Source organism: Celeribacter halophilus (assembly GCF_018860305.1).
GTDB lineage: Bacteria > Pseudomonadota > Alphaproteobacteria > Rhodobacterales > Rhodobacteraceae > Celeribacter > Celeribacter halophilus_A.
In genome coordinates this window covers 512304-568982 of record NZ_JAHKPE010000019.1, presented here as the reverse complement: position 1 = coordinate 568982, position 56679 = coordinate 512304, and the positions used below count along the sequence as shown (strand labels likewise).

55 protein-coding genes, 1 tRNA gene, 1 other RNA gene, 1 pseudogene and 2 riboswitches (2 of these 60 running past the window's edge) are annotated in these 56679 nt (G+C 59.8%); of the genes and pseudogenes, 28 read left to right on the top strand and 30 right to left on the bottom strand.

Going from position 1 to position 56679, the window contains the following annotated elements; all coding sequences use genetic code 11:
* Window positions 1-1201, bottom strand: partial view of a cytochrome c gene (locus KO492_RS07080; protein ID WP_216044292.1) — the 5' portion only. Its footprint begins 101 nt before the window's first position; only the first 1201 of its 1302 coding nucleotides appear in the window; the start codon lies at window positions 1199-1201; its stop codon lies off the left edge, out of view.
* A gap of 693 nt (window positions 1202-1894) precedes the next feature.
* Between KO492_RS07080 and KO492_RS07075 the strand changes: the two genes are divergently transcribed.
* The 5 genes from KO492_RS07075 (at window position 1895) to KO492_RS07055 (ending at window position 7456) form a co-directional block, all read left to right on the top strand.
* Window positions 1895-3340, top strand: a complete 1446-nt coding sequence (locus tag KO492_RS07075) for a glucan biosynthesis protein (RefSeq protein ID WP_252735427.1) — start codon at window positions 1895-1897, stop codon at window positions 3338-3340.
* Window positions 3325-3513, top strand: coding sequence for a hypothetical protein (locus KO492_RS07070; RefSeq protein WP_216044291.1), 189 nt, complete (start codon window positions 3325-3327; stop codon window positions 3511-3513). Before KO492_RS07075 ends, KO492_RS07070 begins: the two co-directional genes overlap by 16 nt.
* 6 nt (window positions 3514-3519) lie before the next feature.
* Window positions 3520-5334, top strand: coding sequence for a glucans biosynthesis glucosyltransferase MdoH (gene mdoH, locus KO492_RS07065; RefSeq protein WP_252735358.1), 1815 nt, complete (start codon window positions 3520-3522; stop codon window positions 5332-5334).
* Complete coding sequence (locus KO492_RS07060; protein WP_216044290.1) at window positions 5321-6526, top strand: OpgC family protein; 1206 nt, start codon at window positions 5321-5323, stop codon at window positions 6524-6526. Before mdoH ends, KO492_RS07060 begins: the two co-directional genes overlap by 14 nt.
* Window positions 6527-6736: 210 nt before the next feature.
* The gene (locus tag KO492_RS07055; protein WP_216044289.1) at window positions 6737-7456 is read left to right on the top strand and encodes a sulfotransferase family 2 domain-containing protein; all 720 of its coding nucleotides are present in this window, start codon (window positions 6737-6739) and stop codon (window positions 7454-7456) included.
* 114 nt (window positions 7457-7570) lie between these two features.
* Here KO492_RS07055 and KO492_RS07050 read toward each other — a convergent pair.
* The 3 genes from KO492_RS07050 to KO492_RS07040 form a co-directional block, all read right to left on the bottom strand.
* Window positions 7571-7646, bottom strand: a tRNA-Val gene (locus tag KO492_RS07050).
* 52 nt (window positions 7647-7698) lie between these two features.
* On the bottom strand, window positions 7699-8490 hold the full coding sequence (locus KO492_RS07045) for a thermonuclease family protein (protein ID WP_252735356.1): 792 nt from the start codon (window positions 8488-8490) through the stop codon (window positions 7699-7701).
* Between the two features lie 96 nt (window positions 8491-8586).
* Complete coding sequence (locus tag KO492_RS07040) at window positions 8587-8832, bottom strand: YdcH family protein (RefSeq protein WP_216044288.1); 246 nt, start codon at window positions 8830-8832, stop codon at window positions 8587-8589.
* Window positions 8833-9040: 208 nt separating this feature from the next.
* On the opposite strand from KO492_RS07040, the gene KO492_RS07035 reads away from it, so the two are divergent.
* Window positions 9041-9937, top strand: a complete 897-nt coding sequence (locus tag KO492_RS07035) for a DMT family transporter (protein ID WP_216044287.1) — start codon at window positions 9041-9043, stop codon at window positions 9935-9937.
* 4 nt (window positions 9938-9941) lie between these two features.
* Here the strand turns inward: KO492_RS07035 and KO492_RS07030 are convergent, their stop codons facing one another.
* A complete protein-coding gene (locus KO492_RS07030) occupies window positions 9942-10559 on the bottom strand; it encodes a LysE/ArgO family amino acid transporter (RefSeq protein ID WP_417256182.1) in 618 nt (205 codons plus the stop codon).
* A gap of 85 nt (window positions 10560-10644) precedes the next feature.
* Between KO492_RS07030 and KO492_RS07025 the strand changes: the two genes are divergently transcribed.
* Window positions 10645-11529 carry a LysR family transcriptional regulator ArgP gene (locus tag KO492_RS07025; RefSeq protein WP_216044286.1) on the top strand — a complete coding sequence of 295 codons (885 nt, stop codon included), beginning with the start codon at window positions 10645-10647 and terminating at the stop codon, window positions 11527-11529.
* A gap of 48 nt (window positions 11530-11577) precedes the next feature.
* On the opposite strand, the gene KO492_RS07020 is transcribed toward KO492_RS07025, so the two are convergent.
* From KO492_RS07020 to mgtE, 5 genes are all read right to left on the bottom strand, one after another.
* Window positions 11578-12318 (bottom strand): YebC/PmpR family DNA-binding transcriptional regulator, encoded by a 741-nt coding sequence (locus KO492_RS07020; protein WP_216044285.1) that lies wholly within the window; start codon window positions 12316-12318, stop codon window positions 11578-11580.
* Between the two features lie 138 nt (window positions 12319-12456).
* Window positions 12457-14238, bottom strand: coding sequence for an SLC13 family permease (locus KO492_RS07015; protein WP_216044284.1), 1782 nt, complete (start codon window positions 14236-14238; stop codon window positions 12457-12459).
* Between the two features lie 127 nt (window positions 14239-14365).
* Window positions 14366-15178, bottom strand: coding sequence for a TIGR00282 family metallophosphoesterase (locus KO492_RS07010; RefSeq protein WP_216044283.1), 813 nt, complete (start codon window positions 15176-15178; stop codon window positions 14366-14368).
* 129 nt (window positions 15179-15307) lie between these two features.
* Window positions 15308-15886: a 5-formyltetrahydrofolate cyclo-ligase gene (locus KO492_RS07005; protein ID WP_303578276.1), complete on the bottom strand. Its 579-nt coding sequence runs from the start codon at window positions 15884-15886 to the stop codon at window positions 15308-15310.
* Window positions 15883-17271 carry a magnesium transporter gene (gene mgtE, locus KO492_RS07000; RefSeq protein ID WP_216044282.1) on the bottom strand — a complete coding sequence of 463 codons (1389 nt, stop codon included), beginning with the start codon at window positions 17269-17271 and terminating at the stop codon, window positions 15883-15885. The genes KO492_RS07005 and mgtE overlap by 4 nt, the downstream gene beginning before the upstream one ends.
* A gap of 131 nt (window positions 17272-17402) precedes the next feature.
* Between mgtE and guaD the strand changes: the two genes are divergently transcribed.
* Window positions 17403-18698, top strand: coding sequence for a guanine deaminase (gene guaD / locus KO492_RS06995; protein ID WP_216044281.1), 1296 nt, complete (start codon window positions 17403-17405; stop codon window positions 18696-18698).
* 18 nt (window positions 18699-18716) lie between these two features.
* Here the strand turns inward: guaD and KO492_RS06990 are convergent, their stop codons facing one another.
* The 4 genes from KO492_RS06990 to KO492_RS06975 all read right to left on the bottom strand — a co-directional run bounded on the left by KO492_RS06990 (window position 18717) and on the right by KO492_RS06975 (window position 22223).
* The gene (locus tag KO492_RS06990) at window positions 18717-19214 is read right to left on the bottom strand and encodes a CAP domain-containing protein (RefSeq protein WP_216044280.1); all 498 of its coding nucleotides are present in this window, start codon (window positions 19212-19214) and stop codon (window positions 18717-18719) included.
* A gap of 31 nt (window positions 19215-19245) precedes the next feature.
* Window positions 19246-20592, bottom strand: coding sequence for an 8-oxoguanine deaminase (locus KO492_RS06985; RefSeq protein ID WP_216044279.1), 1347 nt, complete (start codon window positions 20590-20592; stop codon window positions 19246-19248).
* A 43-nt stretch (window positions 20593-20635) separates the two neighbouring features.
* Window positions 20636-21454, bottom strand: coding sequence for an inositol monophosphatase family protein (locus tag KO492_RS06980; RefSeq protein WP_216044278.1), 819 nt, complete (start codon window positions 21452-21454; stop codon window positions 20636-20638).
* A gap of 385 nt (window positions 21455-21839) precedes the next feature.
* On the bottom strand, window positions 21840-22223 hold the full coding sequence (locus KO492_RS06975; protein WP_216044277.1) for a helix-turn-helix domain-containing protein: 384 nt from the start codon (window positions 22221-22223) through the stop codon (window positions 21840-21842).
* 446 nt (window positions 22224-22669) lie between these two features.
* Between KO492_RS06975 and KO492_RS06970 the strand changes: the two genes are divergently transcribed.
* Entirely contained in the window at window positions 22670-23629 is a 960-nt protein-coding gene (locus KO492_RS06970; RefSeq protein WP_436835697.1) for an NADPH:quinone oxidoreductase family protein, read from the top strand.
* Window positions 23630-23709: 80 nt separating this feature from the next.
* Here KO492_RS06970 and KO492_RS06965 read toward each other — a convergent pair whose 3' ends face one another.
* Window positions 23710-24393, bottom strand: coding sequence for an energy-coupling factor ABC transporter permease (locus KO492_RS06965; protein WP_216044275.1), 684 nt, complete (start codon window positions 24391-24393; stop codon window positions 23710-23712).
* A gap of 46 nt (window positions 24394-24439) precedes the next feature.
* Window positions 24440-24646: riboswitch (cobalamin riboswitch) on the bottom strand.
* Window positions 24647-24776: 130 nt separating this feature from the next.
* Entirely contained in the window at window positions 24777-25655 is an 879-nt protein-coding gene (locus KO492_RS06960; RefSeq protein ID WP_216044350.1) for a LysR family transcriptional regulator, read from the bottom strand.
* A gap of 122 nt (window positions 25656-25777) precedes the next feature.
* Here KO492_RS06960 and KO492_RS06955 point away from each other — a divergent pair, with 122 nt between their 5' ends.
* On the top strand, window positions 25778-26008 hold the full coding sequence (locus KO492_RS06955) for a DUF1127 domain-containing protein (protein ID WP_216044274.1): 231 nt from the start codon (window positions 25778-25780) through the stop codon (window positions 26006-26008).
* A gap of 297 nt (window positions 26009-26305) precedes the next feature.
* Entirely contained in the window at window positions 26306-27076 is a 771-nt protein-coding gene (locus KO492_RS06950) for a Bax inhibitor-1/YccA family protein (protein WP_066604904.1), read from the top strand.
* Between the two features lie 237 nt (window positions 27077-27313).
* On the opposite strand, the gene KO492_RS06945 is transcribed toward KO492_RS06950, so the two are convergent.
* Window positions 27314-27931, bottom strand: coding sequence for a GNAT family N-acetyltransferase (locus tag KO492_RS06945; protein WP_216044273.1), 618 nt, complete (start codon window positions 27929-27931; stop codon window positions 27314-27316).
* Window positions 27932-28060: 129 nt separating this feature from the next.
* Window positions 28061-28228, bottom strand: a complete 168-nt coding sequence (gene rpmG, locus KO492_RS06940) for a 50S ribosomal protein L33 (RefSeq protein WP_009572866.1) — start codon at window positions 28226-28228, stop codon at window positions 28061-28063.
* A 229-nt stretch (window positions 28229-28457) separates the two neighbouring features.
* A riboswitch (FMN riboswitch) is annotated at window positions 28458-28623 on the top strand.
* Between the two features lie 78 nt (window positions 28624-28701).
* On the opposite strand from rpmG, the gene KO492_RS06935 reads away from it, so the two are divergent.
* Window positions 28702-29610: a DMT family transporter gene (locus tag KO492_RS06935; protein WP_216044272.1), complete on the top strand. Its 909-nt coding sequence runs from the start codon at window positions 28702-28704 to the stop codon at window positions 29608-29610.
* A 76-nt stretch (window positions 29611-29686) separates the two neighbouring features.
* Here KO492_RS06935 and KO492_RS06930 read toward each other — a convergent pair whose 3' ends face one another.
* The 6 genes and pseudogenes from KO492_RS06930 to gatC form a co-directional block, all read right to left on the bottom strand.
* Window positions 29687-30397: a DUF533 domain-containing protein gene (locus KO492_RS06930; protein WP_216044271.1), complete on the bottom strand. Its 711-nt coding sequence runs from the start codon at window positions 30395-30397 to the stop codon at window positions 29687-29689.
* Window positions 30398-30556: 159 nt separating this feature from the next.
* An RNA gene (gene rnpB, locus KO492_RS06925) (RNase P RNA component class A) lies at window positions 30557-30955 on the bottom strand.
* Between the two features lie 54 nt (window positions 30956-31009).
* Window positions 31010-31483 (bottom strand): annotated as a pseudogene (locus KO492_RS06920) (N-acetylmuramoyl-L-alanine amidase); the annotation flags it as partial.
* Window positions 31484-31490: 7 nt separating this feature from the next.
* A complete protein-coding gene (locus KO492_RS06915; RefSeq protein ID WP_216044269.1) occupies window positions 31491-32159 on the bottom strand; it encodes a hypothetical protein in 669 nt (222 codons plus the stop codon).
* A 39-nt stretch (window positions 32160-32198) separates the two neighbouring features.
* Complete coding sequence (gene gatA, locus KO492_RS06910) at window positions 32199-33686, bottom strand: Asp-tRNA(Asn)/Glu-tRNA(Gln) amidotransferase subunit GatA (protein WP_216044268.1); 1488 nt, start codon at window positions 33684-33686, stop codon at window positions 32199-32201.
* The gene (gene gatC / locus KO492_RS06905; RefSeq protein ID WP_066604916.1) at window positions 33686-33973 is read right to left on the bottom strand and encodes an Asp-tRNA(Asn)/Glu-tRNA(Gln) amidotransferase subunit GatC; all 288 of its coding nucleotides are present in this window, start codon (window positions 33971-33973) and stop codon (window positions 33686-33688) included. Before gatC ends, gatA begins: the two co-directional genes overlap by 1 nt.
* Before the next feature lie 283 nt (window positions 33974-34256).
* Here gatC and KO492_RS06900 point away from each other — a divergent pair, with 283 nt between their 5' ends.
* On the top strand, window positions 34257-34961 hold the full coding sequence (locus tag KO492_RS06900; RefSeq protein WP_216044267.1) for a metal-dependent hydrolase: 705 nt from the start codon (window positions 34257-34259) through the stop codon (window positions 34959-34961).
* A gap of 24 nt (window positions 34962-34985) precedes the next feature.
* Here KO492_RS06900 and KO492_RS06895 read toward each other — a convergent pair whose 3' ends face one another.
* Complete coding sequence (locus KO492_RS06895) at window positions 34986-35435, bottom strand: nucleoside deaminase (RefSeq protein ID WP_216044266.1); 450 nt, start codon at window positions 35433-35435, stop codon at window positions 34986-34988.
* Between the two features lie 175 nt (window positions 35436-35610).
* Between KO492_RS06895 and KO492_RS06890 the strand changes: the two genes are divergently transcribed.
* The 14 genes from KO492_RS06890 (at window position 35611) to tsaD (ending at window position 47846) form a co-directional block, all read left to right on the top strand.
* A complete protein-coding gene (locus KO492_RS06890) occupies window positions 35611-36231 on the top strand; it encodes an OmpW/AlkL family protein (protein ID WP_216044265.1) in 621 nt (206 codons plus the stop codon).
* A gap of 109 nt (window positions 36232-36340) precedes the next feature.
* Window positions 36341-37618 carry a pseudouridine synthase gene (locus tag KO492_RS06885; RefSeq protein WP_216044264.1) on the top strand — a complete coding sequence of 426 codons (1278 nt, stop codon included), beginning with the start codon at window positions 36341-36343 and terminating at the stop codon, window positions 37616-37618.
* Window positions 37619-37809: 191 nt separating this feature from the next.
* Entirely contained in the window at window positions 37810-38730 is a 921-nt protein-coding gene (locus KO492_RS06880) for a 5-bromo-4-chloroindolyl phosphate hydrolysis family protein (protein WP_216044263.1), read from the top strand.
* A 23-nt stretch (window positions 38731-38753) separates the two neighbouring features.
* Window positions 38754-39935 (top strand): toxic anion resistance protein, encoded by a 1182-nt coding sequence (locus KO492_RS06875; protein ID WP_216044262.1) that lies wholly within the window; start codon window positions 38754-38756, stop codon window positions 39933-39935.
* On the top strand, window positions 39932-40888 hold the full coding sequence (locus KO492_RS06870) for a DUF2927 domain-containing protein (protein WP_216044261.1): 957 nt from the start codon (window positions 39932-39934) through the stop codon (window positions 40886-40888). Before KO492_RS06875 ends, KO492_RS06870 begins: the two co-directional genes overlap by 4 nt.
* Before the next feature lie 15 nt (window positions 40889-40903).
* Window positions 40904-42025, top strand: coding sequence for an SPFH domain-containing protein (locus KO492_RS06865; protein ID WP_216044260.1), 1122 nt, complete (start codon window positions 40904-40906; stop codon window positions 42023-42025).
* Between the two features lie 53 nt (window positions 42026-42078).
* Entirely contained in the window at window positions 42079-42474 is a 396-nt protein-coding gene (locus KO492_RS06860; protein ID WP_216044259.1) for a hypothetical protein, read from the top strand.
* Between the two features lie 99 nt (window positions 42475-42573).
* Window positions 42574-43680: a TFIIB-type zinc finger domain-containing protein gene (locus KO492_RS06855; RefSeq protein WP_216044258.1), complete on the top strand. Its 1107-nt coding sequence runs from the start codon at window positions 42574-42576 to the stop codon at window positions 43678-43680.
* A 94-nt stretch (window positions 43681-43774) separates the two neighbouring features.
* Window positions 43775-44707 (top strand): carbohydrate kinase family protein, encoded by a 933-nt coding sequence (locus KO492_RS06850; protein WP_216044257.1) that lies wholly within the window; start codon window positions 43775-43777, stop codon window positions 44705-44707.
* On the top strand, window positions 44704-45144 hold the full coding sequence (gene dtd / locus KO492_RS06845; protein ID WP_216044256.1) for a D-aminoacyl-tRNA deacylase: 441 nt from the start codon (window positions 44704-44706) through the stop codon (window positions 45142-45144). Before KO492_RS06850 ends, dtd begins: the two co-directional genes overlap by 4 nt.
* Before the next feature lie 59 nt (window positions 45145-45203).
* Entirely contained in the window at window positions 45204-45665 is a 462-nt protein-coding gene (tsaE, locus tag KO492_RS06840) for a tRNA (adenosine(37)-N6)-threonylcarbamoyltransferase complex ATPase subunit type 1 TsaE (RefSeq protein ID WP_216044255.1), read from the top strand.
* Entirely contained in the window at window positions 45662-46264 is a 603-nt protein-coding gene (locus KO492_RS06835) for a hypothetical protein (RefSeq protein ID WP_216044254.1), read from the top strand. The genes tsaE and KO492_RS06835 overlap by 4 nt, the downstream gene beginning before the upstream one ends.
* Window positions 46261-46857 carry an L-threonylcarbamoyladenylate synthase gene (locus KO492_RS06830; protein ID WP_216044253.1) on the top strand — a complete coding sequence of 199 codons (597 nt, stop codon included), beginning with the start codon at window positions 46261-46263 and terminating at the stop codon, window positions 46855-46857. The genes KO492_RS06835 and KO492_RS06830 overlap by 4 nt, the downstream gene beginning before the upstream one ends.
* Window positions 46854-47846 (top strand): tRNA (adenosine(37)-N6)-threonylcarbamoyltransferase complex transferase subunit TsaD, encoded by a 993-nt coding sequence (tsaD, locus tag KO492_RS06825; protein ID WP_216044252.1) that lies wholly within the window; start codon window positions 46854-46856, stop codon window positions 47844-47846. Before KO492_RS06830 ends, tsaD begins: the two co-directional genes overlap by 4 nt.
* A gap of 27 nt (window positions 47847-47873) precedes the next feature.
* On the opposite strand, the gene KO492_RS06820 is transcribed toward tsaD, so the two are convergent.
* The 4 genes from KO492_RS06820 to KO492_RS06805 are packed head-to-tail and all read right to left on the bottom strand — an operon-like array spanning window position 47874 to window position 51810.
* Window positions 47874-48605: a proteasome-type protease gene (locus KO492_RS06820; RefSeq protein WP_216044251.1), complete on the bottom strand. Its 732-nt coding sequence runs from the start codon at window positions 48603-48605 to the stop codon at window positions 47874-47876.
* Between the two features lie 9 nt (window positions 48606-48614).
* Complete coding sequence (locus KO492_RS06815; protein WP_216044250.1) at window positions 48615-49424, bottom strand: transglutaminase family protein; 810 nt, start codon at window positions 49422-49424, stop codon at window positions 48615-48617.
* Between the two features lie 6 nt (window positions 49425-49430).
* Window positions 49431-50372: an alpha-E domain-containing protein gene (locus KO492_RS06810; RefSeq protein WP_216044249.1), complete on the bottom strand. Its 942-nt coding sequence runs from the start codon at window positions 50370-50372 to the stop codon at window positions 49431-49433.
* Window positions 50373-50385: 13 nt separating this feature from the next.
* Entirely contained in the window at window positions 50386-51810 is a 1425-nt protein-coding gene (locus KO492_RS06805) for a circularly permuted type 2 ATP-grasp protein (protein WP_216044248.1), read from the bottom strand.
* A 302-nt stretch (window positions 51811-52112) separates the two neighbouring features.
* Between KO492_RS06805 and KO492_RS06800 the strand changes: the two genes are divergently transcribed.
* Window positions 52113-54305 carry an NADP-dependent isocitrate dehydrogenase gene (locus KO492_RS06800; RefSeq protein WP_216044349.1) on the top strand — a complete coding sequence of 731 codons (2193 nt, stop codon included), beginning with the start codon at window positions 52113-52115 and terminating at the stop codon, window positions 54303-54305.
* Window positions 54306-54485: 180 nt separating this feature from the next.
* Here the strand turns inward: KO492_RS06800 and KO492_RS06795 are convergent, their stop codons facing one another.
* Window positions 54486-56679 carry the 3' portion of an efflux RND transporter permease subunit gene (locus KO492_RS06795; RefSeq protein ID WP_216044247.1) on the bottom strand. 1064 nt of this gene lie beyond the right edge of the window, so only the last 2194 of its 3258 coding nucleotides appear in the window; the start codon falls outside the window, past its right edge; the stop codon is at window positions 54486-54488.

Below are 56679 nucleotides of genomic sequence, written 5' to 3'. Positions count from 1 at the left end.
TGGATGCAATCTGCTGATCGTCCAGCGCAGAGCGGTAGCCCGGCATCACAACGCCTTCCATGCCCTGATCGGCATGAACGCCATCAAGGATCACATGAACGAGGTTGGTCGGATCATCCAGACGCACGGCCGAGTTGATGCCCAGATCGGGACGTCCTTCGGCGATTTGCACAGAGTTATAGTGGCAGGCCGCACAGGCGGTTGCATAAAGCCGCTCACCCTCTTCCTTGCGGTAATCGGCTTGCGGCGCACCTGCGGCCAGAGATATTTCGACCGCCGGATTGCTCATCGGAGCCATATCGTCTGCACCAACCTGATCGCCCAGATAGGTCGCAATCGCGAGAAGATCCTCGTCCGGCAAATCCTTGAGACCGGCATGGACCACAGGAGCCATCGGACCCGCAGCAGAACCTTGATAGGTGGTGGTGCCGGTCTTCATATACTGGAAGAAAGCATCTTTATTCCACGCCACCGCAGACGGGTTGTCCGAGGTCAGTGCGGGCGCGATCCAGTTGTCAATCGCAGCGCCTGCAAATTGCTGCGTGACGATTTCCGCCCCGAAAGCGTTGCGCGGCGTGTGGCATGCACCACAGTGGGTCACACCCTCAACCAGATAGGCGCCACGGTTCCATGCCTCTGACTTGTCCGCCTCCGGCTCATACTGCCCCTTGTCAAAATAGAGCATTTTCCAACCGGCCTGCAAAAACCGCTGGTTGAGCGGGAACGGCAGGTCGTTTTCGGTATGGGTCGCCTTCACAGGCTCAACCGAACTCATGAGATAGGCATAAAGCGCGGCGATATCCTCGTCGGTCATTTTCGTGAAATGGTCAAAGGGGAACGCCGGGAACAGATGCGCCCCGTCGCGGTCGATCCCTTCACGCATCGCACGTTCGAACGCGGCGAGAGACCACGTCCCGATCCCTGTTTCGGGGTCCGGTGTGATGTTCGTCGAGTAGATGGTCCCGAAATCGGTTTCCATCGGATAGTTGCCGGCATAGGCCGCACCATCGGAACTTGTATGACAGGAGGCACAATAGCCCGCGGAGGCAAGCTGCCTTCCCTTTTCGATCTGCGCTTCTGGAAAGCTGTCTGCCGAGGGCGGTGCAATCTCGTCGATTGCAGGATGCCAAGCGTAGATGGCGAAGCCGCCGATGCCCAGCACTGCAAGTGCGGCACCGCCGGTAAGTATGCGTTTGATCATATGTTTTTAACCTTTTGATCGGTTAGCTGGCGCGAGCCCCGTAAAGGAGCTGCGCATTATTGGCGTGTCCGACCACCTAGGGCATATCGGCAGGAAGTCACAGGTAAAGCAGCCGCCGCGAGAAAAAAGTGATCGGATTCTGTTTCGAAAGTGAGACAGTTTACATGCCAAACTTGAAGGTCACCGAAAATGACCGGACGCAACCACAATGCGACATAGCGCCACGTTCGGACGCCCCTCCGGAAAACGACTCAGGCAAGAGCACCACATCGCATTCCGCGTCTGCTTATTTTATATCGACACTCACGGAAAATCCGAAATTCCATCCCGAAAACCTCACTCCAGACCCTGAATTCCGGACAATATCCATCCCAAAGGTACAAAAACCATTAAAACAGCGCCCTTGCCATCGGCGGTTTCCTGCAGCCCCTCGCGGAAATTTGCCGAAATGATGAAATAGCCATTTCAAGCGCCGCAGAAAGAGTTAAATAACAACAAACTAGCACGTCAAAACCGTGTCTTACCGGGGGTATACTCTTGACGATTTCCAACACCACGCAACAGAAAGCGACAGCGCCGGAATTCTGGGAACGGCGCCAGTTTCTGACCGCCGCAGCCGCATCTTTCGCGTCGGCCTTGGCACCCGCACATCTGTGGGCACAAGAAGAGGAAGCACCCACGTTTTCCTTCGACATGCTGACCGAGCGGATGAAAGATCTGGCCGGCCATCCCTACTCGGCTCCGGAACCTGTGCACGGGTTTCTGGCCGATCTGGACTATGATGCCTACCAACGCATCCGGTTCCGCCCCGAGCAGGCCCGCTGGCAGGAAAAAGGCGTGGCCTTCCGGCTGCATGCCTTCCATCCGGGATGGCTTTTCAAAGAGCCCGTGAAAATCAACGAGGTCGTCGGCACCAGCGTGCATCCGATGGCCTTCACCACCGCCGACTTCGAATATGATGACGCCGAGCTTGCGCAATCCATCCCGGCTGACGCAGAGATGCCCGGCGTTGCGGGCTTTCGCCTGCACGCGCCGCTGAACCGTGCGGACATTTTTGACGAGTTGATCGTGTTTCAGGGCGCGAGCTATTTCCGCGCCCTCGGCAAAGGCAATTCCTACGGTCTCAGCGCACGCGGGCTGGCGGTCAACACCGGTCTGCCGGAAGGCGAGGAATTCCCGCGCTTCTCCGAAGTCTGGCTGCATCGGCCGCAACCGGGCGAGGAAACCGTAACCGTCTTCGCCGCGCTCGACAGCCCCTCGGTGACAGGGGCCTATCAGTTCGACATCACTCCGGGCGCGACCACCACGGTCGATGTGACCGCGCGTCTGTTCCTGCGCAAGGACATCAAGCAACTTGGCATCGCGCCACTCACGTCAATGTTCCTGTTCAACGGGGCCGACGCAGGACCGTTCGACGACTACCGTCCGGCGGTGCATGACAGCGAGGCGCTTGTGCTCAACACGCAGGCGGGCGAGACCTATTTCCGCCACCTGAACAACCCGCCGCGTCTGGCCAGCTCCTATTTCGGCGCACTCAGCCCCCGCTCCTTCGGGCTGGTGCAGCGCAATCGCGACTTTGAACACTATCTGGATGCCCAAGCACATTACGAGCGCCGGCCTTCGCTGATGATCGAACCGCTCGGCGATTGGGGCAAGGGCACTGTGCGGCTTGTCGAGATTCCCTCCGATCTTGAGGTGAACGACAATATCGTCGCCTTCTGGATTCCCGATCAGGACACAAACGCGGGCGACGCGCTTGAGTATGCCTATCGGATGCATTGGGGCATGTCGCCGCAAGGCGCCGCCTCAGAGCGGCTTGCCAAAGTCACACGAATGCGCACCGGCGAAGGCGGTGTGGCAGGCGTGCAGACCGACACCGGCACACGAAAATTTGTGATCGATTTTGCAGGCGGTCTACTGGACCATCTGCCGGAGAATGCACAACTGGAAGCCGTCTCCAGTGCGAGCAATGGCGAAATTGTCGAAGCTGTGCTCAGCCCTGTGAACGGGCGCAATGAATGGCGGCTTGTTCTGGAAGTTCGGGCCGAACCCGACGCCGTCGTCGAGCTGAAGGCAGGCATATCTGGATACGAGCGCACACTGAGCGAGACATGGATGTACCAATGGATCAACGCGTAAGCTTGAACAAGACAACTCCCGCCCACCTGCAAGAGCCGGTGGTGGTGGAGACGCAAAACTGGATGCCGCCTGCGGCACCGCTTGCGATGCCGAAACAGGTGCTGGAACCCCAGACACACCGGCCCGCCTTGGCGGATGTCGCCCGTATGCTCTTTTTGCGGCGCAAGACGTAACTCGAAATGACACGGCTCAACGCCATGCATGAACACCTTGCCCCCGACACCCGCACACGCTGGTGCCGTGCCTTTGCACTGGCCCTCTCACTTGTGTCTGCGGTCACAGCCTCAAGCCTGATGGGCGAGGCTGCGGCCCAAGACGGGTTTGGCGCATGGGACGCCATTCGGGCGGGACTGGTCTTTGTCACAACAGCATGGCTGGCGTGGGGGGCGTCTCTGGCGCTCATCGGCCTGCCCGGACGGCAACGGGCGGGCACTCACACCGATCTGTCACAGCCTCAACCGCGCACCGTGATCGCCGTACCGATCTGCAACGAAGACCCCCTCACCACCTTCGCCCGTATCGCCGCGATTGACCGCTCCGTAGCCGAAGCCGGAGTTGATGCGGATTTCGTCGTGCTCTCCGACACGCGCGATGCTGAGCTTGCCCGAAAAGAACAACTGGCCTTTGCACGGCTCCTGCGGGACACCAACGGCACAGGCCGGATGTTCTATCGTCGCCGTCAAGACAATGCGGGGCGCAAGGCGGGCAATATCGAAGAGTTCATCCGCACATCCGGCGGAGCCTATGAATTTGCCGTCATTCTTGATGCCGACAGCCTCATGGAAGGCGAAACGATCCGCACGATGATTGCGCGGATGCAGGCCGATCCGCAGCTTGGTCTCTTGCAAACCCTGCCCCAGATCATCGGGGCGCGGTCCTTCTTTGGCCGCGCGCTCCAGTTTGCCTCCTGTTTCCACGGCCCCGTATTCACCCGAGGGCTGGCGCGGATGCAGGGCGCGACCGGCCCGTTCTGGGGGCACAACGCTATTGTCCGCGTTCGGGCCTTTGCCCAAAGTTGCGGCCTGCCCGAACTGTCCGGAAAACCGCCACTGGGCGGGCATATCCTGAGCCATGACTATGTCGAAGCCGCCTTACTGGCGCGTGCGGGCTGGAAGGTCCAAGTAGACCAAACACTCGGCGGATCATTCGAGGAAGGGCCGGAAAACGTGCTTTCTTTCGCCCGCCGAGAACGCCGCTGGTGCCAAGGCAACCTGCAACATGCGCGGTTGATTTTCGCCCCCGGACTGGCGCGCTGGAGCCGTTTCATCTTTCTGCAAAACGTCGCCGCCTATGTCGTTTCGCTCTTGTGGGCCGCCTTTCTCATCGCCTCCCTCATCGGCACGGTGACTGCACCGCCGCCCAAATATTTCCCCGATCCGTATCAGCTTTTCCCCGTCTTCCCCAACACCAGCACGCGGGAGATCACCATGCTGGCTGTCGGCGTTGTTGGGCTGCTGCTGGTTCCGAAACTGCTCATCCTGATCGGCGCCATCCGCTCGGGGCGTGCCAAAGGCTTCGGCGGCGCGGTGCGGGTAGCTTTCTCCGTTCTGGCCGAGATTTTGCTCACCACCCTGCTGGCCCCGCTGATGCTGCTCTATCACAGCCGTGCCGTGCTACAGGTGCTCTCCGGTCAGGACGGCGGCTGGCCCGCCAATCAACGCAACGAAGGCATCCTGTCGTTGTCTGACGGGTGGCAGGCCGGACGCTGGATCATCGGCATCGGCATCGCCTCGCTGGCCGCCGTAGAATGGATGGCTCCGAACCTGACGATCTGGCTTCTGCCGGTCGCACTTCCCATGCTCGCGGCCCCTGTCCTCATCGCATGGACCTCGCGCCCGCTCACCCACGCGGTCTTTACCGTGCCGCAAGCCACCACCCTTTCGCCGGTGGTCACCTCCTACCGCGCCATCGCGGACTCTTGGCGACGGACTTGGGTGGAAGACACCGCGCCAACAGAGCCACATTCGACCGGAGAAACCCATGCTCCAGCATAGGGCCAAGACCGATCCGTTTCCCGTGCCAAGCAGTCCCGCGATCACGCCCAAATCCCCGCGCGATCCGCGGATCGATGTCTTTCGCGGCTTGGCGCTTGTGATGATCTTCATCAACCATGTGCCGGGCAACCCCTACGAATATCTGACGATCCGCAATCTGGGGTTTTCCGATGCGGCTGAGGCCTTTTTCCTGATGTCCGGCATCGCCGCAGGTCTCGCCTACACCCCGCGCTTCATGCAGGCCCAGCGTAACAAACGCGGACTTTGGCGAGCCATTGCGCCGCTGTGGAAACGCGCTTGGTCGCTCTATGTCGTGCAGATCACCCTCTCCGCCTGCGCTTTGGGTATCTTCGCCGCGGCCTACCGGTTGACAGGACGCACGGAGCTTCTGACCCGCATCAACATGCGGCAGGTGTTTCATAATCCGACAGAAGGGCTGATCGGCGTGCCGCTGCTCACGCATCAATTCGGCTATGTCAACATTCTGCCCGCCTATTCGGTGCTTCTGGTCTGCGCTCCTGTCGCAATCTATCTGGGCCTGCGCCGACCGCGCCTCTTGTTCCTGCTATCTCTCACGCTTTGGATGTTCACGGGCATTTTCCGCCTGAACCTGCCGAACTATCCCAACCCGGGCGGTTGGTTCTTCAACCCTTTCGCGTGGCAGGCGATCTTTGTCTGCGGTCTGCTGGTCGGGCTCGGCCAGCGTCAGGGCAAGCCTTTCTTCCCGCAATCCCGCCCGCTCTTCTGGGCGTCGGTCACTTTCCTAATTCTTGTTCTTACGTGGAAATATGTCCCCGGTCTGGGGGCGTTTCTGAACCTCCAGATGCATCATCTGGCGCAAGCCGGCGTGCCGTTCAACATCACCTCCCATGACAAAACCTTTCTGGCCGCGCCGCGCTTTCTGCATATCCTCGCGCTGGGATATGTGCTGTCACAGCTTGCTGTTGTCATGCGGTTTTCGGCGCATCGTTATACCGCGCCCTTGCGGCTGATCGGACGGCACGGGCTGCTGATCTTTGCGGCAGGCACGGTCTTGGCCCTCGCCTGTCAGGCACTCATGATCGCGCAGCCGGATGCCGTTTGGATGGCCTGGATACTGCCGCTTGTCGGGACGGTCGCACTACTCACAATCGCCCTTCTGGCCGAAGCCTCCCGCCGCAACTTGTCAGAGCGCGTGCATGTTGAAATCTGACTTGGGTCAGCACGTTTGCCGAGATGTTGTGCGGGGGCCGTTGAATGCAGTTCGCGAGACATTTTCCTGACTGCCGAGATGACTTTAACGTGACACGCTGCCCAGCTTGACCCCGAAGGCCGCTCACGGCACAAGGACGACGACATCAGATAGGAGACGACCGTGGAGCAAACGCATTCCAAGCCTCAAGGGAAGCCGCCATTCAAAGAGATGGCAAAGCGAAACCTCCGAAATATTGCGGCCTTTGCCCGCTACCGGTCTTCCGATTCATATCCTGTGACAAAACTCATGGCCCCGCATGCGCGCCATGCCATGATCTCGAGGGTCTGCTACTTCCCCGAGTATAACCTCTATTACGCACGCCTTCCCAAATGTGCCAACACGACAATCATCCGCACATTGGCCTATTCTATTGACCCGAAACTGGACCAAATAAGCACATCGGGATTGAAGACCCTCTTCAACCGCTTGCCGAGTGCGCGAGAGTTCGAAAACGCCTATAAATTTGTCGTTCTGCGCGAACCTGTCGTGCGTGCTGTTTCCGCATGGAGAAACAAAGGGCATTCCAAAGTCTTCATCCGAAAACACCGCTATGCTGGTGACGACAGCACAGTCCCAAGCCTTGAACAGTTCCTCACGGCCCTGCGCGACAACGACTATTTCCAGAACGCCCATTTCCTCCCCCAAACGGATATGATTCCGGGGCCCCTCGATGATTTCGAGGTCGGCATGCTCGACCAACTTGAGCCGTTTCTCGAAAAAGTCTGCACCAAAGCAATCGGAAACTATGGCGGCCTGAAAAGCGATCGGAAAGTGGCAACGGACGCGCGAAAACGTGTGCTGGAGATCAGCCCCCGAGAGCGTGCCCTGATTGAAGAACTCTACGCCAAAGATATTCAGGTCTACGAAGACTGCCGCAACACCAATTAAGCCACACGAGGCATGGTGTTGGCACATCGGCATCATGCCTCGTGAAAGACCGAAGGGCGCCTGTGATCACTTGATACACAAGCGGCCAACCAAAATCTGAACAGAGAGGAAAAATGGTGGGTCGTGAGAGGCTCGAACTCCCGACATCTTCGGTGTAAACGAAGCGCTCTACCAACTGAGCTAACGACCCGGTCCGGCTCATTTAGGGGAAAAATTTCGGCCTTGCAAGAGGGTTTGCAAAATTATCCCTGCGCTTTGCGCCATCCGGCAGCGCGGGCCTCGTCTTCGGAGCAAAACCAGCGCTCTCCCGCCCCTGCATTGATCCGTGTGCGCGTATACCACTGCCCGCCTGGCAGGTGATAAATCTTGCCGGATCTGGAGATGTTGCCCTTGATCGCACAGTCCGAGGGCGGGGTTTGCGGTGCAAGTGTTGTACGATGATCGGCGCGGAACTCCGACGGGGACTGGCTCCCTGCCCGCCATAGGCCGCGCCCGCCAGCGCGCGCCTCCTCTTCTTGCGGGACATAATCAAGGGCGTATGTCTCATAGGCATAGGCCGCGCCCACGCGCACCATTTCGGCGTTGAGATCGCCCGAAGCCCCATGACAGACCGCCACGACACGGCCATAGCGGTCGCGATCCTTGGGCACGCAAGCGATGTCCCCCGTTGCCAGACGCTCCAGCACGGCTTTCGACCATGTGCCACAGGCCCAGCTTTTGCCACGCATATCACTACAGCTTTGCGACATTTCCGGCGCGTCTATGCCGTGGAGACGAATCTTCACCTCGCCAATGGCCAGCGTATCCCCATCCACGATTCGAAGCGCCCCGTCCCGTCCGGCAACAATGTCACCACTGGAGGAGGAGGGTTTCTCCGTGTTCGGGTCGGATTTCAGGGCAATCGGCTCAAGCCCCAACAGATGCACAGCATCCGTGCCCCCTTCATGCACGGCCTCTGCCGTCTGAAACGGATACAGAGCCACCCCAGCCCCGATTACGGCCCAAAGCGCCGCAATATATGGTATTTCACCCAACCTCACACACTTTATGTGCGTGATTTGTTCTCACAATGCAAGAGGGCGCGCAACCTGCAGTTAACGCGCCCCCCAGTCATAATATGTGACAAGACCTTATGATGCAGCGGCCGTCAAAGCGGCATAAATCTCGTCTTTGAGCTGCATCCGTTGCTTGCGCAACTCGGCAACAGCAAGATCATCCATCGGCTTCACATTCGTCTCGGCGACATGCACCTCATCGTTCACGTCGTCATATTTTTCCAGAAGACGCGCGAAATGCGGGTCGGAGTTTTTCAGCTCACTGATCTTGTCAGCAAGCTCCGGAAAATCGGCGGCCACTTGGTGCGGTGTATTGGTCATTGCGTGTCTCCTCTTACGCGTCTTTTTTTTCGCAATTCAGTCTGGACGGAGACCCCGTGCCGCCGCTTTGACGAGGATCAATAGTGATCAGTTTTTAGGCAAAATCGGGCCGAAAAATGGTCTTCTGTCAGCCAAGTGCAAAATTGCGGGTGGCGGCATGCGCTTTGCACGCATTGCCAATCCTCCAAAGAACGGACAGTCTCCCGCCATGCGCACACCACAGCTCTCCACATCTCAGGACAAACCCCTGATAAGTCCGGTGAAAGGCATCCTCTGGATGCTGTTCATGACCCTCTGTTTCGTCATGGTCAACGTGCTGGTCAAATATGTCGGCACCGGCCTTCCCGTCCTGCAAAGTGCCTTCCTGCGATTCGCGCTCGGGCTGGTGTTCCTCATCCCTGCCCTCGGAGCCGTGCGTCAGGTCCGCTTCACCCCGCGCATCTGGAAACTGACCTTCGGGCGTGCCGTGTTCCATTCCGTGGCCATGACCTGTTGGTTCTTCGCCATGACCCGCATTCCGATGGGAGAGGTGACATCGCTCAACTTCATGAACCCGATCTACATCACCATAGGCGCGGTGCTCCTGTTTGGCGAGAAAATCGCCCTGCCCCGCATTTCCGCGCTGGTCGTGGCCTTTTTCGGCGGGCTGGTGATCTTGCGCCCCGGATTTCGGGAGATTGATCCCGGCCATCTCGCCATGGTGCTCTCGGCCATGGCTTTCGCGGGGTCCTATCTCATCGCCAACCGGCTGGTGAAAGAGCTTCCGGCCTCCGTTGTCGTGTTCCTCATGTCCGTGACCGTGCCCATTGTGATCGCGCCCTTCGCGCTTTTGCACTGGGAGACACCGACGCTGCATGAATTGCTGCTGCTCTTTCTCACCGCCGCCTTTGCCACACTAGGCCATTATTCCATGACCCGCGCCTTTGCCTGCGCTCCGCAATCGGTGGTGCAACCTGTGGTCTTCGTCCAGCTGATCTGGTCGGTGACCTTCGGCTACCTGCTCTTCGGGGAAGCCATTGATCCCTTCGTCATGCTGGGCGGCGCGATGATCATTGGTGCGATCTCGTTCATCACATGGCGCGAAACGCGCAAGAAACCCGCCTGAGCCATCAAAACGCCCCCAAGAGGCTCAGCGCAATGGACCACATCACCACTGCGATCCCTGCGTCGAGCACCCGCCAGGACAGTTCACGGGCAAAGAGCGGCCCCAGAAACCGTGCTCCGAAGCCCAGTGAGAAAAAGAAGATCGTGGAAGCACACATGGCCCCCAGAGCGAACCCGGTTTGTGCCTCGGGAAAACGGGCGGACACGGCCCCCAACAGGACCACAGTATCAAGGTAAACGTGCGGATTGAGCCATGTGAGCGCCAGCGTCAGCCCCATCACAGGAAGCAAGCGCTGCTCCTGCCCTTGCGCCGCCTCCAGATGCCCACCGCCGCGCCACGCCGAAAGCGCCGCCTTCGCCCCGTAGACCAACAGGAACGCCGCCCCGCCCCAGCGCATCAGCGGCAGGATCGGCGGGAAGGCCGCCGACACACGCGCAGAAGCAAAGACGCCCGTCGCGATCAGCACCGCATCCGACACCGCACAAATCAGCACCACAGGCAGGACATGCGCGCGTCTGATCCCTTGGCGCAGCACAAAAGCGTTCTGTGCGCCGATGGCGACAATCAGGCTCAGACCGGTGAAAAATCCGGTGAGCGCGGCCTGCGTCATATCAGGGGTCATGGTCATGCGTCTCTCCTTTGCGTGCCCCTGAGCTATCGCCAACAAGGTGATTAGACAAATTAATTTTTCTATGCCTAAATTAGATATGCTTAATTCTTCAGACTATCCGGCCCTCACCGCCCTTGCCGCCGTGCTGCACTCCGGCTCGTTCGAAGCCGCCGCAAACAGGCTCTCGGTCACGCCGTCCGCCGTATCGCAGCGGATCAAAGGACTTGAAGACCGTCTCGGCACAGTCTTGGTGCTGCGTGGCACGCCTTGCACCGGCACCGAAACCGGTCGTCGGCTCGCACGCCATATGGAAGAGATCAGCCTGATGGAGCGCCAACTTGCGCAAGACCTCGGCCAGAGCGACAAGGCCAGCCCCGTCCATATCCCTCTGGCGGTGAATGCCGACAGTCTCGCCACATGGTTCTGTGCCGCCATGGCCCCGATTGAGGGCCTGTTGTTCCAGCTTCAGATCGACGATCAGGACCATTCCGCCGACTGGCTGAAACGCGGAAAGGTGATGGCGGCGGTCTCCTCGCGCGACACCCCCGTTTCAGGCTGTGACCTGCAGCCGCTCGGCAAGCTCCGCTATCTCGCAGTCGCCACCCCGGCCTTCATCGCGCGGCATTTCCCTGACGGGCTGACCCCAGATGCCCTCTCGCGCGCGCCCTCGATGATCTATGACGAAAAGGACCGTTTGCCAGACATCTGGACCACCGCCCGCACCGGACGGCGCATGTCCCTTCCGACCCATCGCATTCCCTCGACACATGGTTTCGTCGATGCGGCTCTGGCCGGACTGGGCTGGGGGCTAAATCCGCACCAATTGCTTGACCCTCATCTGGGCACCGGACGGCTTGCCCTGCTCGCCCCCGATCCTCTGGACATCCCGCTGTATTGGCATGTCTCACGCCTCAGCGCCGCGCGTCTCGCCGATGTGACCGAGGCCGTGAAAGACGCGGCCAGGACCTGTCTCGTCCAATAAAAAAACCCGCCAGAATGGCGGGTTTCTCAAAATCACACTGCAGAGGACTTAAAGCTGGGCCGCCACATCATCAGGCACGTCGAAATTGGCGGTGACGCTTTGCACATCATCGTCATCTTCGAGAGCCTCAACCAGACGCATCAGCTTTTGCGCGGTCTCAAGGTCAACCTCGGTGCGGTTCTGCGGCTTCCAGATCAACTTGCTTTCCTTGGACTCACCCAGTTCCGCCTCAAGAGCATCGGACACAGCCGCCAGATCGGTATCAGCGCAATAGATCCAGTGCCCCTCTTCGTCGCTTTCGACATCCTCGGCACCGGCCTCAATCGCGGCCATCATCACCGTATCCGCATCGCCAACAGAGGCGTCATAGGTGATCTCGCCCACACGATCGAACATGAACGACACTGAACCGGAAGTCCCGAGATTGCCGCCCGCCTTGGTGAAAAGCGAACGCACGTTGGACGCCGTCCGGTTCACATTGTCGGTCATGGTTTCGACGATAAAGGCGATCCCTTCAGGACCGTAACCTTCGTAGCGGATTTCGTCATAGTTCTCCGCATCCCCGCCCTGAGCCTTCTTGATCGCGCGATCAATCACGTCCTTGGGCACGGATTGCGTCTTCGCCGTTTTCACGGCCAAACGCAGACGCGGGTTTTTCTCAGGATCCGGGTCGCCCATTTTCGCCGCCACGGTGATCTCCTTGGCGAGTTTCGAAAAGAGCTTCGAGCGCACGGCGTCCTGACGCCCTTTGCGGTGCTGGATATTTGCCCATTTAGAATGGCCTGCCATGTGTGGCGCCTCCGAAAATACGATAATCTGTGCTGTCGGGTCTCTATAAAGCAGCGCGCCCCTGACCTGCAAGGCTGCCACGCATCTTTGCAAGGGTCTTTCTGATGGTCCAAATACTCATTTCGACCTCAAACCCCCTCACATCGGCCACAAAAGCGGGATCAGCGCCGCGGACAACAGCCCGATGGACAGGTTCAGCGGAATGCCGATCTTCATATAATCGGTGAATTTATAGCCACCGGGACCGTAAACCATCGTATTGGTCTGATAGCCGATGGGGGTCGCGAAAGACGCAGATGCCGCGATCATCACGGCCACGACCAACCCGCGCGGGTCCAGCCCCATTGTATCCGCCAGCCCAATGGCAATCGGCGTGATCACCACAGCCACAGCATTGTTCGAGACAAGTTCGGTCAGGATCGAGGTCATCAGAAAAATCGCCCAGACCACGAAAAACACCGGCAAACCATCCAACACAGGTGCGACCGCCGTCACGATCAGCTCGACCGCCCCGGAGGCATCCAGAGCCGCCCCCACGGCCAGCATGGCAAAAATCAGCGCCAGCAACCGCCCTTCCACAAAGGAAAAGGCCTCCTCCGCGTCGATACAGCGCGTGACGAGGACCACGGCCACAGAGATCACCGAAAGCATCAGGATGGGCGCAACCCCCAAGGCTGCCAGCACCACGATGGAAAACATCGCGACCAGCGCAATCGGCGCATGGGAGCGATGATAGGCGCGCTCGGTGGGCTTGGACACATCGCCCATATCCATATCGGCTGCGAGGCGCTGAATATCTGCGGGCGCCCCTTCCAGCAAAAGCGTATCACCCACACGCACCACGAGATCCTGCATCTTGTGACCGAGGTTCTGGTTGCGGCGATGGACGGCCAGAACATAGACCCCGTAACGACGGCGCAGACGCATGGAGGCGAGCGAGCGCCCGACCATCTTGCAGCCCGGCGTGATCAGAACCTCCATCGTCGTGGTCTCGACCGTAGACACCTGATCGACCCGCTTGAGGGATTTATCCCGCTGCAAACTGAGAAGTTCGGTGATTTTCGAACGCAGAACAATCCGGTCCCCCACCTTCAGCGTCAGCCCTTCAAGCTCGTGCCGGTAGGATTTATCGCCGCGGATCACGTCGATAAGCCGCACACCGTCCCGTTTGAAAAGCTGCACCCCCGTGACTTCGCGCCCGATCAGGTTGCTTTCCGGCGGGATCACGGCTTCGGTGAAAAACTTCATTTTCGAGCGCCCTGAAGAGAGCATCGCCGCCAGACTGTCACGCTCCGGCAGAAGGTGACGCCCGAAGATCAGCAGATAGATCATGCCCCAGGCCGTCACCGCAAGGCCCAGAAGCGAGACCTCAAAGATCGAGAACGGCTCCAGCCCCTGTGCACGGGCCACCCCGTCAACCAAGAGGTTTGTGGAGGTGCCCAAAAGCGTGATCGTGCCCCCCATGATGGCCGAATAGCTCAGGGGAATCAGTAGCTTGGAAGGCGACACTCCAAGTTTTCCCGAAAGTTGTATGAACACGGGGATCATCACCACAACCACCGGCGTGTTCGCCACGAAAGCCGAAAGCACGACCACCACCAAAAGCAGCATCCCGATGGCGACCGAAGGATGGGTCTCCGCATAGCTTCCCGCTTGTCGCGTGAACCACTCAAGCCCCCCCGTGCGCACCATCGCGCCCATGACAATGAACATGGCTGCAATGGTCCATGGGGCCGGATTCGACAAAACAGAAAGTGCGGCGTCGTAGGGCAGAATGCCCAGAACCATCATCAAGGCAGCCCCGGTGATGGCGACAACTTCGGTCGGGAAAACCTCCCGCATGAAAAGCACGAACATGAACCCAACGACCACCAGAGCGATCACCGCCTCAGTCATCGGGCTGAACTGAAAAAGCTCCATCGTGCCTCACGTTGTGGTTTCGGTCACGGGCAATATGAACTGTCAGCTATAGAAAGAACAAGTCGCAAAATGCCCTGAGTCCCAAAGGCTTCTGTGCAACTGTTCAAAATATAGTCAAAGGAGGCTGTCAGGGCGTGCTTTGCTCAAGTCGCCCGCCCACACGGATCTGTTTCACCCGCGTCGCCAGACCTGTCTTGTCATCGGTCTCGACATAAACCCCCGAAAGTGTCACCTCGCCTTTCGCGGGTTCAAACCGGCCACTGACCATCCCCGTCACAAAGCGGCGCAAGGGTTCGGTCTTGTTCATGCCAATGACCGAATTGTAATCGCCGCACATCCCCGCATCCGTGAGATAGGCTGTGCCTCCCGGCAGGATTTGCGCATCTCCCGTGCAGACGTGGGTATGAGTGCCGACGACGACAGAGGCCTTGCCATCACAGAAATGCCCCATCGCCATTTTCTCCGAGGTGGCCTCGCAATGCACGTCGATCAAGGCCGCCTGAATGGCCCCGCCGAGCTTATGGGTCATAAAGACCTGATCCAGCGCCGAGAACGGGTCATCAAAGGCGCGTTTCATAAACACCTGCCCCAGAACCTGCGCCACAAGGATACGCCGTCCGCGTGCGTCTTCGAAAATCCGCACACCACGGCCCGGTGCGGTCTTGGCAAAGTTGATCGGGCGAATGATCCGGATGTCGCGCTCACAGAACTGCATCATGTCCCGCTGGTCAAAGGAATGATCCCCCAGCGTCAGACAATCCACCTCCGCCTCCAGCAGCGCCTTGGCATGATCGGCCGAAAGCCCCATGCCATTGGTCGCATTTTCGCCATTGACCACGACAAAATCGAGGCCCCAGTCCTTGCGCAACTTCGGTATGCGCTCCATGACGGCCTTGCGCCCGGCGCTACCGACAATATCCCCGAGAAACAGAATTTTCATGGGGCATAGCCATAGGGCCACCCAAGCCCGCGCGCAAGCCGGCCTGTTTCCTTTGTGCCCAAAATACTCGAAAATCCGGACGTCAGCCACCTGATCCGATGGCCGGAGCCGCAAAACGTGATGCTCTGTTCAGAAGGTCAGCACTTCGCGTTCGGTGACAATGGCATCCAGCGGCGCGTCGGTCGGCTCTACCGGCAGTTCATGCGCCTCCTGCCCCGCATAGGCCAGTCCCACGGCAAACACCGGCCCGCCAGCGCGCAGCTTGGCCAATGTGCGGTCATAAAACCCGCCGCCATAGCCCAGCCTGTGCCCCGCACGGTTGAAAGCCAGCATGGGCACGATCACCACCTCTGGCACGACAGGTTCGGAGATTTTCGGAATGGCGGCCCCGAAAGCGCCGGGTATCATCTCCGCCTCGGGGGTCCATAGATCAAACCGCAGCGGCTGTGCCTTGGCCTCGACCACCGGCACCGCAACCGGACCGTGCATGCTCAACTCTGTCATGGCCGGACGGGGATCAAGCTCGCTGCCCAAAGGCATATAGCCCGCGATCACCTGCCCCACATGGGGCTGCAAGAACCCCAGCAAAAGTTGCACCGCCTGACGGGCTGCCATCCCGCCTTGCGCCAGACTTTGCGCATGGGCTTCTTCGCGTGCGACCTTGGCCTGTGCCCGCAGCGCCGTTTTGGACAGGACCGCCCCGCTCACAGGAGCACCACGCCCGCAAGGGCCAGAAAGGCAAAAAAGCCGACAACATCAGTCACGGTCGTGACAAAGGCGCCGGAGGCCAGAGCCGGATCGACGCCCAGCCGGTCCAGCACCACAGGGATGCCGATGCCCGCTAGTCCCGCGATCACCAGATTGATCACCATAGAGGCCCCGATCACCACGCCCAGCGCCGGGGAACTGAACCAGAGCACGCCAACAGCGCCCATGATCACGGCAAAGACCAGCCCGTTGGCCAGCCCCACCAAAATCTCCCGCCGGATCACCCGCCAGACGTTCGCCCCCGTCAAATCGCGTGTGGCAATGGCGCGCACGGCCACGGTCAGCGCCTGAGTGCCTGCATTGCCGCCCATCGAGGCCACGATGGGCATCAACACGGCCAGAGCCACAAATTGCGCAATCGTGTCTTCGAATTGTGCGATCACCAGAGAGGCGAGAATGGCAGTCACAAGGTTCACCGCCAGCCACGGGAACCGCTGCCGGACCGTATCCGACACACGGTCGGCCAGAGAGCCTTCGCCCACACCGGCAAGGCGCATGATGTCCTCTTCGTGTTCCTCGTCCAACACGTTCATCGCGTCATCAATGGTGATCACCCCGACGACACGGTCGTTTTCATCCACCACAGGCGCGGAGATCATGTGATACTGGTTGAACGCATAGGCGACATCCGCCTCGCTCTCGTCCACGCGAAAGGTGCGAAACCCCGGTTCCAGAAGTTCGACAAGCGGTTGCTTGCGCGGCGCACCGAGGATTTTGCCCAAGGTCACATGGCCCACAGCCCGCATTTTCGGGTCGATCAGCACCATGTGGTAGAAATCATCCGGCAAGGTTTCGGATTTGCGCATGTAGTCAATCGCCTGTCCCACCGTCCAGTGTTCCGGCCCCATCACCACTTCGCGCTGCATCAAACGACCGGCGGAGAACTCCGGATAGGACAGCGACTTTTCGACCGCGACACGATCCGCATCTTCCAGAGAGGCAAGAATCGCCTCCTGCGCATCGTCTTCGAGGTCCTCGACCAGATCGACCACATCGTCGGATTCCATGTCGCGCACGGCTTCGGCCAGAACATCAGGCCGGATCACATGGATGACTTCTTCTCGGATGCCTTCATCCAGCTCCGAGAGAATCTCGCCGTCGAACTCTTCGCCATACAGAAGAATCAGCCGCCGCCGGTCAAAGGCATTCACCTGTTCGAGCAAATCGGCGATGTCGGCCGCATGCAGCGGTTCCATCAGCTCGATGAGCTTGGCCCGATCGCCGGTATCGACCGCATAAAGAATGGCGCTGAGCGCTTTTGCACTCAACGCATAGCCGTCATCGTGATCGGCACCGTCCTCGATATGCGTATCTTCTTCGACCATATTTTGCCCGTTCGTGTTTCCCGAAACCATATGTCAGCTTCTCCGCGAGAAACAGGGGCAAGATTGATTTACCTCCCCCGAAACCGCGCCTAAACTGACATTGCGCCCAAGCGTTTACCAAAAGGATTCAAATGGACAAGCTGATTGCAGGACAGGTCGTAACCTATCAGGGGGATCCTTTCGACATTCCCGCCGAGGAAGCCGTGCAAGTCCTCCCGCAGGCCGCGATTCTTGTGCGCGACGGCAAGGTCGTCTCTGTCGGCCCGCGTGACACGCTGCGCGCCAAACATCCCGAGGCGACGCTCATTGATCACGGCTCTGCGCTGATTCTGCCCGGCTTTATCGACGCACATGCCCATTATCCCCAGACCGCGATGATCGCGAGTTGGGGCAAGCGGCTGATCGATTGGCTCAACACCTATACCTTCCCAGAAGAGGCCAAATTCGCGGACCGCGCCTATGCCGACGAGATTGCGGGGCGCTATCTCGATCTTTTGCTGGCCAATGGCACCACCACGGTCACTTCCTTTTGCACCATCCACCCCGGATCGGTGGAGGCTCTGTTCGAGGCTGCCGCACAGCGGAACATGCGCATTGTTGCAGGCAAGACCTGTATGGACCGCCCCGAGACCACACCAGACTTTTTGCGCGACACGGCCAAAGCCGCCTATGACGAGAGCAAGGCCCTGATCGAGCGCTGGCATGGCACGGGGCGCGCCACCTATGCGATCACGCCGCGCTTTTCGCCAACCTCCACACCGGAACAGCTCGACGCTTTGGGACAGCTTTGGAGCGAGTATCCAACCTGTCTCATGCAAACGCATCTCTCCGAGCAGACCGACGAGATCGAATGGGTCAAGGGGCTCTACCCTGACGCGCGGGACTATCTCGACACTTACGAACATTTCGGCCTTGTGCGTGAAGGGGCGTTGTTCGGCCATGCGATCCATCTGGAGCCGCGCGAGATCGCGCATCTACAGGCCAATGACTGTTCGCTCATCCATTGCCCGACCTCCAACACATTCATCGGATCGGGGTTGTTCGACATGGGGGCACGCAAAGCCGATGCGCTGCGCGTAGGACTGGCCACGGACACCGGCGGCGGGTCGAGTTTCTCGATGCTGCGCACGATGGCCGCCGCCTACGAGATCGGCCAGTTGCGTCACACAGCACTGCATCCGGCACAGCTTTTGTGGCTGGCCACACGTGGCTCGGCAGAGGCCTTGCGGATGGAAGACAGGATCGGCAGCATTGCAGCGGGAATGGAGGCGGACTTCGCCGTAATTGATCTGGCCTCGACCCCCGCCATCGCCCAGCGCGCGATCACGGCGGAGACGATCTGGGAAGAGATTTTTCCGACCATCATGATGGGCGACGATCGGGCGGTGATCGCCTCTTATGTGATGGGAGAGCGCGCCGCATCTTGAGGGCCGCCCATCAGCGTCTTACCGGCAAGGGCTGGCAAAGACAGCTGCACGAAAGCCGCCAGCCGCAATGCCAACACCGATGTCGCTGACCTTTGTAGAGAGGATATTTTTGCGATGCCCCGAAGAGGTCATCCACCTTTGCACCACCCGCGGCGTTCCCGAATGACCTACGGCGAGATTTTCGGCGACAGAGCAATATTGATACCCTGCTGCCCGCACGCGATCCCCGACCGTCGCACCCGACTTGCTTGTGTGCGAGAAATACCCTTTCGCCGCCATATCATCCGCATGGCGCTGTGCCGCAGTCGCAAGTTTGCCATTGTAGCTCAACGCCATAAGGCCCTGCCGTGCCCGTTCGGCATTGATCAGCGCGATGATCTGCGCCTTTTCTTCCATCGCGGACTGAGCCGTCGGCGCAGCCGTAGTCACGGGGCTCAACTCGCCAAACCCGACGCCGGTTTCCGGTGCACATGCCCCAAGGGTCATAAGTACGGCGACACTCCAAAAATTTCGCATCCGCATTCTGCCTCCAACATTTTCCATGTGCTCAAACCTCCTCAATCAACGCTTTGGCAAGGCGTGTCTGCGTCACGATCGTCATTCCCATATCAATGGTTGTCACACGACTGTCGGCCACCACATGCCGTCCTTCAATGAACAAATCCCTAACGCGCGTCGGGCCGGCCAGCAAAAGCGCCGCCGGATCCCAGCTCCCGGCGGCCTCGATATCCGACATATCCCAAAGCGCAATATCCGCGCGTTTCCCTACTTCCAGACGACCGATGTCATCGCGCCCCAGCACCTCAGCGCCGCCGCGCGTCGCGATTTCCAACATTTCGCGCGGGCTCATTTTATCGGCCCCCAAGGAGACACGCTGCAACAGCATCGCCGTGCGCGCCTCAACGACCAGATTTCCTGTGTCATTGGAGGCAGAGCCATCCACACCGAGCCCCACATGGACGCCGGCATCGCGCATTCCCCGCACTGGCGCGATGCCTGAACCCAGACGGCAATTGGAACAGGGGCAATGGGCCACCCCCGTGCCGGTTCTGGCGAACAACGCCACCTCATCCACGTCGAGCTTCACGCAATGCGCATGCCAGACATCAGGACCGGTCCAACCCAGTTCTTCAGCATACTGACCGGGCCGCATCCCGAATTTTTCGAGACTATAGGCAATGTCCTCGTCATTCTCCGCCAGATGAGTGTGCATCATCACGCCCTTGTCGCGGGCAAGGATCGCAGAGTCGCGCATCAACTCGCGGGAGACGGAAAACGGCGAACAAGGCGCAACGCCCACGCGGATCATCGCGCCGGGATTCGGATCGTGGAAGGTGTCAATCACACGGAGGCAATCGTTAAGAATATCCTCCTCGCGCTCCACGAGATTGTCGGGCGGCAAGCCTCCCGCGCTTTCTCCGATGGACATGGAGCCGCGCGTCGCGTGAAGCCGCATCCCGATGGCCTGCGCTGCCTCGACCGTGTCGTCGAGCCGCGCACCATTCGGGTAGAGATAGAGATGATCCGAAGTGGTCGAACAGCCCGACAGGGCCAGTTCAGCCAAGCCCACCAACGCCGATATCCGCATATGCTCCGGCCCGAATCCGGCCCAGATCGGATACAGTGTCTTGAGCCAACCGAACAACAGCGCATCCTGCGCACCTGGCACGGCGCGGGTGAGTGTCTGGTAGAGGTGATGATGCGTATTGACGAGACCCGGCGTCACAAGACAGCCTTGCGCATCAACGATCTGAGCATCGTCATCATACAACCCCTGCCCGACCGCTGTGATCACCCCGTCACGGACCAGTATGTCGCCGCCTTTGATTTCCTTACGGTCGTCATCCATCGTCAGGATCACATCGGCATTGCGGATCAGGAAACAACGGTGCATGGGGGCGTCCTCAGGCTCATCCGACCGGAACACCCCGGCAGGTTCAATACTGCGAGAGTATCGCCAATGCCGCCTGATGCAACTCTTTGCTGGCCGCCGCGAGCACACGACCTCCGTCAAGCACCGGACCACCCTGCCAATCCGTAACGATCCCGCCAGCCGCTTCGATCACGGCGATGGGGGCGAGAACGTCATAGCCCTGCAAACCCGCTTCAACCACCAGATCAATCTGCCCTGCCGCCAAAAGCGCATAGGCGTAGCAATCCATGCCGTAGCGGGTGAGCTTGCACCGTGCGGCAAGATCGTGAAACGCCTTGCCCTCGAGCTCGGAACCAACCTCAGGGAAGGTCGAAAAGATCACCGCATCTTCAAGCGACACGCCGCTACGCACCGCAAGCGCCCTTTCGCCATGTGGCCCGCTCAGTTGCGCTGTGCCCAGACCACCGGTGAAACGCTCCCCGATATAGGGCTGATCAATGATCCCGTAGAGCGCCGAAGTCTCGTCTCGCAGGGCAATCAGCACCCCCCATGTCGGCGTGCCGGAGATAAACCCGCGCGTGCCGTCAATCGGGTCCAGAACCCATGTCAGACCAGAAGTGCCGGGTTTCGGGGGAAATTCCTCGCCTTGGATCGCATCCTGCGGGCGCATTTCCGAAATCACCTGCCGCATCGCCTGTTCAGAGCCGCGATCCGCGACCGTCACCGGATCGAAATCCGCATCCCGTTTGGATTCCGTGTCGAGCGCAAGGCCGCGAAAATAGCGCAGGGTGATCTCCCGCGCGGCCTTTGCTGCGGCTTCAGCCGTGGCGATGATCGAGGCACGGTCCTGATCGGAGAGGCCGTTTGCAGTTTCTGAATTCATAGCGGGATTCATGGGCGGGCTCCAGTTGAGCGTCTCGGGCCTGGGAAGTTCGCGGGAGGTTCGCGAGGACCTTGAGACACGGATTGATTGCGAAAAACTCACGACGTCAATAGGTTGCATGGCATCGCGCGAAAACCTGCGAGGCATATGTTTCGCGAAACGCACAAAGGCTTCTCTTTCGCGGTAGCCCCTTCCCCCGACGAGGTCAAGGATCGCCCCCAGTCCCCGCTGTATTTTCCCGCAGCGCCCCACTTCTGCGGCATGTTCTGCGACGAGCGATTGACCTAGTGCCCATAAAGAAACCCCTGCGCCATGGGCACAGGGGTCACACAAATCTTATGTCTATTCTTGCACAATCTCGCCACCTTACCGGTGACACAAGACATCAGGCCGCGTCGGACAAGACGCGGGCCAGTTCAAACAAACGGCGGCGCTGGTTCTCGGGGATCGCATAATAGGACCGCACAAGCTCCAGAGCCTCTTTATCCGCCAGAATATCTGCGGGCACATTCACACCTTCGGATTGCGCGACCATATGATCAGCGACCGGCGGCTCCATCCCTTCAAAGAAGAATGCAACGGGCACAGAGAGCGACTCAGCGATGTCCCAAAGACGGGACGCGGAAACCCGGTTCATGCCGGTTTCGTATTTCTGGATTTGCTGGAATTTTATCCCGACTTTTTCTGCAAGTTGCTGCTGCGTCATGCCAACCATCCACCGCCGGTGACGGATACGCTTACCGACGTGGACATCCACTGGATGCTTCATAATAATGGCCGCTCCTTCGTAATCTTACTGCACAATAACCTATGCGTGCATAGCACAGTTCCTATTTACGCATTATCCCTCAACCTGTCTTTTTTGGCAGGGATTGAGACACATTTTATAAATCCATGTATTCAATCAACAATTCATTAAAATTTGGGCAAAATTATGCCCAAAAACTTCATCCCCCTCGGCAGTTAGCGCCAACCATAAGCGCGTTTTTTGATCATTTATTGCATTTTGCAAAAATCTGAACACAACCTCAAGGATCCACCAGCCCCTCCACAGCCCGAGCATTCGCTCTGACGCACAGCAAATGATCGTCGATTCTGCGCACCTCATCTTCGGGACAGCACGATTCCACATGGACAGAATGAAGGCAAGTCGCCACAATTTCCGGCATGACACACACATTCTCTCCGAACGCGCCACACGCACTCGCCCGAAAAATTCGCGCTTGTCGCGTTCATGCCTTTGACCGCCCCGCCGTGCTGGAAGACCTCTCCTTGAGCGCACCTGAGGATGGGGAGGTTTCTGTCGCCATCCACGCGGGCGCGCTCAATTTCGCGGACACGCTCATGTGCACGGGAAAATATCAGGACACGCCAGAACCTCCCTTTACATTAGGGCTGGAACTGGCTGGCAAGATCACCGCATTGGGGCCAAATGTCACCGGACTAAGCATAGGCCAGAGGGTTGCGGTTTTTGCAGGCCAAGGCGGGCTGGCCAGTGGCGGAAACTTCCCCGCCAGCCGCTGCATCCCGATTCCGGACGGATTGGGATATGCCGAGGCCGCCGCGCTGCAAATCGCTTACGGTACATCACATCTGGCACTCGCCTATAAGGCGCGGCTGCAAGCGGGCGAACGGCTTGTGGTGACGGGCGCTGCGGGCGGCGTCGGGCTCACGGCGGTAGAAATCGGCAAGCTCATGGGGGCAGAAGTCATCGCGATTGCGCGCGGCGACGAGAAACTCGCTAATGCCCAAAAAGCTGGCGCAGACCACCTGATCGACGCCAGTGCCTCCGACATCCGCGAGCGGATCAAGGCCCTCGGCGGGGCGGATGTGGTCTATGATGCCGTAGGCGAGCCACTGTTCGAAGCCTGCTTTCGCGCCACCAACCCCGACGGGCGCATCTTTCTGATCGGCTTTGCGGGAGGCAACCTGCCAAACCTGAAACCCAACCACATGCTGGTGAAGAACATCACCGCGATCGGATTTTATTGGGGGGCCTACCTCAAGTTCAACCCTGCCCCGCTGCGCGCCTCTCTGGCGACACTGTTTGACTGGGCTGCCGAGGGAAAAATCAAACCGCACATCTCGCATCGCCTGCCGCTAGAGCAGTTCGAAGAGGGGCTGGATCTCTTGCGGACGCGCAAGGCCACAGGGAAGGTGATACTGGAACCCTGACTGGCCTGCGCAAGGCACGCATCGGCCAACATGAAAGATGCGATGAAAAGCCCGGCTCGGATCCGAGCCGGGCCATCCGGTTAAACAGTCGCTTCAAACAGCCGGTTATAGAGCAACGGCGTGCCAGAAGAGGACTTGAGCGCCTTGGCCGCACCCAGAACCAACAGGTCCGCAATCGGCTCAAGCAGAACCACCAACATATAGGCCGCCCCGAAAGTGAACACGGAGTTCAGGTTCTCGGCCCCGAAGCCTTGCCCGTAGAACGCCCAAAACGCGACCCACGCCACAACACCGCCCTGATAGGCGGTCGAAAGCGCAAGCGCCTGCGTATACTTCAGATCGACATAGGCGGTTTTCGCCGGAATAACCCGCTTCGCCAACTGACCAATGCCCCAGAGCGGAACCAGAAGCGTTGTAACATTCATACCGTATTGCGGCAGATCGAAGGGCGCGAAAAACAGCCCCTGCACAAGAAGCCCCAAGGCCAGCCCGATAGACGCAGCCCCGCCGCCGAACAGAAGATAAAGCGTCGAGCCGAGAATGAAATGAACCTCGGAGACGCCGACCGGATAATGCGGTAGAACTTCGAAGAAACAAAAGACAAGCGCCGTGGCAAACGCGCTGCGCAAGGCCAGAGCCGCCACGCCGCCGTCGTTGCGCACCGTATCAAGGGCCATTTTGCCCGCGAGGCCAAAGCCCCCGACCGCTGTTGCGTAGCTCAGGACGATTTTTGCGCCATCCACGACGCCGTGTTCAATATGCATATTTGCACTCCTTTGCGCACCCGCCGTGCGCCGTTAGCTATAGTGGCTTTCACCGGTGATGATGGCAGGTATCCTGGCTCGTGGCATTTACCCGTTTTCACCTTCCCAGCCAGAGGCCAGTGGTATCTCGAAAACGGCAACCACCTACAGTTGCGGGGGCAGCCACGGAATAAGCTTTCGGAAAAGCCGGACCGTGTTCCCATTTCATCTCTGACGCGCGGGGCGGCAGAGAACCATCACCGGAATGATCGGCAAGTTTGCACGGAAAGTAAACAGATATTCAGCACCGGATGCTCCCGTTCGACAGAGGCTGCGTGTGGCTCTCCGCCGGACGTTGACAGCACTCCGGTCTGAAATCAGGTCTTCGCAACCATTTCACAGCCCTACTGGGCCGCCATGCGGGAGCCTTTGTGGCTGCGGTAGGATTGGCGCAGAAGGTCGCGCAGGCGCTCGGCGGCTTCGCCCTTCACCATATCGGAGCAATAGAGATTGATCCTCTTGCTCGCAAGTTCCGGAAGGGCGCCACCGTGCTGGATCGGCTCCGAATAGGGCGGCGCCGTGTCTTCCAGCATCACATGCACGGCCAGATCGGCGGAGACCGACGCCTCGATGGTGCGGGTCTGGTCACTTTCAACGGAGACCTCCCATGGGATACCGACCCGATCAAGCGCCTGCTGCACACCTTTGCGGAAGATGCAGCGATGCTCGAAAGCCAGCCGCAGCGGACGCTGACGCCACGCCACCCCGTTGGGCGCACCGATCCAGACCAGCGGCAGTTCGATCAGCGTCTCCCCCGCCGGGTCCAGATCATCCTCGGTGGTCAGGATCATGTCACACTCACCGCGCGCGAATTGCTCTTTGAGCTGCGTTGTGAAGGAGGACACAAGGTTCACCCGCATACGTGGATAGTCGGCGTGGAAATGTTGCAGCACCAGAGGAATCGACGGGTAGACAATGTCATGCGGCACGCCGAGCACGATCTCGCCCTCGTATTCCGTGGCGGTCAGGCGGTTGTAGACCTCGTCATTCAACTCCAGCATCCGCCGCGCATAGGACAAAAGCTGTTCCCCTGCGGCGGTGAGCGCGATCTTTCGGGCGCTCCGGTCGAGTAGCTTGGCGTCGAGGCTCTCTTCCAGACGCTTCAACTGCATCGACACAGCGGACTGTGTCAGGTTCAGAGCGCCTGCGGCACGGGTCACACCGCCTGTATCAGCGACAGTGACGAAAGAGCGTAGGGCCGTCAGATCGAGATTTCTAGCCACATCACCATCCTTGATGTATTTACGAACAATCATTCATTTCACTTATTACCCATCTCGCGCAATAAGGATCAAGAAAAATGATTACTAAAGCGACTCACACAACGATATAGAAAGGAACGCCGATGTCCTCCTCGATTTTTGCACCGCTTCACGGCTTGCCCCGGACCACCGGCGCACAGCCTTCTCGTTCCCTCGTGGCACGCCTGCGGATGGCTATGGCCGTCTCCCGCCAGCGCCGCGCCCTTGCCCGCCTTGATGAAGCCCGCCTCGCGGACCTCGGACTGACCCGCAAAGAAGCGCTCTCGGAAGCCGCGCGCCCGATGTGGGACGCCCCGCGCAACTGGATGTGCTGAGACCGGCGGTCTCGAAACGCTCTTTGTTTCCGCTCAAAACATGTGATCCCCGAACCGCGATGCCCAAAGGTGTCGCGGTTACTTTTTGACTGCCCGTTTGCTGCCAATCTGTGCAATCTGACTCGCCTATGAGCAAATCACGGCCCCGCTCCCGCAAAAGATCGCCTCTCTTTGATGAAAACAGAGTGTTTTCTGGGGGCTGACGCCTTGAAATTCGGGGCTCCTCTGCCAATATCGGAAGCGAGACCCCGCATTTCGTGGGGGTGAGTGAGTTTTACGCACAGGAGACAAGATTCAATGGCTGACTACAGAACGATCAATGCTGGTGTCGGCGCACGCTCGGCTGAGATCGACGCCGGCCTTCGCGCCCATATGAACAAGGTCTACGGCACTATGTCCGTGGGTCTGCTGGTGACGGCTCTGGCCGCTTGGGCGCTGTCCAATCTGGCTGTGAGCCCGACACCGACCGAATACCAGATCAGCGCCAATGAATATCTGACAAGCTTTGGCTATGCGCTTTATGTCTCCCCGCTCAAGTGGGTGATCATGTTCGCGCCGCTGGCGATGGTCTTCGGCTTCGGTGCCATCGTGTCGCGCCTCTCCGCTGCGGCCACCCAGACCTATTTCTACGCCTATGCCGCAATGATGGGCCTGTCGCTCAGCTCCATCTTTCTCGTGTTCACCGGCGCATCCGTTGCACAGACCTTCCTCGTGACCTCTGCGGCATTCGCAGGCCTGTCCCTGTGGGGCTACACCACGAAGAAAGACATCTCCGGCTGGGGCTCTTTCCTCATCATGGGTGTGATCGGTCTGGTTCTGGCGTCGATCGTCAACATCTTCCTCAAGTCCTCCGGTCTTGAGTTCGCGATCTCTGCCATCGGCGTGCTGATCTTTGCCGGTCTCACCGCCTATGACACGCAAAAGATCAAAACCGACTACATCAGCCACGCCCATGCGATGGACGGTGAATGGCTGGCGAAATCGGCGATCATGGGGGCATTGAACCTCTACCTCGATTTCATCAACCTCTTCATGTTCCTGCTGCAATTCCTTGGCAATCGCGACTAAGGCATGCATTGATCCAGTATATGAAGGGCCGGTTTTACCGGCCCTTTTCTTTTGGGCACAAGCGTCACTGACTGCTGACAATTTCGAGTGATCCGGAGCCAACCTTCACGATCCGCGTAACAAGCGAAGCGATCGCTGATGGACCGTCGAATAATGCAAGCAAAAGCATGAGCGGACTAATCTGGGTCGGCATCGGCCTGATCTCGACCGGTGCCGTTCTTGCGCTCCTCTGAGCCTTTACAGGTCCAGCGCCATCTGCACCGCAGGCAGATACACACCGGGCCTCAGCGCCAGATCGACATCGCCTGATGCCGTGAACCCGTGTGCTGCGTAGAAGGCCTGTGCAGTGAGCGTAGACAGGCTACACATCCGCTTCACACCCGTCAGCCGCGCATTGTCGAGGATATGGTCGATCAAGGCCGAGCCAATGCCGCGCCGCACATAATCGGGATGCACGGCAACGCGCCGCATATGGCCGATCTCGCGCGGTCCCACGCCACCAAAGGGCGAGGCCTGTGTCCAGCCCCCTGCCCCGAGAATCTCGCCGCCGCCGGTCTCCGCCACGAAAAACGTGCCGCAGTTCAGCAAACGCGGGGCAGTCTGCAAGAGCGCAGGCAGGGCCGCATCTAAAATCTCCGCCGGATAGTCCTGTTTGAGGAGCTGGCCGTAGGAGGCACGGAAAAGCGTGTCGATCTCCGCCGTATCCGCCGGCATCGCGGCGCGTACGGTGAACGGCACGCTCTTGCGAATCTCCTGCGCGCTCATCGCCAGAGCTTCACTCAGGCTGGAGGGTAACGGGCAGGAGCTGTCAGGCCGCTCCGGCTCCCTGAAATCATGATCATAACATTCCAACATCTTGTCTCTCCTTTGTGTTGGCGGGTTCGGGAAATCGTGATCCGCTGGCCGGAGAGGAGAAGCTGGCAAAGAAAAACCGCGCTTCCCTCTCGGGTTGCGCGGCTCTCAAATCTGGTATGTCCGAAGGGCTTACTTGATTTTGCCTTCTTTATACTCGACGTGCTTACGCGCAACCGGGTCGTATTTCTTTACGACCATCTTTTCGGTCATGGTGCGGGCATTCTTTTTGGTCACATAGAAGTGCCCCGTGTCCGCGGTCGAGTTGAGACGGATTTTGATCGTCGTCGGCTTCGCCATTTTTCATTACTCCAATAATCGCGTGCAACGGGGGCCGCAGAAATCGTAAGCCAGCCCGTGGAATCCTTGAAGCCCGCCTTTTAAGCCCTCCACCGCCCGAGTCAATGGGGTAAGCGGAAAAATCCGCCAAGAGAATGATCTTTCCTCTGCGCACAATGGCTCCGCGCCCCTGCCCGCTTGCACGAGGATGCGCCGCCGCCTAGATTGGTCGGGCGGCCACTTGGGCCGTGTAACCTCTCAGGGCGGGGTGAAATTCCCCACCGGCGGTAAGCGACAGGCCAGATGCCTGTTGCAAGCCCGCGAGCGCCTGTGCCTCTTTTGCAAGGGATGTAGGGTCAGCAGATCCGGTGCGACTCCGGAGCCGACGGTCACAGTCCGGATGAAAGAGAGAAGGATCAAGCGCCAAGGCCAATGGCCCGCGCCTCAGTCCCTCATGCCTTGAGTTATGTGCAAGAGATGAAAGGACTTGATACATGACTCTTCCCACCCGCCTGACCGGTCTGATTGCGACCATGGGCCCCGCGCGCTCCGGCGCGTTGTTGATGGTGATCGCTGGCACCTTGTTCGCGTTGATCAACCTTATGACCCAATATGCCACGATGATGCTGGCCGTGCCCTCGGCGCGCATGGCGTTCTGGCAGTATTTCATTGCCTTGCTGTTTTCCCTGCCTTGGGTAATCCGCGAAGGGCTGCGCGCCATGAAAACCAATAGCCTGATGCTCCACCTCATCCGCGTGGCAGCCGCTGTGATCGGCGTGCAGCTTTGGGTTGCAGGGTTGGCCCATGTGCCGATCTGGCAGGCCATCGCGCTTATCATGCTCTCGCCCTTCTTCGTCACCCTCGGCGCCAACCTGTTTCTTGACGAGGCGGCAACGCTTGAACGCTGGCTGGCCGTCACCACGGGCTTTGCCGGCGGCATGATCATCCTTGCGCCGTGGTCGGAGAGTTTCTCGCTCTATGTGCTCTACCCTGTCGGCGCGGCCGCCTTCTGGGCGCTCACCTCGCTCCTGACGAAACGCATGACGCGCACAGAGAGCCCCGAGAGCCTCACGGTCTATCTGTTGCTCCTGCTCATCCCTGTGAACTTCGGCCTCGCACTCGAAGGCGGTGTTGCGCCTGGTGGCGGGGTGACGGCGCTGATCCTGATCGCGGCGGGGCTTTTGACCGCATTGGCGCAATATGCCATCGCCAAGGCCTATGCCATCGCGGACGCAGCCTATTTGCAGCCCTTCGATCACCTCAAGCTGCCGCTGAACGTGGGCTTCGGCGTGCTGGCCTTTGGCTTTGTGCCCCCCGGTTCCATGTGGATCGGATCGCTAATGATCCTCGGCGCATCGTTCTATCTCTTGCGTCAGGAAAGCCGCACAGCGCAGCCCGCATAAAGGCCCCGCAAAAAGGTCCAGAAAAAGTAAAGGGCGGCCCGTGAGCCGCCCTCTCCTTGTCGCTATGGCACTGTGCTCACAAAACAGGCTTGCCCATCGACTGATGAATCTCCGCCTGTTTCGCAGGGTCCAGCATCAGGGATTGCGCCAGACCTTTGAGAAAAACTTTCTCCGCCTCCGTATCCACGGCAATCGCCATCAATGCCGCCGCATAGACCTGAGCTGCCGCTGTGGTGCCGGTATCCTTTGCCAAGGCCATCGGATCAACCGGCGCGTCCAGTTCCGCCTGCACAAAAGCCATTTCTTCCTCGGAGGCATCCTTCAGTTGATCGAGGATTTTCGTGCGCTCTTCCGCGTCGATCTCGCCATCCGCTTTCGCCGCCATAATCATCGAACGGATCATCAACTTGGCATTTTCTTCCGCAACCTCGCCAACAGGCGTACCTGCGGTCACCGAGGCGAACATATCCGTCATGGAGCTGGCCCCCGTCGCCGCAGCGCCGGACATGGCGGAAAACAGTGAGCCAAGCCCCGCTTCCGTCGCCTCCGACATATCGGCGGCCTGAGCGCCCATCTTGCCCATCATGTCGCGCACGGCATCTGCACCACCGGGAAAGCCGAATTTCTCCGCCATCTGCCCCATCTGGTCAGCCATGCTGCCGGGCGCACCGGACTGGCGCAGCGCCTCGCGCATCCCGTCAACGCCGCCCATTTTCTTGACCTTCTCGACACCTTTGGCCGCAGCAAAGCCAATCGCCAAAGTCGTCAATGTTTTCACGAAACTCATCACGGATCTCCCTTTTTCAAAACCATTTGCCCTATACTGCGTCGAAAACCGCCACCTGCCAACAGGGCAAAAGCCGCACCACCGTTTGGCGGCACATATCCGTGAGATGATCCGTCAAGGCACTGGGGCGCGTTTGATCTGACAAAATTGAAAGGACTATGACGCGGATGGCCTGTAAGCCGGATTCTGTCCCGGCGGGAAACCCGCCTTGGATAACCATTCCTCTAGGCCGCCTGTTACCAGACGGCTCAAGCTGCCAACCCGGGTTCTCAGGCTTGAGCGACCTTGCGAGCGGTATGCTTGCGCACACAGTCCTCGCGTAGAACCCCTATTTGGCATTGCTCCCGGTGGGGCTTGCCGTGCCGCTCCTGTTGCCAGTCGCGCGGTGGGCTCTTACCCCACCGTTTCACCATCACCCCCGTATGAGAGGGCAGTCTGTTCTCTGTGGCGCTATCCCTGGGGTTACCCCCGCCGGGCGTTACCCGGCACCGTTGCTCAAGGGAGTCCGGACTTTCCTCCCCTCCGATTGCTCGGAGCGGCGATTATCCAGCCATCCGCGTCAAATGCGACTTAGGCGCTCGGAGCCTGACGGTCAACGGGAAAGCGCCGCACCCGCCCAAGCCCGCGCAATTCGAGCCGCGCCCAGTCAAAACGCGGGCCCGGATCAATCTTCCGCCCCGGCGCCATGTCGGAATGTCCGATGACCCCTTCGGGCGGAATGTTCCGACGCCGGAGAATGTCGTCAAGCAGATGCTCTAAGGCGTCCATCTGATCCGCGGCAAAAGGACTTTGGCCATCATTGGCAAGCTCGATTCCGATGGAATGGGAGTTCACATCCGTGATCTGCCCCCATGCCCCCGCACCCGCATGCCACGCGCGATGCTCCTCGTCCACAAGGCGGTAAATTCCACCCTTTTCGCAAATCAGATAATGCGCCGACACTTCGAACTCCGGCGCACAAAGACGGGTGAGCGCGGCCTGAGCAGTTTGCATCGCGGTGTAATGAATCACCACAAGCTCGGGACGCGCCCCGTCACGCCGCTCTCCGAAATTCGGGGAGAGGTGGTCTGTGATCTGCAAGGTCATTTGTGAATTACCGGCGCGCTTGGGCGGCCAGACGGAAAGGCGCAGGATCCCAGCTACAGGCAAAACCGTCGCCATCGGGGTCCAGCCCCTTGGCATTGCGTTCCGGCCCGCCATTTTTCAGGAAATCTTCCTGCGCCAGATCGGCGGAGGGATATTTCGCACAGTTGCGCGCAGCCCGCGCCGCCGCACCGGGGATGAGCCGCGAATAGAGCGCCTCACCGACATTGTTCGTGGTCGAAAGCGCAAACTCCACAATCGTGCCAGCATCGCCCGCAGGACGCTCTGGCACAGCGGTCGGCTGGATCGTCACATAGGCTTGCTTGTTGGCCTCCACGAGTGCGGCATCTTCTTCGATGGATCGCTCGGACGATACGGCGGAAAAATCATTCTCCGCCGAAATTCCCGCCGCGTTGGTCACCACCGCAGGCTTGCTCGTCGAGGAGGTCACAGAGGAACTCTCCGCCGCGTCAATCGCGGCAGCGGCCTCTTGCGTGATGGTCTGCGTATCAAGACCCGTCGCCACGCCGGAACCTTCGCCAATGGAGATCAACTCGGCTTCGCGCTGCGCTTGATATTCGGCGTAAGAGCCAAATCCCACACCGGCCCCGCTGTCGGGGACCGGAGTTTCACAGGCGGCCAGAGCCGCGAGAGAGATCATAGCAACAGTCAGACGCATAGGGGCTAACGCTCCGAAATGAACAGGTTGGCCCGCTTCTTACCACCATTTCTCAGGCTTGGAAACAAAGCCCGCCGCGTCCTCAAGCGAATGTGCAATATTCAGCAGATCGCCCTCTTCCCACGGTTTCCCGATCAGTTGAAGCCCCAGCGGCAGACCGTTCGAGGACAGGCCCGCAGGCACGGAAATCCCCGGAAGCCCCGCAAGGTTCACGGTAACGGTAAAGACGTCGTTGAGATACATCTGGATCGGATCGGAATCGGACACCTCCCCCAGACCGAAGGCCGGAGACGGGGTGGCCGGTGTCAGGATCGCATCCACGCCCTGCGCGAAGACATCCTCGAAATCCTTCTTGATCAACGTGCGCACCTTGCGCGCCTTGTTGTAGTAGGCGTCGTAGAAGCCCGCAGAGAGCACATAGGTGCCGACCATCACGCGGCGCTGCACCTCTTTGCCAAACCCTTCGGCGCGGGTCTTTTCATACATGTCGTCAATGCCTTCGCCCGCAGACAGCTTGGCCCGATGACCGTAGCGCACACCATCATAGCGCGCGAGGTTCGACGAGGCTTCGGCAGGTGCGATGACATAATAGGTCGGCAGCGCATATTTCGTGTGCGGCAGGGAGATATCGACAATCTCGGCTCCCGCATCACGCAGCATGGCCGCGCCCTCGTCCCAGAGTTTGGAAATCTCGTCGGGAATGCCGTCGAGACGGTATTCCTTCGGGATGCCGATTTTCTTGCCCTTGATGTCGCCGGTCAGCATGGCTTCGAAATTCGGCACCGGAAGATCGGCGGAGGTCGAATCCTTCATGTCGTGGCCACACATGGCCTCAAGCATGATCGCCGCGTCGCGCACGGATTTGGTCATCGGCCCCGCCTGATCCAGCGAGGATGCAAAGGCCACCACACCCCAGCGCGAACACCGCCCGTAGGTCGGCTTGATCCCGACGATGCCGGTGAACGCCGCAGGCTGGCGGATGGAGCCGCCCGTGTCGGTGCCGGTTGCGGCCAGACACAGGTCCGCCGCCACAGCCGCAGAAGACCCGCCCGAAGACCCGCCGGGCGTGATGTTGGTGGCATCCCCCGTGCGTTTCCACGGGTTGATCGCATTGCCATAGGTCGAGGTCTCGTTCGAAGACCCCATCGCAAACTCATCCATATTAAGCTTGCCCAACATCACCGCACCCGCGTCAAAGAGCTTTGTCGTGATGGTGCTTTCATACTCGGGTTTGAAACCTTCGAGAATCGCGGAGGCCGCCTGTGTCGGCACGCCTTTGGTGGCGAACAGATCCTTGATCCCGATGGGCAGGCCACACATGGCCGGCGCATCACCGGAGGCGAGCTTGGCATCGGCCGCCTTGGCCTGCGTGCGCGCAATGTCCGGCGTGTTGTGCACGAAAGCGTTCAAGGCACCTGCGGCTTCAATCTCGCCCAGACAGGCTTCGGTCAGTTCGACAGAGGTAAACTCTTTGGCACGCAGCCCGTCACGGGCGGCAGACAGGGTCAGTTTATTGAGATCAGACATTATTCCACCACCTTCGGCACAGCAAAAAAGCCCTCGCGCGCATCGGGCGCATTCGACAGGATTTTCTCCTGCATATTGCCATCTGTCACACCGTCCTTGCGGCGTTTGAGACGCTGGGGCGTCACAGAGGTCATCGGCTCGACGCCGTCAACATCCACTTCGGAAAGCTGTTCGATAAAGCCGAGCACGGCGTTGAATTCGTCAGCCAGAGCCGGAAGCGCGTCTTCCTCGACGCGGATGCGGGCGAGCTTGGCGACCCGGCGGGCGGTATCAATGTCGATGGACATGGGGCAATGCTCCGTATTCTTGGTCAGTTGAGGCTTTAGCGCCCCTGCGTCCGGCCTTCAAGCATATGCGTGATATAAACATGGATCATCGCCGCCGTTTTGCACGTCTGGGCGGGTTTGGGCCACGATCCGCCCCTGCTCTGCGCCCGTCCGCGCCCTCTCGATGCACAAATCCCGATCGCCGACCATCCCGAAGACCGAAGAGAGCCGCCTGACGCCCCAGACACCTTCCCGAGCGCGATGCGGCGCGATATATTGGGACGGAAACAGAGGGAGTTGTCTCATGAAAATCACCTGGCTTGGCCATTCCGGCTTTCGCATCGAGATTTCCGATCAGGTTTTGCTCATTGACCCGTGGCTGGAGGGCAACCCCGCCTTTCCCGAAGGTCGCGAGAAAGAGGCAACCGAAGGGGCGAGTGCGATTTTTCTGACCCACGGCCATGGCGATCATGCCTCCTCCACGCTTCCGGTGGCGCGTGACACAGATGCGATGATCTACTGCATCCACGAACTCTCACTGATCCTTGGTGCGGAAGGCGCGCAGGTCACAGGCTTTGGCAAGGGCGGCACAATCACTCTGGGCGACGGAGAGAAGACCGTGTCCGTCACCATGGTCAACGCGGTTCATTCCTCTTCGATTGATTACAAAGACGGAGCACCGCGCTATGCGGGCCAGCCTGCGGGGTTCATGATCTCCGGTGAAGGACACACGATCTATGTCTCCGGCGACACAGACATCATGGCGGACATGGAATGGTTTGCGGACCTGCACCAGCCCGACATCGGCATTCTCTGCGCCGGCGGGCATTACACGATGGACATGAAACGCGCTGCCTATGTCTGTCAGAAATTCTTCGACTTCAAAACAGTGATTCCCTGTCACTGGGGCACCTTCCCGCTTCTGGCACAAAGCTGCGACGAGCTGGTCTATGCGCTCAAAGAGGGCGTGGTGAAGGTGCCGGAAGTGCTCAAGCCGATCGAGATTTAAAGACGGTCGCGCGGGCAGCCCGCTTTAGCGGCGGAGGGCAAAGAATGCCTTGAGCAGCGCCTCGGCCTCCTCCCCCGCGATGCCGTCATAAACCTCCGGCGCGTGATGGCATTGCGCATGGCTGAACACTTTCGCCCCGTGGGCCACACCGCCGGATTTCGGGTCACCCGCACCATAATACAGCCTGCGGATGCGCGCATGCGAGATTGCCGCCGCGCACATCGGGCATGGTTCCAGTGTCACATAGAAATCATAGCCGGACAGACGGTCCTGCCCGACAGACCGACAGGCCGCGCGCAGCGCCACGATTTCGGCATGTGCCGTCGGATCGCGATCCTCGCGCGTCCGGTTGCCGCCCCGTCCGACGATTTCGCCCTCGGGAGACACGACCACCGCCCCCACTGGCACTTCGCCACGGGATTCGGCCAATCGGGCTTCTTTCAAAGCCTCATCCATATAAGAGCGAAACGTCATGCCCTTTCCTGCCGTGCAACTTTGCCAAAGGCAAGCCCGCGCCATGTCCCGCGATGGCAGATTGCCGCAGTCCGGCGGAATTTGATGCAGGTCAAAGTGTCAAACGCCCGCCTCTGACACCTGTGCAAATGCGCGCGAACTCGTCTTAGCATAAGACACATATGGGACAAAAAAGATGAACAAAACTTCCGTAATTGCCGCAACCATGGCTCTCGCCCTCTCCCTCCCGACCCTTGCCGCAGCGCAAGACGCAGGGACGATGACCCTCGGTCTCGGGCTGGGCTATGTGATGCCTAAATCGGACAATGGCGATATTCTGGGCAGCACAGAACTTGATGTCGGCGACAACCTCCGCCCGACCATCACCTTTGAATATTTCATTCGGGATAACCTCGGCATCGAGGTCCTGGGCGCCTGGCCTTTCGAGCATAATATCCGTGCAGACGGGCTTGGCGAAATCGGCTCCACACAACATCTGCCGCCGGTGGTCTCCTTGCAGTATCACTTCGACAATGGTGCGGCCTTCACACCGTTCGTCGGGGTTGGTGTGAACTACACAGCCTTCTTTGATGAAACCGCGACAGGTGAAATCGCGGGCTCCGACCTTGATCTCACGGATTCCTGGGGCGTCGCGCTCCACGCCGGTTTTGACTATCAGGTCAGCGAACGCGGCGCGCTGCGGACGGATGTGCGCTGGATCGACATCAACAGTGACGTCAAGCTCGACGGCGTGAAAATCGGCGAGGCCGAGATCGATCCGTGGGTCTTCGGCGTCTCCTATGTCATGACCTTCTGAGGCCTTACGACATCGACTTTTGCGGCCCGCACAACAGCGGGCCGTTTTTCTTTGCCCTTTCCATAGAGACTCGTGCAGAGTATGAGCGCGCCAAAGAAAGGCCTTTCTCATGACCGACACGCCAAAATCTGCTGACAAGAACACCCCGCCCAAGAAAACCCCGCCGGGCGACCGCATCGCCAAGGTGCTGTCGCGCGCCGGCATTTCCTCGCGCCGCGAAGCCGAAGCGATGATCGAAGAAGGTCGCGTGATGGTCAACGGGCGCGTGGTGGCCTCCCCTGCGCTCAACGTCTTGCCCAAAGACAAGATTTTCGTCGATGGCAAAGAGGTAGGCGAACCGGAACCGCCACGGCTTTGGCTCTATCACAAACCTCTGGGGCTTGTGACCACGGCCAAGGACGAAAAGGGCCGCGATACTGTGTTCGACCAGCTTCCCAAAGAGCTGCCGCGTGTGATGTCTGTCGGACGTCTCGATCTGAACTCCGAAGGGCTGCTGCTGCTAACCAATGATGGCGAGTTGAAGCGCAAGCTCGAACTGCCCGACACCGGCTGGCTGCGCAAATACCGCGTGCGGGTCAAAGGCACGGCTTCCGAAGCCACCCTTGAGCCCCTGCGCAAGGGCGTGACCATTGACGGCGAACATTTCCAGCCGATGGAAGTCACCTTTGACCGCCAGCAAGGCGCGAATGCATGGCTCACCATCGGGCTGCGCGAGGGCCGCAACCGCGAGATCCGCCGCGCGATGGAACATATCGGCCTGACCGTTAACCGCTTGATCCGCCTGTCTTATGGCCCCTTCCGCCTTGGCACGTTGCAACCCGGACAGGTCGAAGAAGTGCGCGCCCGCGTGCTACGCGACCAGTTGGGAATGGACATGCAAATCGGGGAAGGCGGCATGGCCAAACGCACGGTTGTGCGCGGCGACAAACCCGGTGGCCCCCGCAAGGAAGTCCGAGGACGCGACGATGCCCGCGGCCCGAAACAGGGGCGCGATGATCGCGGTGGAAAGCCGCCGTTCAAAGGCAAGCGCGATGACCGCGACGGGTTCAAACCGCGCGGCGAAGGCTTCAAGGGCAAACCGCGCGACGGATACAAACGCCGCGATGATGACGATGGCAAACCGGGTGGTTTCAAGCCCCGTGGCGAAGGTTTCAAGGGCAAGCCCCGGGACGGAAAACCCGGCGGAAAACCGGGGCAGCAACGTGACGGAAAACCGTCTGGCAAACCGTCGGGCAAACCGGGCGGCTTCAAGTCCCACGGATTCAAATCCCACGGCGGCGGAGACGGTGGCAAACCGCGCTCGGCAGGCTTCAAATCCCATGGCGGAAATTCCGGTGGCCGCGCAGGTGGGGCAAAAGGCGGCAAACCGCCGAAATCCGGCCGCTAAGGCCCGACAGAGGGGGAAAGCGCGTCAAGCGCTCCCCTTAACCCTTTCACCAAGGGCGATTCCTTTCTATATCTTGAGGAAAGAACCGCTTTGGAAAGGGTGCCCATGAGCGACAGCGTGTTTTCGAAACTCGCCTATTATCTGCTGGTCGCGCTCACGTTTTACGTGACGATCAAGGCGCAGGGGATGTAATGGCAAAACGCTACGGGTCCACCTACTCCCCGAAAGGGCGTGCCGCGCAATCGGATCACGCTGCCTCGGATCACATTGCGCCGCCCAACTCGCCGCGCCCGTTTGACGGCAAGAAACCGACTCGCGTCGGCGCGCGCTCGAACCTGTTGTTCTTCGCGGCGCTGCCTCTGGCGTGGAAAGCATTTTTTGCCCCTCCCACAGTCATGACCGGCTATCTCGTCGCCTTGGGCTGTCTCGTTGGTGCGGCCTATCTCACACGCGAAGGTCTCAAGGCCGAGGAAGCCTATGAAGCACGCAAGGTCTCCCGCCGCCCTGCCATTCCGCGCAAGATCTTCGGCTCTGTCCTCACCGGTCTTGGGCTGGGCATTGTCGGCTGGTTCGGTTGGGGCGCGATGGAAACCGTTCTGTTTGCCGTGCTTGGCATCGTGCTGCATAGCCTCGCCTTTGGCTTTGATCCGCTAAAGAACAAGGGCTTCGACGAGCTGGACCTGTTTCAGCAGGACCGCGTCGCCAAAGCTGTGGATGAGGCCGAAGCCCATCTCAAGGACATGCGCACAGCGCTCGAACGCACCGGCGACCGTCAGGCCGAAGACCGGCTGGAGCGGTTCATCACCACGGCGCGCGCCATGTTCCGCACGGTCGAGGACGACCCGCGCGACCTGACGGCGGCGCGCAAATATCTTGGCGTCTACCTTTTGGGGGCGCGTGATGCGACGGTGAAATACGCCGATCTCTGGAGCAAAAGCCGCAACGCGCAGGCGCGTGAAGACTGGTTTGCGCTTCTGGATGATCTGGAGGCGAATTTCGACGCCCGTCATAAAAAGTTGCTTTTGGACGATAAGACAGACCTCGACATCGAAATCGAGGTGCTGCGTGATCGTCTGGCGCGTGAAGGCGTCAAAGATGAAATTATGTCATGAGTTTGTATCAGGGAAAAACAACTATGTCCGACACCATCCGCCAGCAGGCTGAAGCCGCATTGAAAGACGTGGAAGAAGTCACTTCTGTCGTCCTTGCCGAGCCGAAAGGCGAATTGATCGACCCGAGCGCCGCAGAAGCCCCCGTGGCCGCAGAAGTGGCAAAAGCCAAGGCCGAGATCGACATGGGAGACACGAATTCCATCGTCAGCTTCGGCTCTGCCGCACAGGCCGAGTTGCAGGAAATCTCGCAAGCCATGTTGCAGGATGTAAAGAACAAGGATGTCGGTCCGGCGGGCGACAGCCTGCGCTCTATCGTGACGACCATTCGCGGTTTCTCCGTGTCCGAACTGGACGTGCGCCGCGAGCGCAGCTGGTGGGAAAAACTTCTGGGCCGCGCGGCACCGATGGCAAAATTCGTCGCGCGTTTCGAGGATGTGCAAAGCCAGATCGACAAGATCACCGACAACCTGCTGACCCATGAGCACAAGCTGCTCAAGGACATCAAGTCACTGGACATGCTCTATGACAAGACCCTGACCTTCTACGACCAGTTGGCGATTTACATCGCTGCGGGGGAGTTGAAGCTCAAGGAACTGGACGAGACCGACATTCCCGCGCTTGCCGCCGCTGTGGATGCCGCACCGGAAGCCGATCAGGTCATCAAGGCGCAGGAATTGCGTGACTTGCGGGCCGCGCGGGACGATCTGGAACGCCGTGTGCATGACCTGAAACTGACCCGTCAGGTGACCATGCAATCCCTGCCCTCCATCCGTCTGGTGCAGGAAAACGACAAGTCTCTGGTCACAAAGATCAATTCGACGCTGGTCAACACCGTGCCGCTTTGGGAAACCCAACTGGCGCAGGCTGTGACGATCCAGCGCTCCTCCGAAGCGGCGAAATCCGTGCGTGAGGCGACCGATCTGACCAACGAACTTCTCACCGCCAACGCCAAGAACCTGCGCGAAGCCAACAAGATTGTGCGCGAGGAAATGGAACGCGGTGTGTTCGACATCGAGGCCGTGAAAACCGCCAACGAGGAACTGGTGGCCACGATCGAAGAGAGCCTCCAGATCGCCGACGAAGGCAAGCGCAAGCGGGCCGAGGCCGAGGTGGAACTCAAGTCCATGGAAGCCAAGCTGCGCGACACGCTGGCGTCTGCCAAGGCCACGGGCAACGCCTCCGGCCCGTCCGTGCCGGCGAAATGATCCAAGGGGTGCGGCATAGGACGTGCAAAGGCGTGAGCGGGCTGGCCCTGCTCGCGCTGGTTGCCTGCACGCCCACCCCACAAGACATCAAGCCCCTGCCCCGTCCGGCGGCCGCAGTGAAACCTGTGGTGCAGGTGCCCGCCGAGCGCAGCGAGGAAAGCTATGCGCTTGAACGCTATTATGCGCGGATGCAGGCCGATCTTCTGGGCAAGGAGCTGTTGCGCACCGATCGCGGCGGGGCGGACACGCCGTTCAACGCCCGCCAACTGGCGGCGAATTTCGAAGCCATCGCGCTCAATGACGAATATACCTCGGTGAACGGGCAGTTTGTGGCGCAAAAGACCCCCTCGAACCTGCACCGCTGGCAGGTGCCGGTGCGCGTCGGGGTCGAATTCGGGGCCACGGTGCCCGAAGAGAAACGCGCCAAGGACGAACAGACGATCAACAGCCTGCTCGCCCAGCTTTCCCGCGCCACAGGCCACCCGATCTCGCGCTCGTCACAGCCCAATTTCCATGTGCTTGTGCTCCATGAAAACGAGCGCCGCGCCATCGGGCCGCGTCTGGCGCAACTGATCCCCGGCATCGGTCAGGACGCCATCCGCTCTGTGGTGGACATGCCACGGTCCTCCTATTGTCTGGTTGTGGCATCCGATCCGGACAATGACGGGGCGTATCGCACCGCTGTGGCCGTCATTCGCGCCGAACACCCCGATTTGCTCCGAAAATCCTGCTATCACGAAGAAATCTCGCAAGGCTTGGGACTTGCCAATGACAGCCCCTATGCGCGGCCCTCGATCTTCAATGACGACGAGGAATTCGCCCTGCTCACACGGCATGACGAGTTGCTCTTGCGTATGCTATACGACCGGCGGCTTGCCCCCGGCATGACTCCGGAAACCGCCCGCCCGATCGCCACGGCTTTGGCCTACGAATTGATGGGCGAGGAAATATGACCAACAGGAGACCCCATGGGTATTTTTGATTTTCTCTCTGGCGAATTTATTGACGTCATCCACTGGACCGACGACACGCGCGACACGATGGTGTGGCGGTTCGAACGGGAAGGCCACGAGATCAAATACGGTGCCAAGCTGACCGTGCGCGAAGGACAGGCGGCGGTGTTTGTGCATGAGGGGCAACTTGCGGATGTGTTCACGCCGGGGCTTTACATGTTGGAAACCAACAACATGCCGATCCTGACGACGCTCTATCACTGGAATCACGGGTTCAAATCTCCGTTCAAATCCGAGGTCTACTTCGTCAACACCACGCGGTTCTCGGACCTCAAATGGGGCACAAAAAACCCGATCATGTGCCGCGACCCCGAGTTCGGCCCTGTGCGCATCCGTGCCTATGGCACCTATACGGTGAAAGTCTCCGACCCCTCGCTGTTCCTGACCGAGATCGTCGGCACGGATGGCGAATTCACTATGGACGAAATCTCCTACCAAATCCGCAACATCATCGTGCAGGCCTTTTCACGCATCGTGGCGGGCTCCAACATTCCGGTGCTGGACATGGCGGCGAACACCGCCGATCTGGGCAAGATGGTGGCCACCGAGATTTCCAAAGTGGTGGCGGAATACGGCCTGACCATTCCGGAATTCTACATCGAAAACATCAGCCTGCCCGAAGCCGTAGAGAAGGCGATGGACAAGCGCACCTCTATGGGCATCGTCGGCAATCTCGACAATTACATGAAATTCAACGCCGCCGAGGCCATGAGCGCCGAGAACTCCGCTATGGCCGCCTCGATGGGGGCCGGCATGGGCGCAGGGCTTGGCATGGCGATGGCCGGTCAAAGCACGCAGCAAGGCCCGTGGGGCGCCCGTCCCGTCGCCAGCGCGCCTGCGGCACAAACTCCGCCGCCCCCGCCGCCCGTGGAGCATGTCTGGCACATCGCCCAGAACGGCGAGACCAAAGGTCCCTACTCCAAGGCGGAAATGGGTCAGATGGCGGCGAAAGGCTTGCTGAAACGTGAAAGCTTCGTCTGGACGCCCGGTCAGGACGGCTGGCTCAAGGCCGAAGACGTGACCGAACTGGCCCAGCTTTTCACCGTCGCACCGCCGCCCCCGCCGCCGGGCGCGTGACGCCTCGGGCCGCTTGGTGAACCATGGATGGTCACATGACACAGGATGGTCTCATGACCGAAACGCGCGCGAAGGTTCACCAGACCCCGACCCGCATCAATTTCGCCTGCGACCCCACGCCGGAGGAAAGACAGGCAGCCCTGCTCGCGCTGGCCTTTAACGGTGCGGGCACGCTGGGCGAAGATGATCTGTCGGAGACCGCCAGTTGGGACGCCTCGAACCGCGCAGGCATCGTGGGGCGCGACCAAGTCCTTGCGGCCCTCGCGCGGGTCTGTGCCCCCGTCAGCCTCTCGGTCACGCAAATCGTCGTGCAAGGCAAGGCCGCCACCGTTTCCGGACGTTTGACCCGCGACGGAGAGGGCCTATTCATGTTTTGCCAGATCCTGCGGTTTACATCGGCCGCACGCACGCAGATTGCCCAGATCGTGAGCGTCGAACAAAAAGAATAGCCCCGCCCCCTTGCGGGACGGAAGACAACAGGCCTGACAAACGCCCTGCGGACCACAAAAGCCCGCAAACTGCGCCAGAACGAGATGAGGAAGAGACAGATGGAGTTGGAGACGCCCGCGCCCTCGGCGACCGAAGAACACCGGTTTCCCTGCACAACCTGCGGCGCGGACATGCGGTTCGATCCGGCGAAAGGGCTCCTGTCCTGCGACCACTGCGGCGCGCAGGTGGCGCTGGACACGGGAGATGCCACACCGCCACGCGAACTGGATTTCAAAACGGCGCTGGCCGCCCAGCTTCCCGCGCAAGCGATGGAGGACACGCGCACGGCCCGCTGTCCGAACTGCGGCGCGGAGGTCGAGTTTGATGCCGATCTCCACGCCACGGAATGTCCCTTCTGCGCCACCCCTGTCGTCACGGACACCGGACAACACCGCCAGATCAAACCCCACGGCTTGCTACCCTTTGCCCTGACCGAAGAACAGGCCCGCGATGCGATGGTCGACTGGCTCGGTCAATTGTGGTTCGCCCCCAACGGGCTCAAGGACTACGCCCGCAAGGGACGCAAACTGTCCGGTGTCTACCTGCCCTACTGGACCTTCGACGCCCAGACCCGGACCAGCTATCGCGGGGAGCGCGGCGATGACTATTACACAAGCCGCACTGTCGTTCGGAACGGCAAGCGCCAGACCGTCCGCCAACGCCGCACACGCTGGCGTGCCGCTTCGGGGCGGGTGTCGCGTTTTTTCGACGATGTGCTGGTGCTGGCGTCTCGCGCCCTGCCGCGCAAGTTTTCCGAAGGGCTGGAGCCGTGGGATCTTTCGGAACTGGAACCCTATATTCCCGATTACCTCGCCGGTTTCCGCGCCACCGCCTATTCTGTCGAACTGGACGAAGGCTACGAAGACGCCCGCGCCTATATGGACCGGCTCATCCTGCGGGATGTGAAATTCGATATTGGCGGGGACCGGCAGCGGGTGCATGACATGCACACTGCGGTCTCCGATGTGACGTTCAAACATATCCTGCTGCCGATCTGGATGGCCGCGTATAAATATCGGGGAAAAAGCTATCGCTTCGTCGTCAATGGCCGCACGGGTCGGGTTCAGGGCGAACGCCCCTATTCGGCGTGGAAAATTGCCTTTGCGGTGATATGCGGTCTCATCCTTGCCGGTGTGATCGGCTATTTTGTCGCCATGAATCAGTGATCCCGCTGCACCGGATCGGCAGGAAGGCGATTTACGCCACCATACCGAATGTGGTAGCGCTATCACAACTCAACACTTAGCCCGAGGAAAACCCATGATCCTATGTGCCGGTGAAGCCCTGATCGACATGTTGCCCAGAACATCGACACTGGGCGAAGACGCCTATGCCCCCTATGCGGGAGGGGCTGTGTTCAATACCGCCATCGCGCTCGGGCGCCTTGGGGCGGATGTGGGATTCTTCTCCGGATTTTCCGCCGATTTCTTCGGTGATCTACTGAAAGAAAAACTGGCCGAGAGCCATGTGGACGGCACACTTGCAATCACGGTGGACCGGCCCTGCACCGTGGCCTTTGTCAAGCTGGTGGACGGCCATGCGACCTATGCGTTCTATGATGAGAACTCCGCCGGACGGATGCTTGCCGAAGCCGATTTGCCCGTCCTGCCCGAAACGGTCGAGGCGGTGTTCTGTGGCGGCATCTCGCTGCCTGTGGAACCCTGCGGTGCGGCCTATGAAACCCTGTTTGTCGAGGCCTCCGGCACCCGCGTCACCATGATTGATCCGAACATCCGGCCCGGATTTATCCGCGATGAGCCGCGGTATCGCGCGCGACTGGACCATATGCTGGCGCATGCCGATATTGTCAAAGTCTCCGACGAAGACCTGCTCTGGATCATGGGAGAAGGCGATATTGATGCCCATGTCGCGGCACTTCTGGACAAGGGCGTCAAGCTGGTCTGCCTGACCATGGGGGCCGAGGGCGTCAAAGGGGTCACCGCACGCGGCACCACCCATATTCAAAGCACCCGCGTTGAGGTCAAGGATACGGTCGGCGCGGGCGATACGTTCAACGCCGGTCTTCTGGCCGGTTTGCAACGCGCAGGCAAGCTGACCAAGGCCGCCGTGGCCGATCTCGACGAAGAGACGCTGCGCGCAGCACTCCGGCTTGGCTCCCGCGCCGCCGCCATCACCGTTTCGCGTGCCGGTGCCAATCCCCCTTGGACGGAGGAATTGGAGGCCACGTCGTGAGGGCCTTGGTTCAACGCATTTCGCAGGCCTCCGTGCAGGTCGATGGCGAGACCGTCGGACAAAGCGGACCGGGTCTTCTGGTGCTTGTCTGCGCCATGCGGGAGGACACCGAGCAACAGGCTGACAAGCTCGCCGCCAAGATTGCCAAGCTGCGGATTTTCAAGGATGACGCAGGCAAGATGAACCGCTCCGTGCGCGACATCGGCGGCACCGCTTTGGTGGTGAGCCAGTTCACGCTGGCCGCCGACACCAAGGGCAACCGCCCCGGCTTCTCGACCGCTGCCTCACCGGAACTCGGCAAAACACTCTACGAATATTTCACCCGACGCCTCGTCGCAGAAGGGGTGCCCTGCGAGACGGGGATTTTCGGCGCAGATATGAAAGTCTCGCTGCTCAATGACGGGCCGGTGACGATCTGGCTCGATACCGACAGCTGACTCATGGACCTTTGCGCGGCAATGCCCTAAATCGCTTGTAAAGCAGCAAGGGGGCTTCCGTGGCGCGCGAAATCGTCAAACACGTCCATTCAGAAGAAGACACGGCGCAGATCGCCTCTGCGCTGGCCGCTCTTTTGCATCCGGGCGACGTTGTGCTTCTGGACGGGGCTCTGGCGGCGGGAAAAACCTTTTTCACCCGTGCGCTGGTGCGTGCGCTTGGCTCCGACGAGACGGTGACAAGCCCGACCTACACAATTGCGAATGTCTACGAGACCCCCGCAGGGCCGCTTTTGCATGTGGATGCCTATCGTCTGAAAGGGGCGCAGGAGTTCTATCACCTTGGTCTGGAAGACTATATCGACACAGGTATTTGCGTGATCGAATGGGGCGAACGCATCAAGGACTACTTTGACGCACCGCTGTCGATCCGCATCGGATTCGGCGACACGGACACGGCACGCACAGTCACGCTCAGCGCCTCCGCACCGCGCTGGACAGCTGTTCTGGAGGCATTGGCATGACGCTGACACTTTTGATTCAGGCCTCGAACGGGGTGCCTGCGCTAGCGCTCGGACGGGGCGAAGAGATTGTCTTTGACAGTTCCAAGGACGAGGCCCTGAACGGGTCGCGCGACTACCGGATGCTGTTGGAGACCGGCCTTGCCCGCAGCCAGTCCACGCTGGCAGAACTTGGTCTCATTGCCTGCGACATCGGACCGGGTGGTCTGGGCGTCACGCGCACGGCGGCGGCCTTTGCCAATGCCTTGGGCTTTGCCCGCCACGTTCCGGTGCAAGCCCTGCCAGCCTTCATCCTTTTGGGGGCCGATGTGGATCGGGGCAAACCCGTCGCACTCCTGCGCCGCGCGGCCCGTCCGCATGTGCATTTCGGGATTTATGCCGATGGAAAACTTGCACATTACGAACATTGCACCGCCCAAAATGCGCAGGATTATCTTTCAGACTTGGAGGATTACGATCTTGCCGGAAATGTCGAGGTGGAAGGCCACGCGGCTCCTCTGACCAATATGGCGACGATGGAAACCATGCTGAAACTGGCCCTCGCCGCCCCTCTTCCCGATGCCGAGGCGCGGGCCTATCCGATTGTGGAGGTGCTGGAATGACGACGCCCACCTCCGACCTGATTGCCGAAGTGCTTACTTCCGGCGGCGTGGTGCTTTTGCCCACGGATACCGTGCTTGGCCTCGCGGCCTCGCCCGCACATCCGCAAGCCGTAGACCGCATCTATGCGCTCAAACAGCGCCCGCGGGAAAAGAACCTGCCGATCATGGTGGCCGGTGCGGATCAGATCGCAGAACTGGGCGCGGTGCTGTCCGAAAGTGCTTTGAAACTGCTGTCCAGCCGCTTTGTCCCCGGTGCGCTGACCTTGGTGCTGGCTCTTGATCCGATACGCGCTCCCGCTTGGCTCAAAGGGCGCACAGAGATCGCCCTGCGTATTCCGGACAATGCCCTTCTGCGTGAGGTGTTGCAGAACGCCGGTCCGCTCATGGTCACTTCGGCCAACCTGTCCGGCTCCGAACCGCCCGCCACCACGGTTGAGGCCGAGGCGCAGTTGCACGGCGCACCTGACCTGACAGTGGCCGGCAAAGGCGCGGCCCCTGCCCCTTCGACCATTGTCGACTGCACAACATCCCCCGCCCGCATCCTCCGCCACGGCGCGGTGTCCGAGGCAGAGATCAAAGAGGTTCTGGCATGAGCGGTTTAATCCTTGGCATCGAGACCTCATGCGATGACACATCTGTGGCGCTGGTGGATCGCTCCGGCCATGTCGCGGCGATCAAGACCGTGTCGCAATTCGAAATCCACGAAGCCTTTGGCGGTGTCTATCCCGAGCTTGCCTCCCGCGCCCATCTGGAAGCCATCCTGCCGACGGTTCAGGAGGTGATGACCGCTGCCTCTGTGACGCCCGATGACCTGACCGCCATCGGCGTGACCCGTGGACCGGGTCTGATCGGCTCGCTTCTGGTCGGGCTGTCCACGGCGGAGGCGCTGTCGATGGGCTGGGGCCTGCCCGCCTACGGGGTGAACCACTTGCGCGGACATATCCGCTCGGTCGAGTTGGAGGGTGGCAAGACGGAGTTTCCCGCTGTGATCATGCTGGTCTCCGGAGGGCACACCTTGATCGCGGAGTTGAAAGACCCGTGGTCCTACCGCCTGCTTGGCAGCACCCGCGACGACTCAGTGGGCGAAAGCTATGACAAGGTGGCGCGGATGCTGGGGCTCGGAATGCCCGGCGGTCCGGCCATCGACAGGGCCGCACAGACCGGCACCCCCGTTCTGCGCCTGCCGCGTCCGATGAAGAATGATGCTTACGAGTTTTCATTTTCGGGGCTGAAGTCCTCCGTCGCGCGCCATATCGAGAAACATCCCGATGTCTCGATCGAGGATATGTCGGCCTCTTTTGTCGCCGCCTGCATGGACGTGCTGACCGCAAAGGCGGATCGGGCACTCACCGAATGCAAGCCGCGCTCTCTGGTCATTGTCGGCGGTGTGGCGGCCTCACGGCAACTGCGCGAGGCGATGGGAGAGGTTGCGGGCAGACATGGGGTGGAGCTATGCCTGCCGCCGATGAAATGGGCGACAGACAATGCGGCGATGATCGCCATGGCAACATGGGATTATGTCGAGCGCGGGGTGCAGCCGGAGTTGATGCCAAAGCCGAACCTGAGCCTTGAGACGCCCTGAGGTCGGGCCGCATAACGCGGCGCGCCCTTAGAACTTGTAGCCGGGCAACCCGTCCAGAGTGGACTTTAACGCCTCACCCCATCCTGTTGAAATATCAAGATAATAGGGGTCATCCGCCGCGATGCGCCGCTGATAGGCGACCGCGTAGGTGTCTTTCTCAATGACCTGTAGATCAAAGGGCAGCCCCACGGAGAGGTTGGCTTTGACCGTGCTGTCGAAGGACACGAGCATCAGCTTCACAGCATCTTCGAAAGACATCGCCGGATCATAGGCGCGCACCAGAATGGGTTTGCCGTATTTGGTTTCGCCAATCTGGAAGAACGGTGTTTCGTCTCCGGCTTCGATGAAATTTCCCTCGGGATAGATCAGGAACAGCCGCGGCTCGGAGCCTTTGATCTGGCCGCCCAAGATGACGGTGGCGTTGAAGGCACTATCGGCGCGCTGGCCCTCGTCGGCATGGGTGGCGATCACGTCCTTGAGGGTCTGGGCGACAAGGCGGGCGACCTGAAACATCGACGGGGACGAGAGGATCGAGGGCTCGCGGTCTTCTGGGGCTTTGGTGCGCTCGTCGATGAGCGACACAAGAGCCTGCGTCGTCGCCAGATTTCCGGCGGTCATAATCGTGAGAATACGTTCTCCGGGGACTTCCCACGAAAACATCTTCTTGAAGGTCGAAATATTATCGACACCGGCATTCGTGCGGGTATCGGACATCATGATGAGGCCCTGATCGAGCATCATACCCACGCAATAGGTCATGGGGCGTCCTTATTGTTGGTCTTGTTGCTGTACGACTTCGATCTCGACAGAAAGGGATTCGCCCTCACCACCGTATCGGGTTCCAGTTACAGGGGCTGCCTCCTTATAGTCCAGCCCTGTTGCGACACGGACATAACGTTGATCGGGGCAAATCTCGTTGGAGACGTCGAATCCGACCCAGCCAAGGCCGCGCACATGGGCTTCGGCCCATGCGTGGGTGGCCTCTTGTTCGATACGGTCGTTCATCATCAGATAGCCCGAGACATAGCGCGCTGGATGGCCCATTTCGCGGGCCGCAGAGATGAACACATGGGCATGGTCCTGACAGACGCCCTTGCCTGCGGCGAGCGCCTCTTCGGCGGTCTCGTTGGGATGTGAGCTGCCGACCTCGTATTCGACGGCCTCGCCCACCAGACGCGAGAGCGCATGAAGACGTTCGAGTTCGGTCTCACCCTCGACCTTTTTGATCAAAGCACGCACCCCTGCCCCCGGCTTGGTGAGCGGCGTCACCTTGTCGAAGAGCCAGAGCGGCGACGGGCCCCGATGTTGCCCGACAACCCCGTGGGTTTCGGCCATCTCGACCTCGCCCTCGCAGGAAATCACCAGTTCCGTGGTGCCTTTATCGAAAGAGACCAGTTCCACAAGATTGTTCATGTGGTCGTGATAGCTCAGTTCCTTGCGACCGCCGGAGATGGAGGTCTCCCAGCGGATGACCTCCTGACCGTAGCCGGATTTCGGCGTTTTCCGCAGTTGTTCAAGCCCGTAGGTGACGGGGCTTTCAAACGCATATCGGGTTGTGTGGCGAATGGTCAGGCGCATTTTGGCTCACTCATAAAACCGGTAATCTTTTTCGATCTGTTGCCCGAGCTTGCACAGCATTCCCAGAATCGTCTGGATATATTCATGCAGCCCGTAGTCGAACACATCTTCGATGCTGTGGTTCATGAACCGTTCGACCAACGCTTGCGACATGAGCGAGGATTGCGGCACCTCGGTGCGATCAGACGCAAGATAGCTCAGATTGTTGTGAATTTTCGTGGCACAGAAATTCAGCGACCGCGGCATACGTTTGTCGAGGATCAGGAATTGCGCAATGTCATGTGCATTAACCTGTGATCCGTAAGCCATGCGAAAGCCGCCGCGCGCCGACACAGAACGCAAGATGGTTTCCCAATGCACATTGTCGATGGAAGACCCCACAGAAAAGGCCGAGGGCAGCAACACATAGTATTTCACATCGAGAATCCGCGCGGTGGCATCGGCTCGTTCGATGAATGTCCCCATACGGGTGAAATCATAGATGTCGTTTCGGAGCATCGTGCCGTGGGTCGCACCGCGCACCAAGGCGGTGCGTTGGCGGATCAACCCCAGAACCGCAGGCAGATCCCGCTCGGAGACTTTATGCGCCAGAGCCTCTTTCACCGCCATGTAACAGCCGTTGATCGCCTCCCACACGTCATGGGTCAGCGCCGTGCGCACCAGCCGCGCGTTCTGACGCGCGTCCGAAATGGTGGACAGCACAGAGGCCGGATTGTCCTTGGAGCGCAGCATCCAGTTGATTGCCGCGTCTTTTGTGACTTCGTCGTGATTTTCCGCATAGCCCTCCAGAACCGAGGCCGAGCGCATCACAGAAGCCCATTCGTCGTCATCCTGTCCCAGACGGGTCAGACCGATCCGCTGCCCTGTTTCCACAAGCCGCGACGTGTTCTCCGCACGCTCCAGATAGCGTGACATCCAGTAGAGGCCATTTGCCGTTTTTCCTAGCATCTCCGTCCTCCCCTCAGTCTTCCAGAACCCAAGTGTCCTTGGTCCCGCCGCCTTGGCTTGAATTCACCACGAGCGAGCCTTTTTCCAATGCCACGCGGGTCAGACCGCCCGGCGTGATGTTGATCCCCTCGGGCGAGCACAACACAAAGGGGCGCAGGTCCACATGGCGCGGAGCCAGTCCGGTTTTAGTGAAAATCGGCACGGTGGACAGCGCCAGCGTCGGCTGGGCGATGTAATTCGCGGGCCGCGCGGTGAGTTTCTTGCGGAACTCCTCAATCTCTTTTTTCGACGACGTCGGGCCGATCAACATGCCGTAACCACCGGAGCCGTGAACTTCCTTGACCACCAGCTCCGCGAGATTGTCGAGCACATAGGCCAGACTGTCCGGTTCCGAACAGCGCCATGTCGGCACGTTTTCAAGGATTGCCTTCTCGCCGGTATAGAATTCCACGATGTCGGGCATGTAGCTGTAAATCGCCTTGTCGTCGGCAATCCCCGTGCCCGGCGCATTGGCGATGGTGATCCCCCCAGCACGATAGACATCCATGATCCCCGGCACGCCCAAGGCACTGTCGGGATTGAAATTCAGCGGATCAAGAAAGTCGTCGTCAATCCGGCGGTAGAGCACATCAATCGGTTTATAGCCGTGGGTGGTGCGCATCGCGACCTTGCCATTGATCACACGCAGGTCGTGCCCTTCCACCAGTTCGACGCCCATCTGGTCGGCCAGAAACGCATGTTCGTAATAGGCGGAATTGTAGATGCCGGGCGTCAGCACCGCCACCGTGGGCCGGCCTTCGCAATTGGGCGGCGCACAGGCAGCAAGAGAGCGGCGCAGGTTGGCAGGGTAGTTCTGCACAGGCTGTACCCGATTGCGCGAGAACAGTTCGGGGAACATCTGGAGCATCGTCTCGCGGTTCTCCAGCATATAGGAGACCCCCGAAGGCGTGCGGGCATTGTCTTCGAGCACATAGAACTGATCGGGGCCGGTGCGCACCAGATCTATCCCGACGATATGGGTATAGACTCCGCCCGGCGGCGTCATGCCAATCATCTGCGGCAGGAAGGCTTCGTTCTTCGAAATCATCTCTTTGGGGATGCGCCCCGCCTTGATGATTTCCTGACGATTATAAATATCATGCAAAAAGGCATTGATCGCGCGGACCCGCTGTTCAATCCCCTTGCAGAGTTTTTGCCATTCCCGTCCGGCGATGATGCGCGGAATAATGTCAAAGGGGATCAGCCGCTCTTCAGCCTCGGAACGCCCGTAGACGTTGAAGGTGATGCCAGCAAGGCGGAAGACTTCTTCGGCTTCGCGTTGCTTGGCCCTGAGACGCTTCAGGTCTTCGTCCTGAAACCAGTTTTGAAATTCACTATAGGGACCGCGCAGAACTTCGTCGCTTCCCCACATTTCGTCAAAGATGTGTTTCTCGCTCATGAGTAAATTTTGACCTGCCCGCATCTGCTCCACAATTGGATTCGCGCTTTCCCCTACGGAAAGACGGTCAAAACCTGCGCATTTGATCAAATTTTAATCGCTTCCGCCATTTGCATCCGCAGCATCCTGCCATCCGGTAGCGCCAACAGATATCCGGCCCCTCTCAAGGTCGCGTCGAAACAACGCGCAGGGACAATGTATACAACGGCACACATTGACTTGCGGCCCCCGCTGGGCTACCCGCTTGGCAAGCCAGATACAGTCGGCGAGAGCCGCTGATGCAGAACCAAGTGGAGGACCAAATGGCCGACAAGAACACCCCTGACATCATTTACACCATTGTGGACGAAGCCCCCGAGCTTGCCCGCGGGTCGCTCCTGCCGATCATCTCGTCCTTCTCGAATGCCGCAGGCATCTCGGTCGCCACGAAAGACATCTCTCTGGCGGGCCGCATCCTTGCGCTTTTCCCCGAGCGTCTGTCCGAAGAGCAGCGCGTCTCCGACGATCTGGCCGAACTTGGCAAACTGGTGAAAACCCCTGACGCCAATGTCATCAAACTGCCCAACATCTCGGCCTCCGTGCCGCAGCTTGAAGCCGCGATCAAGGAACTGCAATCGCAGGGCTTTGACATTCCCGACTACCCCGCCGATCCGCAAACCGACGAAGAGAAAGCCGTTCGCGCCAAATACGACACGGTGAAAGGCTCCGCTGTGAACCCCGTGCTGCGCGAAGGCAACTCGGACCGACGCTCCGCCAAGGCCGTGAAGGAATACGCGAAAGCCAACCCGCACCGCATGGGCGAGTGGAAATCCACCTCGAAAACCACCGTCGCCGCCATGCCGGGCGATGATTTCTACGCCAATGAGAAAGCCGCGACAGTCACTGCCGCACAGGCCGGTGGCGCGAAAATCGTGTTCAAGGGCAAAGACGGCTCCGAGACGGTTCTCAAAGACGGGCTGAACTATCTTGAAGGCGAGATCGTCGATGCGACCTTCCTCTCCGCCAAGGCCCTGCGCGCCTATATCAAGAAAGAAGTCGAAAGCATGGAACCGGGTGTGCTGTTCTCCGTGCACCTCAAGGCGACGATGATGAAGGTCTCCGACCCGATCATCTTCGGCCATTTCGTCTCCGTCTATCTCGAAGACTTCCTTGCCAAACACGGCGACAAGCTGGACTTCAACCCGAATTCCGGCATCGGCGCGCTCGAAAAACTCATCGCAGGCAATGCCGAGATGGAAGCCGACCTCAAGGCAGCTCTCGCCGCGAAACCGCCGCTTTACATGGTCGACTCGGACAAAGGCATCACCAACCTGCATGTGCCCTCTGACGTGATCATCGATGCCTCCATGCCTGCGGTCATCAAAGCCGGTGGCATCGGCTGGGGTCCGGACGGCAAAGCCGCAGACACCAAATGCTGCATCCCCGACAATTCCTATTCCTGCGTCTATGACGAAACCGTGGAATATTTCAAAGAAACCGGCACGCTGGATGTTACCACCTGCGGCGCCGTGTCCAACGTCGGTCTGATGGCGCAGAAGGCCGAGGAATACGGCTCCCACCCAACCACCTTCGAAGTCCCTGCCGATGGCACCGTCTCGATCGTGCTCGACAGCGGCGAAGTGCTTTTGTCCAACGAGGTGGAAAAAGGCGACATCTGGCGGTCGTGCACCGCGAAGAAAGCGCCGATCCTCGACTGGATCAAAACCGGCATCGAACGGTTTGACGTCGAAGGCACCGGCGCGTTCTGGCTCGATAAGAACCGTGCCCATGACGCCGAACTGATCAAATATGTCGAACCGGCGCTGAAAGCGGCTGGCAAAGACATTCCGATCATGGCCCCGCGCGAAGCCACCCGTTTCACATGGGAAGAAATGCGCAAGGGCAAGAACGTCGTGACCATCACGGGCAACGTGCTGCGCGACTACCTGACCGATCTGTTCCCGATCCTCGAACTTGGCACCTCCGCCAAGATGCTCTCCATCGTCAAACTGATGAACGGTGGCGGCCTCTTTGAGACGGGCGCTGGCGGCTCCGCGCCGAAACACGTCCAACAGGTGATCGAGGAAAACCACCTGCGTTGGGACAGCCTTGGCGAGTTCTGTGCGCTTGGCGAAAGCTACAGCTTCCTCGCCTCCTCCAAAGGCAAGACCAAAGCCGGTGTCCTTGGTGCAGCGGTGGAAGACGCGACACAGAAATTGCTTCTTGAGAACAAGTCGCCCGAGCGCAAGGTCGGCCAGAACGACAACCGTTCCTCGCACTACTGGTTCGCCCGCTACTGGGCCGAGGCCCTCGCCGCGCAGGATGACGATGCGGAGCTGAAAGCGTATTTCGCCCCCATCGCCAAGGAACTGGCCGAGAAGGAAGCGGTTATCCTTGAAGAGCTGAAAGCGAATGAGGGTAAACCGGCGGATATGGGCGGCTACTACCACGCCGATCCGGCCAAAGTGGCGGCGATCATGCGTCCGTCTGCCACGCTCAACGCGATCATCGGCTAAGCCATTCACAATGTGATTGAAGTGATTGAAAGGGCGTCTTCGGGCGCCCTTTTTCTGTGGCGCACTCTTGGTTCAAGGACTGCGTTCAAAGGGCGGCACTATGGCCGAACCGGCAGCCGCCTTCGGACAAACAAAAGGGGGAGCACAAACGCCCCCCTTCCTGCGTGGTTTCTCCGCCCCTCACATCTTGAAGATGCGATAGATCGCCGGAATGACCAGAACCGTCAGCGCGGTTGAGGACAAAAGCCCGAACAAAAGCGAGATCGCCAGACCCTGAAAGATCGGGTCCGCCAAAATCACCGCCGCGCCGATCATCGCCGCAATGGCCGTGAGCAGGATCGGCTTGAACCGCGTGGCCCCTGCCTCCAACAGAATATCCACCGTCACCTTGCCCTCGTCATCGGCGTGTCGGATGAAATCGACCAGAAGGATCGAGTTGCGCACGATGATCCCCGCCAAGGCGATGAACCCGATCATCGAGGTCGCGGAGAACGGTGCCCCGAACAACCAGTGCCCGATCATGATTCCAAGGAAGGTGAGCGGCACCGGCGTCAGAATGACCAGCGGCAGGCGGAAGGAGCCGAACTGCGCCACAACAAGGATGTAAATTCCCAAAAGCGCCACAGCGAAGGCCGCGCCCATGTCACGGAAAGTCACCCATGTCACTTCCCACTCCCCGTCCCAAAGCAATGTCGGATGCGTGGTGTCAACGGGCTGTCCGTGCAAGGAAATCTCCGGCTTCATCCCTTCGGGCCAGTCCATCTCTTCGAGCTTGTCGGCCACGGCCAGCATACCGTAGAGCGGCGCTTCATAGGCACCGGCCAGTTCGGCCTGCACCATCACCACGTCATAACCGTTATGCCGGAAGATCGGGAAAGAGGTCTGCTCTTCGGTGATCTCCACCACATCGCCCAGTTCGACCACACCGCGCCCGCCGGGCAGGACATTGGCCGGAACCGGAGTGGAGAGCGCCGTGGCATCCAGCACGCGTTCGGATTTATCCCGACCGATCACGATGGGGATCGGACGGCGGCCCTCGCCACGATGGGAATAGCCCACCGTATTGTAGCTGTTGAGAAGTTGCAGTGTCTGCGCGGCATCCGCCTCCGCCACCTGATAGAAATTCAAGTCCGAAGGCTTCATCTCCGCCCGAATACGCCGCGCTTGAGTACCGTAATTGTCATCGGTGTCGACAATGAAATCAACACTTTCAAAGGCGTCACGCACCTTGGCGGCCACGGCACGGCGGGTCTCCCCGTCCGGTCCGTAGATTTCCGCCAGAAGGGTGGCCATCACTGGCGGTCCGGGCGGCGGCTCGACCACTTTCATCGCGGTGCCCGGCGGCACGGAAATACCTTCGCGCAACATCTCGCGCAGTTCCAGCGCTATGTCATGCGAGGTGCGGTCACGGTCGTCTTTCGGCAGGAGCTTCAACTGCACTTCGCCCATTTCGGGGTTTTCGCGCAGGTAGTAGTGCCGCACCAGACCGTTGAAGTTGAACGCCGCAGGCGTGCCCGCATGGGTCTGGGCCGACATCACCTCCGGCAGGGTCATGGCCAGCCGCGCCGCCTGCTGCGCAATCGCATCAGTGGCCTCGACCGAGGACCCTTCCGGCAGGTCGATCATCACCGACAGTTCGGATTTGTTGTCGAACGGCAGCAGCTTGACCGTCACATCTTTGGTATAAAGCGCGCCCAAAGAGCCAAATGACAGCACAATCACCGCCAAGAGAAACGCCCATGCCATACCTTTGGACTTCAAAAGCGGCCCCGCGATCCGCATGTAGAGCTTGCCAAGTTTGCCCCCTGGCACATCGCCCTCATGGTCGTGATGCAATTCCGCACGGCCCGCAATTTTCAGCATGAGCCAAGGCGTGATCATCACCGCAACAAAGAAAGAGAAGATCATCGCCGCAGAGGCATTGGCCGGAATCGGGGACATATAGGGCCCCATCATTCCGGAGACAAAGAGCATCGGCAAAAGCGCCACCACCACGGTGAGCGTTGCCACAATGGTCGGGTTGCCCACCTCGGCCACCGCCTCCACGGCCGCTCCGAAGCGGTTCTGTCCGGGTTTCTTCATCCCCCAGTGGCGTGCGATATTCTCGATCACCACGATGGCATCATCGACCAGAATCCCGATGGAGAAAATCAGCGCGAAAAGCGACACCCGATTGAGCGTGTAGCCCATGATATAGGAGGCAAACAGCGTCAGCAGGATTGTCACCGGAATGACGATGGCCACCACGACCGCCTCGCGCCAGCCGATGGCAAAGAACACAAGGATCACGATGGAAACAGTCGCAAGCGCGAGGTGGAACAACAGCTCGTTGGCCTTTTCATTGGCCGTCTCGCCATAGTCGCGGGTCACTTCC

Excerpts from the sequence above, each read along its gene's own strand:
- KO492_RS07075 (WP_252735427.1), top strand. The coding sequence starts at position 1,895 with ATGCTGACCGAGCGGATGAAAGATCTGGCCGGCCATCCCTACTCGGCT.
- KO492_RS07070 (WP_216044291.1), top strand. The coding sequence starts at position 3,325 with ATGGATCAACGCGTAAGCTTGAACAAGACAACTCCCGCCCACCTGCAA.
- mdoH (WP_252735358.1), top strand. The coding sequence starts at position 3,520 with ATGACACGGCTCAACGCCATGCATGAACACCTTGCCCCCGACACCCGC.
- KO492_RS07060 (WP_216044290.1), top strand. The coding sequence starts at position 5,321 with ATGCTCCAGCATAGGGCCAAGACCGATCCGTTTCCCGTGCCAAGCAGT.
- KO492_RS07055 (WP_216044289.1), top strand. The coding sequence starts at position 6,737 with ATGGCAAAGCGAAACCTCCGAAATATTGCGGCCTTTGCCCGCTACCGG.
- KO492_RS07040 (WP_216044288.1), bottom strand. The coding sequence starts at position 8,832 with ATGACCAATACACCGCACCAAGTGGCCGCCGATTTTCCGGAGCTTGCT.
- KO492_RS07035 (WP_216044287.1), top strand. The coding sequence starts at position 9,041 with ATGCGCACACCACAGCTCTCCACATCTCAGGACAAACCCCTGATAAGT.
- KO492_RS07030 (WP_417256182.1), bottom strand. The coding sequence starts at position 10,559 with ATGACCCCTGATATGACGCAGGCCGCGCTCACCGGATTTTTCACCGGT.
- KO492_RS07025 (WP_216044286.1), top strand. The coding sequence starts at position 10,645 with ATGCTTAATTCTTCAGACTATCCGGCCCTCACCGCCCTTGCCGCCGTG.
- KO492_RS07020 (WP_216044285.1), bottom strand. The coding sequence starts at position 12,318 with ATGGCAGGCCATTCTAAATGGGCAAATATCCAGCACCGCAAAGGGCGT.
- KO492_RS07015 (WP_216044284.1), bottom strand. The coding sequence starts at position 14,238 with ATGGAGCTTTTTCAGTTCAGCCCGATGACTGAGGCGGTGATCGCTCTG.
- KO492_RS07010 (WP_216044283.1), bottom strand. The coding sequence starts at position 15,178 with ATGAAAATTCTGTTTCTCGGGGATATTGTCGGTAGCGCCGGGCGCAAG.
- mgtE (WP_216044282.1), bottom strand. The coding sequence starts at position 17,271 with ATGGTCGAAGAAGATACGCATATCGAGGACGGTGCCGATCACGATGAC.
- guaD (WP_216044281.1), top strand. The coding sequence starts at position 17,403 with ATGGACAAGCTGATTGCAGGACAGGTCGTAACCTATCAGGGGGATCCT.
- KO492_RS06990 (WP_216044280.1), bottom strand. The coding sequence starts at position 19,214 with ATGCGAAATTTTTGGAGTGTCGCCGTACTTATGACCCTTGGGGCATGT.
- KO492_RS06985 (WP_216044279.1), bottom strand. The coding sequence starts at position 20,592 with ATGCACCGTTGTTTCCTGATCCGCAATGCCGATGTGATCCTGACGATG.
- KO492_RS06980 (WP_216044278.1), bottom strand. The coding sequence starts at position 21,454 with ATGAATTCAGAAACTGCAAACGGCCTCTCCGATCAGGACCGTGCCTCG.
- KO492_RS06975 (WP_216044277.1), bottom strand. The coding sequence starts at position 22,223 with ATGAAGCATCCAGTGGATGTCCACGTCGGTAAGCGTATCCGTCACCGG.
- KO492_RS06965 (WP_216044275.1), bottom strand. The coding sequence starts at position 24,393 with ATGCATATTGAACACGGCGTCGTGGATGGCGCAAAAATCGTCCTGAGC.
- KO492_RS06955 (WP_216044274.1), top strand. The coding sequence starts at position 25,778 with ATGTCCTCCTCGATTTTTGCACCGCTTCACGGCTTGCCCCGGACCACC.
- KO492_RS06950 (WP_066604904.1), top strand. The coding sequence starts at position 26,306 with ATGGCTGACTACAGAACGATCAATGCTGGTGTCGGCGCACGCTCGGCT.
- KO492_RS06945 (WP_216044273.1), bottom strand. The coding sequence starts at position 27,931 with ATGTTGGAATGTTATGATCATGATTTCAGGGAGCCGGAGCGGCCTGAC.
- rpmG (WP_009572866.1), bottom strand. The coding sequence starts at position 28,228 with ATGGCGAAGCCGACGACGATCAAAATCCGTCTCAACTCGACCGCGGAC.
- KO492_RS06935 (WP_216044272.1), top strand. The coding sequence starts at position 28,702 with ATGACTCTTCCCACCCGCCTGACCGGTCTGATTGCGACCATGGGCCCC.
- KO492_RS06930 (WP_216044271.1), bottom strand. The coding sequence starts at position 30,397 with ATGAGTTTCGTGAAAACATTGACGACTTTGGCGATTGGCTTTGCTGCG.
- KO492_RS06915 (WP_216044269.1), bottom strand. The coding sequence starts at position 32,159 with ATGCGTCTGACTGTTGCTATGATCTCTCTCGCGGCTCTGGCCGCCTGT.
- gatA (WP_216044268.1), bottom strand. The coding sequence starts at position 33,686 with ATGTCTGATCTCAATAAACTGACCCTGTCTGCCGCCCGTGACGGGCTG.
- gatC (WP_066604916.1), bottom strand. The coding sequence starts at position 33,973 with ATGTCCATCGACATTGATACCGCCCGCCGGGTCGCCAAGCTCGCCCGC.
- KO492_RS06900 (WP_216044267.1), top strand. The coding sequence starts at position 34,257 with ATGAAAATCACCTGGCTTGGCCATTCCGGCTTTCGCATCGAGATTTCC.
- KO492_RS06895 (WP_216044266.1), bottom strand. The coding sequence starts at position 35,435 with ATGACGTTTCGCTCTTATATGGATGAGGCTTTGAAAGAAGCCCGATTG.
- KO492_RS06890 (WP_216044265.1), top strand. The coding sequence starts at position 35,611 with ATGAACAAAACTTCCGTAATTGCCGCAACCATGGCTCTCGCCCTCTCC.
- KO492_RS06885 (WP_216044264.1), top strand. The coding sequence starts at position 36,341 with ATGACCGACACGCCAAAATCTGCTGACAAGAACACCCCGCCCAAGAAA.
- KO492_RS06880 (WP_216044263.1), top strand. The coding sequence starts at position 37,810 with ATGGCAAAACGCTACGGGTCCACCTACTCCCCGAAAGGGCGTGCCGCG.
- KO492_RS06875 (WP_216044262.1), top strand. The coding sequence starts at position 38,754 with ATGTCCGACACCATCCGCCAGCAGGCTGAAGCCGCATTGAAAGACGTG.
- KO492_RS06870 (WP_216044261.1), top strand. The coding sequence starts at position 39,932 with ATGATCCAAGGGGTGCGGCATAGGACGTGCAAAGGCGTGAGCGGGCTG.
- KO492_RS06865 (WP_216044260.1), top strand. The coding sequence starts at position 40,904 with ATGGGTATTTTTGATTTTCTCTCTGGCGAATTTATTGACGTCATCCAC.
- KO492_RS06860 (WP_216044259.1), top strand. The coding sequence starts at position 42,079 with ATGACCGAAACGCGCGCGAAGGTTCACCAGACCCCGACCCGCATCAAT.
- KO492_RS06855 (WP_216044258.1), top strand. The coding sequence starts at position 42,574 with ATGGAGTTGGAGACGCCCGCGCCCTCGGCGACCGAAGAACACCGGTTT.
- KO492_RS06850 (WP_216044257.1), top strand. The coding sequence starts at position 43,775 with ATGATCCTATGTGCCGGTGAAGCCCTGATCGACATGTTGCCCAGAACA.
- KO492_RS06835 (WP_216044254.1), top strand. The coding sequence starts at position 45,662 with ATGACGCTGACACTTTTGATTCAGGCCTCGAACGGGGTGCCTGCGCTA.
- KO492_RS06830 (WP_216044253.1), top strand. The coding sequence starts at position 46,261 with ATGACGACGCCCACCTCCGACCTGATTGCCGAAGTGCTTACTTCCGGC.
- tsaD (WP_216044252.1), top strand. The coding sequence starts at position 46,854 with ATGAGCGGTTTAATCCTTGGCATCGAGACCTCATGCGATGACACATCT.
- KO492_RS06820 (WP_216044251.1), bottom strand. The coding sequence starts at position 48,605 with ATGACCTATTGCGTGGGTATGATGCTCGATCAGGGCCTCATCATGATG.
- KO492_RS06815 (WP_216044250.1), bottom strand. The coding sequence starts at position 49,424 with ATGCGCCTGACCATTCGCCACACAACCCGATATGCGTTTGAAAGCCCC.
- KO492_RS06810 (WP_216044249.1), bottom strand. The coding sequence starts at position 50,372 with ATGCTAGGAAAAACGGCAAATGGCCTCTACTGGATGTCACGCTATCTG.
- KO492_RS06805 (WP_216044248.1), bottom strand. The coding sequence starts at position 51,810 with ATGAGCGAGAAACACATCTTTGACGAAATGTGGGGAAGCGACGAAGTT.
- KO492_RS06800 (WP_216044349.1), top strand. The coding sequence starts at position 52,113 with ATGGCCGACAAGAACACCCCTGACATCATTTACACCATTGTGGACGAA.